The 57,671-nt window shown below is 43.3% G+C and carries 54 protein-coding genes (2 of these 54 cut by a window edge); 18 read left to right on the top strand and 36 right to left on the bottom strand.

The window, feature by feature from the left end; all coding sequences use genetic code 11:
- The 7 genes from EWM62_RS07675 to EWM62_RS07645 all read right to left on the bottom strand — a co-directional run.
- On the bottom strand, positions 1 to 1,982 hold the 5' portion of the coding sequence (locus tag EWM62_RS07675) for a GH92 family glycosyl hydrolase (RefSeq protein ID WP_129876087.1). It extends 385 nt beyond the left edge of the window; 1,982 of the gene's 2,367 nt are visible here — the first part of the coding sequence; the start codon lies at positions 1,980 to 1,982; its stop codon lies off the left edge, out of view.
- 43 nt (positions 1,983 to 2,025) lie between these two features.
- On the bottom strand, positions 2,026 to 3,243 hold the full coding sequence (locus tag EWM62_RS07670) for a glycoside hydrolase family 76 protein (RefSeq protein WP_238989305.1): 1,218 nt from the start codon (positions 3,241 to 3,243) through the stop codon (positions 2,026 to 2,028).
- 61 nt (positions 3,244 to 3,304) lie between these two features.
- The gene (locus tag EWM62_RS07665) at positions 3,305 to 4,423 is read right to left on the bottom strand and encodes a SusE domain-containing protein (RefSeq protein ID WP_129876086.1); all 1,119 of its coding nucleotides are present in this window, start codon (positions 4,421 to 4,423) and stop codon (positions 3,305 to 3,307) included.
- A gap of 20 nt (positions 4,424 to 4,443) precedes the next feature.
- Positions 4,444 to 6,075, bottom strand: a complete 1,632-nt coding sequence (locus EWM62_RS07660) for a RagB/SusD family nutrient uptake outer membrane protein (protein WP_129876085.1) — start codon at positions 6,073 to 6,075, stop codon at positions 4,444 to 4,446.
- Between the two features lie 26 nt (positions 6,076 to 6,101).
- Entirely contained in the window at positions 6,102 to 9,257 is a 3,156-nt protein-coding gene (locus EWM62_RS07655) for a SusC/RagA family TonB-linked outer membrane protein (RefSeq protein WP_129876084.1), read from the bottom strand.
- 59 nt (positions 9,258 to 9,316) lie between these two features.
- The gene (locus EWM62_RS07650; protein ID WP_129876083.1) at positions 9,317 to 10,729 is read right to left on the bottom strand and encodes a sugar porter family MFS transporter; all 1,413 of its coding nucleotides are present in this window, start codon (positions 10,727 to 10,729) and stop codon (positions 9,317 to 9,319) included.
- Between the two features lie 5 nt (positions 10,730 to 10,734).
- Entirely contained in the window at positions 10,735 to 12,537 is a 1,803-nt protein-coding gene (locus EWM62_RS07645) for a class I mannose-6-phosphate isomerase (protein ID WP_129876082.1), read from the bottom strand.
- A gap of 274 nt (positions 12,538 to 12,811) precedes the next feature.
- On the opposite strand from EWM62_RS07645, the gene EWM62_RS07640 reads away from it, so the two are divergent.
- Positions 12,812 to 13,540 (top strand): GntR family transcriptional regulator, encoded by a 729-nt coding sequence (locus EWM62_RS07640; protein ID WP_129876081.1) that lies wholly within the window; start codon positions 12,812 to 12,814, stop codon positions 13,538 to 13,540.
- 227 nt (positions 13,541 to 13,767) lie between these two features.
- Positions 13,768 to 14,118 carry a DUF1801 domain-containing protein gene (locus tag EWM62_RS07635; protein WP_129876080.1) on the top strand — a complete coding sequence of 117 codons (351 nt, stop codon included), beginning with the start codon at positions 13,768 to 13,770 and terminating at the stop codon, positions 14,116 to 14,118.
- A 20-nt stretch (positions 14,119 to 14,138) separates the two neighbouring features.
- On the opposite strand, the gene EWM62_RS07630 is transcribed toward EWM62_RS07635, so the two are convergent.
- The 5 genes from EWM62_RS07630 to EWM62_RS07610 all read right to left on the bottom strand — a co-directional run bounded on the left by EWM62_RS07630 (position 14,139) and on the right by EWM62_RS07610 (position 17,411).
- The gene (locus EWM62_RS07630; protein ID WP_129876079.1) at positions 14,139 to 14,639 is read right to left on the bottom strand and encodes a hypothetical protein; all 501 of its coding nucleotides are present in this window, start codon (positions 14,637 to 14,639) and stop codon (positions 14,139 to 14,141) included.
- A gap of 11 nt (positions 14,640 to 14,650) precedes the next feature.
- Positions 14,651 to 15,577 (bottom strand): TIGR01777 family oxidoreductase, encoded by a 927-nt coding sequence (locus EWM62_RS07625; protein ID WP_129876078.1) that lies wholly within the window; start codon positions 15,575 to 15,577, stop codon positions 14,651 to 14,653.
- 10 nt (positions 15,578 to 15,587) lie between these two features.
- Positions 15,588 to 16,403, bottom strand: coding sequence for a DUF393 domain-containing protein (locus EWM62_RS07620; RefSeq protein ID WP_129876077.1), 816 nt, complete (start codon positions 16,401 to 16,403; stop codon positions 15,588 to 15,590).
- 28 nt (positions 16,404 to 16,431) lie between these two features.
- The gene (locus EWM62_RS07615) at positions 16,432 to 16,812 is read right to left on the bottom strand and encodes a hypothetical protein (protein ID WP_129876076.1); all 381 of its coding nucleotides are present in this window, start codon (positions 16,810 to 16,812) and stop codon (positions 16,432 to 16,434) included.
- Positions 16,813 to 16,904: 92 nt separating this feature from the next.
- Positions 16,905 to 17,411, bottom strand: coding sequence for a GbsR/MarR family transcriptional regulator (locus EWM62_RS07610; RefSeq protein ID WP_129876075.1), 507 nt, complete (start codon positions 17,409 to 17,411; stop codon positions 16,905 to 16,907).
- Positions 17,412 to 17,533: 122 nt separating this feature from the next.
- On the opposite strand from EWM62_RS07610, the gene EWM62_RS07605 reads away from it, so the two are divergent.
- On the top strand, positions 17,534 to 18,382 hold the full coding sequence (locus tag EWM62_RS07605; protein WP_129876074.1) for a DUF3667 domain-containing protein: 849 nt from the start codon (positions 17,534 to 17,536) through the stop codon (positions 18,380 to 18,382).
- A 61-nt stretch (positions 18,383 to 18,443) separates the two neighbouring features.
- Here EWM62_RS07605 and EWM62_RS19665 read toward each other — a convergent pair whose 3' ends face one another.
- The 3 genes from EWM62_RS19665 to EWM62_RS07600 form a co-directional block, all read right to left on the bottom strand.
- Positions 18,444 to 18,566: a hypothetical protein gene (locus EWM62_RS19665; protein WP_262708467.1), complete on the bottom strand. Its 123-nt coding sequence runs from the start codon at positions 18,564 to 18,566 to the stop codon at positions 18,444 to 18,446.
- A gap of 85 nt (positions 18,567 to 18,651) precedes the next feature.
- Positions 18,652 to 18,801 carry a hypothetical protein gene (locus EWM62_RS19285; RefSeq protein WP_162499805.1) on the bottom strand — a complete coding sequence of 50 codons (150 nt, stop codon included), beginning with the start codon at positions 18,799 to 18,801 and terminating at the stop codon, positions 18,652 to 18,654.
- A 211-nt stretch (positions 18,802 to 19,012) separates the two neighbouring features.
- The gene (locus tag EWM62_RS07600) at positions 19,013 to 19,828 is read right to left on the bottom strand and encodes a DUF3108 domain-containing protein (RefSeq protein WP_129876073.1); all 816 of its coding nucleotides are present in this window, start codon (positions 19,826 to 19,828) and stop codon (positions 19,013 to 19,015) included.
- 242 nt (positions 19,829 to 20,070) lie between these two features.
- On the opposite strand from EWM62_RS07600, the gene EWM62_RS07595 reads away from it, so the two are divergent.
- Together EWM62_RS07595 and EWM62_RS07590 are read left to right on the top strand one after the other, a co-directional pair.
- Positions 20,071 to 21,093: a sensor histidine kinase gene (locus EWM62_RS07595; protein ID WP_129876072.1), complete on the top strand. Its 1,023-nt coding sequence runs from the start codon at positions 20,071 to 20,073 to the stop codon at positions 21,091 to 21,093.
- Positions 21,090 to 21,800, top strand: coding sequence for a LytR/AlgR family response regulator transcription factor (locus tag EWM62_RS07590; RefSeq protein WP_129876071.1), 711 nt, complete (start codon positions 21,090 to 21,092; stop codon positions 21,798 to 21,800). Before EWM62_RS07595 ends, EWM62_RS07590 begins: the two co-directional genes overlap by 4 nt.
- A gap of 45 nt (positions 21,801 to 21,845) precedes the next feature.
- On the opposite strand, the gene EWM62_RS07585 is transcribed toward EWM62_RS07590, so the two are convergent.
- From EWM62_RS07585 to EWM62_RS07565, 5 genes are all read right to left on the bottom strand, one after another.
- Positions 21,846 to 22,865, bottom strand: coding sequence for an asparaginase (locus EWM62_RS07585; protein ID WP_129876070.1), 1,020 nt, complete (start codon positions 22,863 to 22,865; stop codon positions 21,846 to 21,848).
- 125 nt (positions 22,866 to 22,990) lie between these two features.
- Positions 22,991 to 23,758 carry a TatD family hydrolase gene (locus tag EWM62_RS07580; RefSeq protein ID WP_129876069.1) on the bottom strand — a complete coding sequence of 256 codons (768 nt, stop codon included), beginning with the start codon at positions 23,756 to 23,758 and terminating at the stop codon, positions 22,991 to 22,993.
- Between the two features lie 51 nt (positions 23,759 to 23,809).
- Positions 23,810 to 24,811 carry an FKBP-type peptidyl-prolyl cis-trans isomerase gene (locus EWM62_RS07575; protein ID WP_238989304.1) on the bottom strand — a complete coding sequence of 334 codons (1,002 nt, stop codon included), beginning with the start codon at positions 24,809 to 24,811 and terminating at the stop codon, positions 23,810 to 23,812.
- Between the two features lie 52 nt (positions 24,812 to 24,863).
- On the bottom strand, positions 24,864 to 25,826 hold the full coding sequence (locus EWM62_RS07570) for an FKBP-type peptidyl-prolyl cis-trans isomerase (protein ID WP_129876068.1): 963 nt from the start codon (positions 25,824 to 25,826) through the stop codon (positions 24,864 to 24,866).
- A gap of 15 nt (positions 25,827 to 25,841) precedes the next feature.
- Positions 25,842 to 26,852: a DHH family phosphoesterase gene (locus EWM62_RS07565; protein WP_129876067.1), complete on the bottom strand. Its 1,011-nt coding sequence runs from the start codon at positions 26,850 to 26,852 to the stop codon at positions 25,842 to 25,844.
- Positions 26,853 to 26,977: 125 nt separating this feature from the next.
- On the opposite strand from EWM62_RS07565, the gene EWM62_RS07560 reads away from it, so the two are divergent.
- Together EWM62_RS07560 and EWM62_RS19280 are read left to right on the top strand one after the other, a co-directional pair.
- Complete coding sequence (locus EWM62_RS07560; RefSeq protein WP_129876066.1) at positions 26,978 to 27,397, top strand: nucleoside-diphosphate kinase; 420 nt, start codon at positions 26,978 to 26,980, stop codon at positions 27,395 to 27,397.
- A 184-nt stretch (positions 27,398 to 27,581) separates the two neighbouring features.
- The gene (locus EWM62_RS19280; RefSeq protein WP_162499804.1) at positions 27,582 to 27,740 is read left to right on the top strand and encodes a hypothetical protein; all 159 of its coding nucleotides are present in this window, start codon (positions 27,582 to 27,584) and stop codon (positions 27,738 to 27,740) included.
- A gap of 1 nt (position 27,741) precedes the next feature.
- Here EWM62_RS19280 and EWM62_RS07555 read toward each other — a convergent pair whose 3' ends face one another.
- Together EWM62_RS07555 and recF are read right to left on the bottom strand one after the other, a co-directional pair.
- The gene (locus tag EWM62_RS07555; RefSeq protein WP_129876065.1) at positions 27,742 to 28,032 is read right to left on the bottom strand and encodes a DUF721 domain-containing protein; all 291 of its coding nucleotides are present in this window, start codon (positions 28,030 to 28,032) and stop codon (positions 27,742 to 27,744) included.
- The gene (gene recF / locus EWM62_RS07550) at positions 28,025 to 29,125 is read right to left on the bottom strand and encodes a DNA replication/repair protein RecF (protein ID WP_129876064.1); all 1,101 of its coding nucleotides are present in this window, start codon (positions 29,123 to 29,125) and stop codon (positions 28,025 to 28,027) included. Before recF ends, EWM62_RS07555 begins: the two co-directional genes overlap by 8 nt.
- 151 nt (positions 29,126 to 29,276) lie before the next feature.
- On the opposite strand from recF, the gene EWM62_RS07545 reads away from it, so the two are divergent.
- The 4 genes from EWM62_RS07545 (at position 29,277) to EWM62_RS07530 (ending at position 32,545) form a co-directional block, all read left to right on the top strand.
- Positions 29,277 to 30,134: an alpha/beta hydrolase gene (locus EWM62_RS07545; protein WP_203235004.1), complete on the top strand. Its 858-nt coding sequence runs from the start codon at positions 29,277 to 29,279 to the stop codon at positions 30,132 to 30,134.
- Positions 30,135 to 30,249: 115 nt separating this feature from the next.
- Complete coding sequence (locus tag EWM62_RS07540) at positions 30,250 to 31,146, top strand: MBL fold metallo-hydrolase (protein ID WP_129876063.1); 897 nt, start codon at positions 30,250 to 30,252, stop codon at positions 31,144 to 31,146.
- 14 nt (positions 31,147 to 31,160) lie between these two features.
- The gene (locus EWM62_RS07535) at positions 31,161 to 31,895 is read left to right on the top strand and encodes a LolA-like protein (protein ID WP_129876062.1); all 735 of its coding nucleotides are present in this window, start codon (positions 31,161 to 31,163) and stop codon (positions 31,893 to 31,895) included.
- Positions 31,895 to 32,545, top strand: coding sequence for a hypothetical protein (locus tag EWM62_RS07530; RefSeq protein WP_129876061.1), 651 nt, complete (start codon positions 31,895 to 31,897; stop codon positions 32,543 to 32,545). Before EWM62_RS07535 ends, EWM62_RS07530 begins: the two co-directional genes overlap by 1 nt.
- Positions 32,546 to 32,547: 2 nt before the next feature.
- Here the strand turns inward: EWM62_RS07530 and EWM62_RS07525 are convergent, their stop codons facing one another.
- From EWM62_RS07525 to EWM62_RS07510, 4 genes are all read right to left on the bottom strand, one after another.
- A complete protein-coding gene (locus EWM62_RS07525; RefSeq protein WP_129876060.1) occupies positions 32,548 to 33,033 on the bottom strand; it encodes a hypothetical protein in 486 nt (161 codons plus the stop codon).
- Positions 33,034 to 33,119: 86 nt separating this feature from the next.
- A complete protein-coding gene (locus EWM62_RS07520; protein WP_129876059.1) occupies positions 33,120 to 35,312 on the bottom strand; it encodes a penicillin acylase family protein in 2,193 nt (730 codons plus the stop codon).
- Positions 35,313 to 35,904: 592 nt separating this feature from the next.
- A complete protein-coding gene (locus EWM62_RS07515; RefSeq protein WP_129876058.1) occupies positions 35,905 to 36,987 on the bottom strand; it encodes a DUF3810 domain-containing protein in 1,083 nt (360 codons plus the stop codon).
- Between the two features lie 111 nt (positions 36,988 to 37,098).
- Entirely contained in the window at positions 37,099 to 37,581 is a 483-nt protein-coding gene (locus EWM62_RS07510; RefSeq protein WP_238989303.1) for a DUF2911 domain-containing protein, read from the bottom strand.
- 238 nt (positions 37,582 to 37,819) lie between these two features.
- Between EWM62_RS07510 and EWM62_RS07505 the strand changes: the two genes are divergently transcribed.
- Positions 37,820 to 39,526 (top strand): ArnT family glycosyltransferase, encoded by a 1,707-nt coding sequence (locus EWM62_RS07505; RefSeq protein ID WP_129876056.1) that lies wholly within the window; start codon positions 37,820 to 37,822, stop codon positions 39,524 to 39,526.
- Positions 39,527 to 39,535: 9 nt separating this feature from the next.
- Here the strand turns inward: EWM62_RS07505 and EWM62_RS07500 are convergent, their stop codons facing one another.
- The 4 genes from EWM62_RS07500 to EWM62_RS07485 all read right to left on the bottom strand — a co-directional run bounded on the left by EWM62_RS07500 (position 39,536) and on the right by EWM62_RS07485 (position 45,418).
- Complete coding sequence (locus EWM62_RS07500; RefSeq protein ID WP_129876055.1) at positions 39,536 to 41,947, bottom strand: MG2 domain-containing protein; 2,412 nt, start codon at positions 41,945 to 41,947, stop codon at positions 39,536 to 39,538.
- A gap of 210 nt (positions 41,948 to 42,157) precedes the next feature.
- Complete coding sequence (locus tag EWM62_RS07495) at positions 42,158 to 42,349, bottom strand: hypothetical protein (protein ID WP_129876054.1); 192 nt, start codon at positions 42,347 to 42,349, stop codon at positions 42,158 to 42,160.
- 56 nt (positions 42,350 to 42,405) lie between these two features.
- Entirely contained in the window at positions 42,406 to 44,907 is a 2,502-nt protein-coding gene (locus EWM62_RS07490) for a TonB-dependent receptor (protein WP_129876053.1), read from the bottom strand.
- A 97-nt stretch (positions 44,908 to 45,004) separates the two neighbouring features.
- Positions 45,005 to 45,418, bottom strand: coding sequence for an EamA family transporter (locus EWM62_RS07485; RefSeq protein ID WP_129876052.1), 414 nt, complete (start codon positions 45,416 to 45,418; stop codon positions 45,005 to 45,007).
- 177 nt (positions 45,419 to 45,595) lie between these two features.
- Between EWM62_RS07485 and EWM62_RS07480 the strand changes: the two genes are divergently transcribed.
- The gene (locus EWM62_RS07480; protein WP_129876051.1) at positions 45,596 to 46,621 is read left to right on the top strand and encodes a fatty acid desaturase; all 1,026 of its coding nucleotides are present in this window, start codon (positions 45,596 to 45,598) and stop codon (positions 46,619 to 46,621) included.
- 71 nt (positions 46,622 to 46,692) lie between these two features.
- Positions 46,693 to 47,604, top strand: coding sequence for a hypothetical protein (locus EWM62_RS07475; RefSeq protein ID WP_129876050.1), 912 nt, complete (start codon positions 46,693 to 46,695; stop codon positions 47,602 to 47,604).
- On the opposite strand, the gene EWM62_RS07470 is transcribed toward EWM62_RS07475, so the two are convergent.
- Together EWM62_RS07470 and EWM62_RS07465 are read right to left on the bottom strand one after the other, a co-directional pair.
- Positions 47,601 to 48,332, bottom strand: coding sequence for a hypothetical protein (locus tag EWM62_RS07470; RefSeq protein ID WP_129876049.1), 732 nt, complete (start codon positions 48,330 to 48,332; stop codon positions 47,601 to 47,603). The two genes, EWM62_RS07475 and EWM62_RS07470, sit on opposite strands and share 4 nt — an antisense overlap.
- 23 nt (positions 48,333 to 48,355) lie before the next feature.
- The gene (locus EWM62_RS07465; RefSeq protein WP_129876048.1) at positions 48,356 to 49,237 is read right to left on the bottom strand and encodes an AraC family transcriptional regulator; all 882 of its coding nucleotides are present in this window, start codon (positions 49,235 to 49,237) and stop codon (positions 48,356 to 48,358) included.
- A 206-nt stretch (positions 49,238 to 49,443) separates the two neighbouring features.
- Here EWM62_RS07465 and EWM62_RS07460 point away from each other — a divergent pair, with 206 nt between their 5' ends.
- Genes EWM62_RS07460 through EWM62_RS07445 form a run of 4 tightly spaced genes read left to right on the top strand, consistent with a single transcriptional unit; the run spans position 49,444 to position 52,886 of the window.
- Positions 49,444 to 50,085 carry an RNA polymerase sigma factor gene (locus EWM62_RS07460; protein WP_129876047.1) on the top strand — a complete coding sequence of 214 codons (642 nt, stop codon included), beginning with the start codon at positions 49,444 to 49,446 and terminating at the stop codon, positions 50,083 to 50,085.
- Positions 50,082 to 51,374: a hypothetical protein gene (locus tag EWM62_RS07455; RefSeq protein ID WP_129876046.1), complete on the top strand. Its 1,293-nt coding sequence runs from the start codon at positions 50,082 to 50,084 to the stop codon at positions 51,372 to 51,374. Before EWM62_RS07460 ends, EWM62_RS07455 begins: the two co-directional genes overlap by 4 nt.
- A 3-nt stretch (positions 51,375 to 51,377) precedes the next feature.
- The gene (locus EWM62_RS07450) at positions 51,378 to 51,920 is read left to right on the top strand and encodes a YceI family protein (RefSeq protein ID WP_129876045.1); all 543 of its coding nucleotides are present in this window, start codon (positions 51,378 to 51,380) and stop codon (positions 51,918 to 51,920) included.
- A 21-nt stretch (positions 51,921 to 51,941) separates the two neighbouring features.
- Positions 51,942 to 52,886 (top strand): DUF5777 family beta-barrel protein, encoded by a 945-nt coding sequence (locus EWM62_RS07445; protein ID WP_129876044.1) that lies wholly within the window; start codon positions 51,942 to 51,944, stop codon positions 52,884 to 52,886.
- A 41-nt stretch (positions 52,887 to 52,927) separates the two neighbouring features.
- Here the strand turns inward: EWM62_RS07445 and EWM62_RS07440 are convergent, their stop codons facing one another.
- From EWM62_RS07440 to EWM62_RS07425, 4 genes are all read right to left on the bottom strand, one after another.
- Entirely contained in the window at positions 52,928 to 54,175 is a 1,248-nt protein-coding gene (locus EWM62_RS07440) for an NAD(P)/FAD-dependent oxidoreductase (protein WP_129876043.1), read from the bottom strand.
- Positions 54,176 to 54,222: 47 nt separating this feature from the next.
- A complete protein-coding gene (locus EWM62_RS07435) occupies positions 54,223 to 55,224 on the bottom strand; it encodes a 4-hydroxyproline epimerase (protein WP_129876042.1) in 1,002 nt (333 codons plus the stop codon).
- A gap of 87 nt (positions 55,225 to 55,311) precedes the next feature.
- A complete protein-coding gene (locus EWM62_RS07430; protein ID WP_129876041.1) occupies positions 55,312 to 56,883 on the bottom strand; it encodes an aldehyde dehydrogenase (NADP(+)) in 1,572 nt (523 codons plus the stop codon).
- A gap of 102 nt (positions 56,884 to 56,985) precedes the next feature.
- Positions 56,986 to 57,671 carry the 3' portion of a dihydrodipicolinate synthase family protein gene (locus EWM62_RS07425; RefSeq protein ID WP_129876040.1) on the bottom strand. It continues 262 nt past the right edge of the window, so only the last 686 of its 948 coding nucleotides appear in the window; its start codon lies beyond the right edge, outside the window — the gene reads right to left on this strand; the stop codon is at positions 56,986 to 56,988.

Below are 57,671 nucleotides of genomic sequence, written 5' to 3'. Positions count from 1 at the left end.
TCCTGTCCTATAAGCCTTGTCCATTTTTGGGTTAACCAGGGTTTGCCCGAGAAATTGAACAACCAACTGATATGCAGGTTAGGCTGATTACCATGATTATAAATTGAATTGATGCCCGCAAAAGCGTCGATAGTTTTTCCGCCGCCAAAACCCAGTTTTTCTGATACGGTGAAGATGCTGTCGAGGCGTTTATTAAAGTTATCCTTGCCAATGGCATCTATTAAACCGGCCGGGTTTTGCGGCACATAAAAGGTGTACTGCACTGCGTTACCTTCCTGGAAACCTCTCCAGGGCTGATATGGGTCAAACTTTTCAATAAAATTTCCGTTAGCCCTTTTTGGCTGCATCAATTTATTCTGCGGATTAAAAATATGTCTCCAACCGTTAGAATATTTGATAAAACTATTGTAGTCGTTGATTTTGCCCATCGCTTTTGCCATTTGCGCTGCGGCAAATGCACTGTAGCTATACTCTAAGGTATGCGACCCCGCAAAGTTAGAGCCGGTAGAATCGGTTACGAAATCCCTGCCGGTTTGATCCAGAAAAGGCACGTAGCCATATTGCAGAAATGCTTTGATATCCATTTTACCCGATCCGAAAGCACGGTTCCTGTAATTTAGCTCGTTGCCCTTTACAGCTTCGTAAGCCAGGTTTACATCGTAATTGCGGATACCTACGTTGTATGCGCCTGCCACGGCAAGGCCTACAAAGTTAGTGCCCACGCCCGATACATATTCACTGTTGGCAACACCATCGCCAAACCAGCCTTTATCTTTATAAAGCTGTAGTTGCGTGTTCACAAAACTGCCATACCACTCCGGATATGATAATGACCATAATTGTGTGATGTTCCAGAAACCTCCCCAAATGGCATCGGTGTTTATAAATTCGGCCTTAAGGCTTTTATCTGTTTGTACCGGCAGTTGCCCAGTTAAGCCGCCATGTTTTGGATAAGTGCCGTTAACATCGCTGGCTATACCCCTGCCTAATAAGGCATGGAACAGCCCTGTATAAAATTTGGTTTTGTTTTGCACATCGGCACCTTCAACAGCTATTTTGCCAAGCTGCTGCTCCCAGGTTTCCTGCGCATTCTTTTTTGCCTGTTCAAACGAAACACCTGTAGCTTCGGCAGCAAAATTCGCCTTCGCGTTAGCGGTTGAGGTGTACGATAAGCCGGTTTTTATTTCAATGGTCTCGTTATCGGTAGTATTATAATTAAGCACCAAACCCGCGCCCTTGCCTGCGGCGCTTGTGCTGTTCTGCGTTACCTTATCTCCTACAAAAGAAAAAACACTTGCAGGCTTTTTGCTGATCTCGCCGTAAAAGTACATGTCCACCTTACCTTCGGGGTCGTATATTTTCACATATTTTGGATATGTGCTTACGTAACCCTCAAAGTGGGTATCATCCAGCATTTTTATGTTTGCATTAGTAGTTTCACCACTTTCGCCCTGCTTGTTTCCAATATCAAGGATAATGTGCGATAGTTCGTTCTTAGGGAAGGTATATCGCTGAAAACCCACTCTTTTTGTAGCGGTAAGTTCGGCCGTTATGTTGTAATCGTCAAGCAATACTTTATAATAGCCGGGTTCTGCAACCTGGTTCTTGCGGTCGAATTTTGAGCGGTAGCCGGTGTTTGGGCCTTCCAGATCGCCGGGTTTTACTTTAAGTGTACCAGTAGTTGGCATATAGCTTACACCGCCTACCTGCCATTCGTGAAAGTGTACAAAGCCCTCTATCGAATTTTGACGGGTATCATACCCAACCGCTTCCCAGCCCGATGCATTACCATAGTGCCCGTTTGTGGAGGGAGCCAGTTTTGCCATACCATATGGTACCGCGGCAGGTGTATAAAAAAACCAGCGACTGTGAGCCGTGCCTATATTAGGATCTACGTATTTTGAAACACTTTCGCGCTTAACACTGCACGATGCCAGCAATAGGGCCATTAAAGCAGCACCTGTACCAAACTTAATTTTCATGTAGCAATATTTAATATCGCGGTTACGCCGCAATAGGTTTTTCTTATTTATATTTAGACATCATGGCCTGTATCCTTTGCATCCAGGCCTGGTCAACGCCTTCTACTTCAGGCGAGCGGTCATTCCCTGCAAATCCCGAGAAAAAGTAGTAACCGTGTGTATCCTTATTTCGTGATGCTTTATTTAAAGCATCGATATTATTTTGTGCAAATGTAAGCCACTTTGCATTCTTGTCCTGCTCATACAGGCGTATCATACCCTGCGTTCCCCATCCGCACCATGCGGGGTTTACGCGTGTTTGGCTCGGGTCGGTATTAAATATGTAACCTTTCCAGGCCGAGTTCCATAAAACGGTGTTCATGGCATTACCTATGGCCTGCGCTTTAGCAAGGTAGGTATCATCGTTTATGGCTTTGCCGTATAAAATATCGGCCTCTATCATTATGGCGTTATCGTAGGTAAATTTCTCGGTGTGCTTTGTACCGGCACCGGTACCATCAACCATCCAGATGTATAAACCGGTGGAAGAATCGAACATGTTATTACGCAGCCAGGTGTTCACCTTTGTTGCCCAGTCACGGTAATCCGTTTGGCCGGTTATGGTGTACAGGCGTGCGAAAAGCTGCATGGCAAGCCCGTTTGATTGCGATGGCTTGTTTGGTTTTGATGTGTTCCACCAAAAGCCGCCGCCATAGGTAGTATCCCAAAGGTCGCTGTTTATCAGCCAATCGGCACATGCTTTGGCCTTATCTAAATAAGCTTGTTTATCAGTACCTGTAGTTATATCATACGCTTCCAGGTAAACCATGCCGGTTAGCGCGTTATCATCAACATATTTATCGCCAGCCGCACCTGTTCCGTTTAAATTAACCGATGCGAAATAACCGCCGCGCAGGTCTGCTTTATCCCAAAAGTTTTCCATAAACTTAAAGGTATTGTTCATGTAAGGCAGGGCCGATGCATCGCCGGCAGCCACCAAAGCAGCGTCGGCATAGATCTGACTTGCGTTATACCACTCGAAGCAATTGTTTGAATGGGTGGTTGTATTTGCACGGTAGCTAAAGCTGGAAGTAAGAAAATTACCGGTAACAAAATTATGCGTTTGTTTTGCCAGGTCGAGGTATGAAACTGTAGTTACCGGCGGATTTACCGGTGGTTTTTCCCCGCCGCCCGGGGGCGTAGGTGTAATATTTTTATCCTTACTGCACGATGCCGCCATAATAATTGCGACAGCCATCCACCCAAATAGTACTTTCTTCATAATGATAGATTTATAAAGCACCTGCAGCTAAGCTGCAGGTGCGTAAGTTACAAGCAGCGGTTTAGTTTACCGTTACTTTATGCGTATAAGCATCAGGTTTAAACATTACGTCAACCTTTACATTCTTCTTATCGGCTGATGGATCGAACTTATAAGTGTTGCTCCACTGATCGTTGGTTACCGGCCATACATAAAAGTAAGAAGCCGGTTTGCCTGCCGGCGGGTCGTTGTTGGCATTGCTGCTTCCAATATATTCAAGGCCGGCTGCGGTGTGTACAATAAATTTGTAACGTTCATCGCGCCCCCACGAGAATGGGTAAAACTCAACATCTACACTTGGCGCTTCCCAGGTGCTGTTACCAATATAATTAAGCGTACCAATTTCGGTTCCATAAGCAGACATGTATAAACCTATGGATTGTATCTCCATTGATTTTGAAGTTGCAGATGTAAAATCGAAATTTAAGCGATATGTTTTTTGTCCGCCGCTAACGGTAACCGGGTTGTTACCCTCTTTTATGATGCCGTTATCAATATAATATTGCTTACCGCCATCAGTATTTTTGTCTGTAAGGATATAATCACCTGCTTTTAGTGAGGTATATATCTCGAACACGCCATCTTCGATTTTTTTCAACTGAACTGCTTTGGTTATATCGGTACCCCCTTCGGTTGCAGAACCTGTCAGGTAAAGCTCAGTGGGGTTTTCGGCAAATCCCGCGGGCCTGTCTAACTGTATGGTCCTTGATACCGATGCCAGTTTAGCGTTTGTACCTTTGGAAGCGATAACTGTCCATTTCAATTTACCAGTACTTGATGATGCTACACCTGCTGCCGCCGCAATTTTGTTAAGGTTTTTATGCGTAATGGTGATCTGTGTTTGCGCGCCATTGCCATCAGCCATTGTTTTGTATACCGGCTTACTAAAATCACCCCCTTCTTTATCAAAGGCTATCTCGTACAATATCAGGCCGCCGTTAGCGTCGGTAGCAGCATCCCATTTAAATAAAACGCTTGCATCGCTTGTGGGGTCTAATACCACATCGGTATTATCATCCGGCGAACCCAGGTTGCCCACCGCAGTTAAATTAAGGTCTAACGGCCTTCCCTCCTTTTTACAGGCTGTGATTGAAATTATGCCCAGCAGCACTACGCTGCTTAACCTGATCAAATTTTTCATGTCTATAATTTTTTTAATGTTTATTTGGTGTATCCAGGGTTTTGGCCAAGGTTAGGGTTTAAGTTAACATCGTGCGATGGTATAGCCCACAGGTAATCCCTTTCAGGGTTAAATTTGCGCAGTTGTGTTCTGATGTAACCATTATCGGTGCTTTGGTCTGATGAAAATTTGGCGCCATGCGCATAACCGTTCATCACATCGTCAGCTATTTTCCATCTGCGGATATCATCAACCCTTAAGCCTTCCATGGCTAACTCAACCCTTCTTTCGCGCCTGATGATGTCGGTCATCCCGGCGGCTCCCGGGTAGTTTAGTGCACCGGCATCTGTAAAGCCTGCCCTTTCGCGTAATGCGCCTATGGTTTTATTCCAAACGGATGCATCCATCTGGCCAAGGCTTTGTTTAGCTTCAGCATAATCAAGTAAGATTTCGGCATACCTAAATAAATGCAGGTTATTACCCGAAACAAAGTTTGCCAGCGCGCTTGGATCGAAGTATTTACGCCAGTAATAAGCAGTTGCCGAAGCCGCCTGCGAACCTGCGCTGTATTCGTCTAAACCCGGCTGTACAGGGTCGGTACCTGGTTTTATATAAATGGTTTTTGTACTGTTATTAGGGTTTACCCATACATATTTGTCATAAACAACAGTAGCGGTTAAACGTGGGTCGCGGTTAACATAAGGGTTGCTTTCCACATAGCTCGAACCTGATTCTTTGATGCCTTTGCCATTCAGCATAATATAATCATCAACAAGTTCCTGCGTTGGCGCCATGCTACTTACACGGCCACCAACAGTACGTGGCGCAAAATCCCAAAAGTTTTGCCACGTGCGGTTGGTTGGCACATATTGTAATGACAGGATAACCTCGTTGCTATTTTTGTTAACCGATGGATCGCTAAACAACGCGCTATAGCTTGGGGCTAAACCATAAGTTCCGTAAGTAGCCTGGTTGTTCATTAATTTTTCGCAAACGGCTACCACATCGGCCATACGGTCGCCCTGGTATAATAACACCCTTGCTTCTAAAGCTAAAGCCGCGCCTTTGGTAATACGGCCATTTTCGTTTGCCGGCAACGCATCTTTTGATGGCAGATCGTTAATTACGGCTTCCAATTCATCAAGCACAAATTTAACTACCGCCGCCTTTGGCGAACGCGAGATGGTTTGTGCCTCTTCAGGCGTTCCGTCATGATCGGAAATTGGCACATCGCCATACCATTTGGTAAGGTTAAAATGCTCAAAAGCACGTATAAAACGAGTTTCGGCTATTAACCTGGTTTTGGTAGCTGCAGGCAATGTTTGGTTTTTATCTATGTTAGCTAAAAAAATATTACATGATTTAATAGCTGAGTAATATGCGCTCCAGTCGCTCGCAAACTTAGCTGTAAGCGCTGTTGCATTGCCACTTGCAATAAGGTTTAAATCACCGCTTGGCGAGTAAGCATTATCAGATATGGCTTCGGCGTCAAAATACAGGCCGCTATTGTAGATAAGGCTGTAGTTGTTATACAACGCGTTGTAAACATTAGCATCAATCTGCCAAAAGGTAAGGTCAGAGAACTTGTCTGTTGGTGCAATATCGAGTTTTTTACACCCCGATACTGCAACTACCGCAACAGATACGATCAAAAGCTTTTTTAAAAATTTCATTTCTATATGTTTTAAATTTTATCTGTTTAGAATGTGATATCAAGGCCTGCACCGTAAAACACAGGCAGCGGATATTGCCTAGCACTGTTTGAATACGAACCAAGGCCCAGGTTATTACCAAACTCAGAGGTTTCAGGATCAATAAACCTAAGCTTGCTAAGCGTGGCAAGATTTTGTCCGATTAAAGAAATTCTTAATTTCTCAATGCCCAGGCGTTTGGTTATGCTGTTGGGGAAACTGTACCCAATGTTAACATTCTTTAACCTTACGTATGCAGCGTCGTATTTATACAGGTCAGACCCAGTACGCCAGTTGTTTGTATTTGATGGCGAGCCAATGTTTGCCAATATCGGGTACCGTGCATTTGGGTTGCTTGGCGACCAAATGTCTGTTTGATGCTCGTAAACGGTAGCGCCATAACCGTAGTGGAATGGCTCAACCAACTCGCCGCGCAAGAACTGATCGCGTTTGCCAACACCTTGTATGAACAATGACAGGTCGAAACCCTTGTATGATGCACGATAAGTGAAGCCAAATGTGTAACGTGGGAAGGGGTTACCTAAAACAGTTTTATCCTTTTCATCAATAATACCATCATTGTTGCGGTCTTTAAATTTCAGATCGCCCGGCTGTACACTGTTACCTGCAATTTTAGGAGAGTTATCAATATCCTGCTGGTTTTGGAAAAAGCCATTGGTTTGATAGCCATAGTATTGAGTGATAGGCTCACCAACCCTTCTTAGCAATTGAAATACATCCTGGTTAATGATGTTTTCTGTAGCGTCACCGGTTAATTTTAACAGCTTGTTTTGGTTATCGGCAAGGTTTACACTAAAGCTCTGGCTAAGATCTTTACCGCGTAAGTTGTATGTTAACGATGCTTCCCAACCGGTATTTCTTACTTTAGCTACGTTAAAATCCGGCGAAGCTGCACCAAAGATATAAGGTACATCTGCCCTTGCAGCAAGGATATCGCTCCGGGTTTCTCTGAAATAATCAAAGGTGGCGGTTATTTTATCATTAAATAAACCGGCATCCAAACCAATATTCAATTTGGCTGATTTTTCCCAGGTTATATCACGGTTGGCAATATTTGTGCCTGCACCACCAACTACATTATTGCCAAAACCATAAGCGTTAGGATAATTAAAATAAAGGGTTTGGTATTGGAAATTGTTAACACTTTGATTACCTACAATACCATATGATGCCCTTATTTTAAAGGTGCTTAATGTGTTTTGGATATTTTGCATGAACGATTCCTTCGACACTATCCAGCCTGCACTTACCGACGGGAAGAAACTTGCCCTGTTGCCCGCTGCAAATTTTGATGAAGCATCGTCACGGAACATAGCCTCGAAAAGATACTTGTCCTGATACGAATAGTTTACACGGCCAAATACCGAAAGCAGGCTGTATGAATTTATCCCGATACTATTGGTAGAGTTTTGGGTATCAATTATAGTACCTGTTGTTGGGGTACCCAGGTAAGGGTCGGTTAGTGTTTTTTGTAACTGGAAACCTCTTTGGCTATAGTTTTCGCTTGATACACCTACCTGTACTTTAAAATAATGGTCGGTTATCTTTTTGCTGTATTCGCCATAAAGTTTGGTGTTTAACAGCAAGGATTTGCTGTTACCATCTAATACCGAAAGGTCGTTACCGTAAACACCGGCAGGTAAATAATCAACCTGTGTCCTTCTGAAAAAGGTACCGTTATTTTGTGCAGTACCACCAAATTCGGCGTTTAATTTTAAATCCTTGGTAATGCTTAGCTGCCCGTTAAAAGCACCAAATATCTCATCATTATCTGCCTGGTTATAACCGCCTTTTTCCAATACACCATATTCGTTGTATTGTGAGGCTACAGGATTGGTTAAGTAGTTCCCGTTCTCGTCCTGCCAGTTGTAATTGTGCGGTACGCGGTTGGCATCGGCAAAAATATTGTTATTGCCAACGCTGTTGGTTTTATTACGTGTTTTAGTATAATTAAGGATAATATTAGACCTGAATATACCTATTAGCGAGGTTTGATTTAAACGCAGGTTATATTTTTGATAACCAAAATCGGCACCTGTACCACCATTACCAATTAAGTTACTACCCTGGTTTTGGTAGCCCGCAGATATGCGGTATGAGCTATTATCGCTACCACCGGATATACTTATGTTGTGCGATTGCTGAGGTGCCTGTTTTAATAGATGCTCTACGTCCCAGGTACCGTTACCTGCGTCTTTAAGCGCCTGGATCTGGTCGGGCGTATAGGCAGCCGGCAAACCGGAGTTTATTAGCGACTGGTTTTTGTAGTAGGCATTGTCCCACGCATCAACCTTATGTACCAATACCCTTGCATCCTGTAAGCCAAAGCTGCCGCTGTAGCTGATGCTTTGTTTTGAATTAAATTTACCTGCCTTAGTGGTTACCAGGATCACCCCGTTTGCAGCACGCGAACCATATATAGCTGCCGAGCCTGCATCTTTTAATATAGATACGCTTTCGATATCATTAGGGTTAAGGGTATTTAAATTACCGCCAATTATACCATCAATAACAACCAGCGGGTTATTATCGCCCAGCGTACCCACACCGCGTATATTTACGGTTACGTCGCTGCCGGGGTCTAAAGTGCTTTGCTGTATAATTAAGTTTGGCGATTCGCCCTGTAAAGCCTGGTAAGTGTTTAATACCGGCTTATTTTCGATGTTTTTAGAGCTGATGGTACCCACCGCACCGGTAAGGTTTATCCTTTTTTGCGTTCCGTAACCTACAACCACCACTTCGTTAAGGTTGGTATTGTCGGCTTTTAAACTAACATTTATCTCTGTTTTACCAGCTATCGCAACATCCTGTTTTACAAAACCAATAAACGAAAAGGTAAGTTTGGCGTTTGCATAGCTATCGGGTACATTTAGCTTATACCGGCCATTTACATCGGTAACTGTGCCTATAGTAGTACCTGCAATGCTTACATTAACACCGGGCAAGGGCTGGTTGGTATCATCCAATACCCTACCGGTTACGGCTATATCAAAAGCATTTTTATTATAGGCATGGCTTGCAGCCGTAGCGGTAGCATTAGCAGCGCTGCAATTGAGGGCAGCAACGCCAAATAGCCCTGCAACCAGCACCTTGCTGTAAAGCCGCTTTAATTTTTTTAATTTGTGTAATAGTTTTAATCTCATAATCGGTTGATTTTAGTTTATTTTGGGGTTTGTTTATTTGTTTAGGCGCAGCACATCCTTTATGCCTTGCCTTTATAGGTTTCCTTCCAGTAATTCTCAATATTTTCCAGCGAGCGGCCTTTGGTTTCGGGTATCAGTTTCCAGGTTATCCACAAGGCAGGCGAACAGCACAGCGCGAACAGCCAGAACGTCCATGACGAGCCCAGGCCTTCCAGCATAACGGGGGTTAGCTGGCCAACCAAAAAGTTGCCTACCCATAATGATAGCGTTGCCAGTGCCATAGCCTTACCCCTGATGGCATTGGGGAAGATCTCGCCAACAACTACCCAGCAAACCGGGCCGAATGAAAAGGCGAAACAGGCAATAAACGCGAGTATAAAAATGAGGATCCACGGGCCGGATGTTACACCCAGGGCGAATAACGCGCCTATAATAACAAGCGATACCACGGCACCGCCAACGCCTGCAAAAAGCAATGGTTTACGCCCCCACTTATCAATAGTGAAAATGGCAACAAATGTGAACACCACATTCACCAAACCAATGGTAACCTGCCCGCCAAGGGCGTTGTTCAGTGTAAAGCCGGCTTGCTCTAAAATTCTTGGGCCATAATATATTACCGCGTTTATGCCGCACACTTGCGATAGGAAGGGCAACAATAGGCCAATCCACAGCGCTTTACGGTAAACGGGTTTAAACAGTTCGGTAAGAGATTCGCTATCATTGTCGTCCTGTTCTTTAAAAGCTTTTATCTCGTGGGCTGCTGCGTCGCTGCCATCAATTTTTATTAAAACGGCTTCGGCTTTTTGCTCTTGCCCTTTTAACAACAGCCACCTTGGCGATTCTGGAACCATAAACAGGCATATTAAAAATATAGCTGCAGGCAGGGCACCCAAGCCAAGCATTCCCCGCCAAACCTGGGCCGAAAAAATTGTTTGCATGCCGCCAGAATAAGTATCGCCGGTATGGTTAGCCAAATAAGCGTTTGAAAAATAGGCAAGCACAATACCAATGGTTAAAGCCAATTGGTATAGCGACACCATCATTCCGCGGTAGCGCGACGGCGAAAACTCTGAAATGTATAATGGCGATACCATTGAAGCCACACCAATACCCAGGCCGCCTATTAACCGGAAAATAATAAGAACCGTGAATGAATTTGAAAGCATGCAACCCAGCGCCGATGCCAAAAACAGCACCGCCGATAAGATCAATACTATTTTGCGCCCATATTTATCGCTCAGTTTGCCCGAAAAGCTTACACCTATAATGCAGCCAAGCAGGGCACAGCTTACAAACCAGCCTTCGCTAACAGCACTAAGGCTAAAATCATTTTTTACCAGGCTAACTGTACCGGAAATAACCGCCGTATCAAACCCGAATAAAAACCCTCCAAGTGCAGCCACCAGGCATACCAGGTACAGGTAGGTGCTGCTCTTCTTCACTTCAATATGGTTTATTGTATTGCTCATCTTTGTTATTTTAAAAATGCTTTAACAACTTTTGCACGGCCTTTACCCAAATTGGTAATGGTGTATGAACCCGCCGCAGCTGGTACCACAAATGTTTCGGCGTAGGCAAACTGATGTTTGGTGCCATCGGCGGTTTCAAGCAATATTGATTTACCTTCAACCAGCATCAGCACATGGCATACATTATTGGTTTCCACAGTAATTTTGTTATCAAACTCCATGCGGTGCACATCATAAAAATGCTCGGCATGGGTTGGTACGTGCACAAGCTGGTATCCCTCTCCCTGCTCTATTACAGCCGGTTTCGAGATCAACTCGCGATATACCTGCTTGCCCTTACGGTTAAAATCAAGGTTGTTAAAAGCGTGGTCGATATTGATAGGGCGTGGGTTACCGTCAAGGTCAAGGCGTACCCAATCGTACATTTTAAAGGTGAAAATGTATGGCGTGGCGCTTATCTCTAATACCAGGTTGCCGGTGCCGGCGCTATGCACTGTACTGTTAGGGATCAAAAACAGATCGTGCTTTTGGGCCGGGTGCGATTGCACATACTTTTCAATCTCTATCTCGTTACCTGTTTCCTGGCTTTCTTCAAGTACACTTCTAAACTCTGTTGGGTTGATACTATCCTGAAAGCCCAGGTAAACGCGGGCGTTATCCTCGCAGTCTAAAATATAATAGGTTTCATCCTGGGTAAGTTTCTCACCAAAATTTTCTTGTATGTATTTAACTTTTGGATGGCACTGTATAGATAAATTACCTCCGTTATAAGTATCTAAAAAATCGAAACGGATAGGGAATTCGTCGCCAAATCGTTCGGCATGTTTGCCCAATATGTTTTTGTTATTCTCAAACATCAGGGTATCAAACGATACCTCTAATAAGTTACCATCGCTTTCAAACACCAGGCCGTTCTCGGGCACTATCAACTCAAAAGACCATGCAAGGTTTACTACATCGGTATTAAGGTTTTTAATGTTGTTTTTTATCCACTGGCCGCCCCAGGCACCCGGCTCAAACCATGGGCGCACCCGCAACACCGACCTGCTGATTTGATTAAGTGCCTTTGCAAGATCAATTTTATGCATCCAATTTATGGTTTCGGGCCATTGGCCGTCTGCCATAACGGTAATTCGGTCAAGTATGGCTTTTTTGTGATCATTAAGCATTACCCAATCCACAAAATAAAAGCGCTTGTACATTTGAAAAGGCTCGCTTGCCTGAGCAGCGCCTAAGTTGGTAATACTGCCTGCACGCATCCTAAACTGCAATTCGTTTTTTGGCAAGTCGATATAAATAACCGGGGCATTCCATCCCGATAGCGCCGCGCCAGGGCCTATAACAATATTAAGGTCGCTATTATCTGCAACCTGTTGAGTAATGCCGGTATTATAAATATCAATTAATGACAGGGTAGTTTTGGTACCCCAAACAGATTCATACTCTCCCAAGAATGGCTCAACAAGTTTTTCAATTTCAGAAGCGGGCTTTAAAAAGGTGCCGGTGTTTATCCAGTTTACTTTAAGGCCTGCGGCTGTAAAATGATGCTGCAACCTTGCCTGTATGGTATCCCAAAACAACCCCACAAAGCCATCAATAACAACAGTTTTTTGCTCAATAATATATTCCGCAAGCGAATGAAAACCGTTAAATATCTTTCCGGCACCTAATGCGCAGGCCGGGAATATATTATAGCCTCCATCAGCATTAAAGGTGTCAGGTAATTTTGCAGGCATTAAAAATTGACTGGTTTTTCTTAATTCCGTCTCAACACCTTCTGCCTTGTAATCTTTAATATCAATATTCATTTATTTGTAGTAATGTATGTACATATTAATTTCCACATAAGTAGGCCATTTAAGGCCTCTGCTTCAATCCGGGAAAATTAAAAAAACTATTGGTTTATGATTATAATGTACAAACATATGAACAAATTTTACAATACCAAATAAATTAAAAAATAAAATTTTAGGTGTAAAAATCACACTATATGCGATTTACTAAGGCTTTTACAAGCTACATATGTATGTACAATTAAACTTGTGATTTGAAATTTATTATAATTGTATATATTACACCGCCATGAAATATTCTATTGATCATAAAAGCCCTATTCCGCTGCATATACAAGCCGAAGAACTTTTAAGAAGCATGATAGCGGAAGAAGAATTTCAAAACGGAAAGCTGTTGCCCAACGAGGTTGACCTGGCAAAGGTGCTCGCCATATCGCGCACTACTTTACGCCAGGCCATTAATAAGCTTGTTTTTGAAGGGCTGCTGATCCGTAAAAAACGGACCGGTACAAAGGTTAACCAGGCAACTGTAAGCTCAAAATCAAATAACTGGCTCAGCTTTTCGCAGGAAATGAAGTTGCGGGGTATCACCATAAAAAACTTCGAACTGCATGTTACCTGGGTTTACCCGGACGAGATACTGGCCAATTTTTTTGAAATAAAAACAGACAGGAAGGTGTTGAAAATGGAACGCGTGCGCGGCCGGTCAGACGAGCCCTTCGTGTATTTCATCTCTTACTTTCACCCCCGCATTGGGCTAACCGGCGACGAGGATTTTAAACGCCCGCTTTACGAATTGCTGGAAATGGAATATTCTACTGTAGCCACCTTATCTAAAGAGGAAATAAGCGCCCACGCCGCCGATGATATCATAGCTAATAAGCTAAGGATAACTAATGGCAGCCCGGTACTGTTCCGCAAGCGATTTGTATTTGACCAGGGCGAGCGCCCGCTTGAATATAACCTGGGCTATTACAAAGCCGATAGCTTTGTGTACACTGTAGAGAGCAGGCGGTAATCAAATGTTTATCGATCTAAATAAATAGCTATCCTGGATCCTTTACATTATAAGTGACTGGAAGTTTTTACCCCTATTAAATACGTAATTGGCATTATGCTAAGCTTTAGCTTAGCACATTACTTAAGGGTACAGTTAAGAAAGTTTCATTTAACACTGGTAATTTTGTTTATCTATACGAGCTATCGTACATAGCAAGGGATTATAATGTAGAAATGAAATAAACCATGCTTAGCCCTTTTGACCACTATTTTTTGCAACATGCCGAACCAACCCAAAGTTGTCTGCAATACCTGCGCGGTCACATCCTTAAATTGGATAGCAACATTACCGAAGCATGGAAATATGGTATGCCTTTCTTTTGCTATAATGGCAAGATGATGTGTTACCTATGGGTCCACAAAAAGCTTCGGCAGCCCTACCTTGGTATAGTAACCGGTAACCTGGTTATCCATCCCGATCTGATCATCGAGAAAAGGGCTAAAATGAAGATATTGCTTCTTGATCCGTCACAGGACCTGCCGATGGGCAAGATAGATAACATCCTGAACCAAATGCTTGATGTTTATCGGCATTAGTAATACAATCGTTTAACCTATTATTTAAAATGGCCATTATTTGTGATATTTTCTAACTGGTAGGTGTAACGACAAGCAACATACAGGGGAATAATTCCAATCACCCCAAAAGAACAATCTACCAGTTGCCAGAACAAGGGGATATGCCTGACAGGCCCTGCAATAAAGGCCAGCGGGAATATGAGAACACAGGCTATCATACCAAACTGCAGCACCCAAACGTTTCGCACCGGGTCGCGCAGGGGGCCTATAAACGCTATAGCGATAACAATGTGGGCAAAGGCCAGCCAGTCGGTACCATAGCTTAGGTATGGGTATTGGGCGTTAGTATGTGTTACGGCTGTGTAAATGGTGGTAAGCCAGTGCTGCATTTTAGGCGAAAAGATATTGATGTTGCTCATCGCGATAGCCAATTCGCTTTCTATCGGAAACGCGGTAATGCCGCTTAATACCAATCCGGCCATCAAAAATATCAGCCAGCGTTTTATCTTCCTTTTTAGTTGTATCTGGGTAGGGTTCATGGTGTTTAAATTTAGATCCTGATACTTAAAATATCTTTAATAGCATGCCCTGCTTTTTTAAACTGAAACTCGAAGCCTGCATCCAGCAATCGTTTGGGCAACACCCACCGACTCTTCAATATCAGTTCTGTTTCAGTACCTATTAGCGCTGCGCCCATTTCCAGCAGCCACGCCGGTGCAGGCAAACCAAACGGAACGCCGCAGGCATTGCGCAGTTCTTTCATAAATTCGGTGTTTTTTAGGGGATGCGGGGCTGTACAGTTGAGCACGCCGTTAACTTCGGGATGCTGCAGCAGCCATTCGGTACAGTTAACAACGTCCTGCTCATGTACCCACGAAATGTATTGCTGCCCATCGCCCTGCCGGCCGCCCATACCGGTTTTAACCAGGTTAATCAACCTTGGTAAAGCGCCATCATTACGCCCAAGTACGATACTGGTACGTAACGCAACCTTACGGGTATTGGGAGTTTCTGTTTCAAAAAACGTTTGTTCCCATTGTTTACAAACCTCTATAGAAAAACCATAGCCAATTTCACCTGTTTCTTCATCCTGCGGGCGGTCTTCCGCGTGGCGATAGATGGTAGCAGACGCCGCATTGATCCAAAGTTTAGGCGGATTGATCAGGCCGTCGATAACCTTCCCAAGTAATTTTGTTGGCTCCACTCTTGAGCGGATGATATCTTCGCGGTTTTCTTTTGTATAACGGCAGTTCACATTTTTACCGCAAAGGTTTACCAGCAGATCAGCGCCTTCCAGTTCCTTTGCCCAGTCGCCCGGGGTTCGGCCATCCCATACCAGTGTTTTAATATTACCTTTTGCCGGCGCGGGTTTCCTGCTCAGGATGATAATTTCATCGGCTATGCCTTTATAATATCCAGCGAGGGCCTTACCTATTTGGCCATTGCCACCTGCCAGTATTATTTTGCTGTATTTCATGATGATAAGTTTAAACGAATAAGATAACCAAAAGTATGATGGCGCGGTAGATAGCCCAGCTAATGGTAAGCACCCACCCTATATTTAATAGCTTACTTCTGCGGATGTGCTCTAAAAACATCAGCCCGGCAACCAACATAAAGTAGCCCGCGTATAATACCGGATACTGCCCTGTAATACCGGCCAATAGCAGCATGGGCAATAACAATAGCCCGCCGCCAAAAGAGATGGTCATCATGTTACCCAGGTACTCCCACTTCTTTTCACTGGCTATCAAACTGATAATTATCCCCTGGAAAAATATTTGTCCGCCGCATATCAGGCCTTCGCGGTACAGGTTACCAACAGGCATTATACCTTGTAATAACCCGGCATAAAGCGTAAGTATGTATGATGTAACGGCCCAGGCAAACACCAGGTAGGCTATGCGATATCTCAATTTAAAGGTAGGCTGCAAGGCATAGCCATCGCCAGCTGATGGTATAATAACCCTGCGGTTATATGATATAAAGCTATAGAGTTTACCCATCATCCATACAAAGGGCACAAAATTAAATAGCGGCTTAAACACAGGCATAGCGTTACCAATAATTTTAAAAAGGCTTTTTACACCATAAGTAACCTCACCGGTTTCCTGGTTTACCAGGGCTATTTCGTTTACGGCGCGCTGCCTGTCAACCATGGGGCAGGTGTTGGTATCTAAGTGCTGGTATGCCTCGCGGCCATCCTTATCAAGTAAACCTGTTTGCACAAAGGCTTTGGTGTACAGTTTGCACATAGGGCATTCGGCGTCAAAAAATATGGTGTGATTGCCAAGCGTTTTCATGGTTATACTATTTAGATTCTGTAAATATTTACTTTTCTTCAGAGCGTGCGAAAATTGGTTTCTCGTTACGTGCGCGGTTACGCAGTTTAAAAAAGATGGTGAGGTTAAGGAAGTGCATCCCGCCAAGTATCAGAATAATGCAGCCCAATTTACGGCTCAGCACTTCAATCAATACCTGGGTGCTTTGAATAGAACCCTCTTCCTTCAGCACCAAACTCATGTAGCCAATGTTAACAAGATAAAAGCCTACCACAAGCAGCCGGTTTACAGAGTCGGCAAGCTCTTGGTTACCGTGAAAAATGTCGACCAAAAATACCCTCCCGTTTTTAAACAGCACCTTGGCGACCCAAACGGTTAATGCAATGCTAATGGCCAAATAAAATGCGTAGGTTAAAATAAAATAGTTCATGATGTGAATTGTTAATGGTGAAAAATAAAGATTAAAATATTAGTACTATTTGAATTTTCAATAAATATTGAAATATATAATGCAAAAAAATGTTACTTGAACATTTTAAAGATAGAACCCCAAAACCAGTTTTCTTCAGCCTTTAGCATAGTCTCTAAAGTTTTATCAACGTTTTTAGCCATTTTGTTAATATCGGTTACAGATTTGTTGAAGGTTGCAAATTCCGGGTCTTTGCTATCGCCTTTTACTTTTACCAGTTCGTCTAATATTTTCATAACCGGCTCCAGTTCGCGTTTGCGGCGTTCTTTGGCTACCTGGCGGGCAATGTTCCAGGTGTTTTTATCGGCAAAAAAGTATTCTTTGCGTTCGCCTGCTTTATGCAGTTTTTCAACCAGGCCCCAGCCCATCAGGTCGCGAAGGGTCATGTTAGCGTTACCCCGTGATATACTCAGGCTCTCCATGATCTCTTCGGTAGTTAGCTCGGTTGAGGTTACCAGCAGCAAAGCATGCACCTGGGCCATTGTGCGGTTAATGCCCCACTCAGATCCTAACTTGCCCCACGCCTCAATAAATTTTTGCTTTGCCTCAGGTAATTCCATATGCAAATATAAATAACTTTTTAAACTTTCAAAATATATTGAAAGTTTATTTTATTGAAATTCTACATCTGTTCTTTATTATCTCTTTAAGATTTTTATTTTAGATAAACGAAACCTGCGCCATGAGTAAACCAAACGACATACAAATAATTGCTAATGCCTGCCCAACTTGCGGCGAGGCTTTTATGGGAAAGTTTTGCTATGCCTGCGGCGAGAAGCAAATCAATGAAAAGGATCTATCATTAAAAAAGTTCGCGGAGCAAACAGTAGATATTTTCACGCACTTTGATGGGAAATTTTTTCAATCGGTAAAATACCTGCTGCTTTATCCGGGCAAGCTTACAGCAGAGTTTTTGGCGGGCCGGCGTGTAAAGCTCATGAAGCCCTTACAGCTTTACATCATCATCAACATCATTTACTTTTTCCTGCTTAAGCAAGTCGACCTTTTTCTTTACTATTTAAAATATATGGTAGCCGGGCCAGACCCGGTAGCTATTTTAGCACGCCGGCTTGTGGCCAAAGGGGCAGCGCATAAAGGCATCAGCACGGCAGCCTACATCGAAGCGTTTGACAATACCCTGCCCGATACCGCCAAGGCTTTTATTATTTTACTTATTCCACTACTGGCTATTGGGCTTTGGATGCTTAATTTCACCAAGCAAAAAAAGATAGTACCGCATATTGTATTTGCTACGCACTTCTTTTCGTTTATGCTTTTATTTTTCATGATCTACGCCGCGATTGTTATTTTGCCAATATCAAAAACCGATGTTTTTAAAGCTCACCACTCCATGTTTGTTTCGCTGGTAATTATACCTGTTATTTGGTATATGTATGCCTCGTTTAAACGGGTTTACAAACAATCAATATTTATTACCGCGCTAAAAACACTGGGGTTTGTATGTTGGTTTGTGCTGGTTATTGCAGTTTACCGTACCGGAATTGCATATGTGCATTATCTGCTTATATAGCGCATAAAAGAGGCCGGCCATATTGCTATGGCCAGCCTTAAACTATATAATATTTGTAATATTAGTTCGACGCGGTTGAGCTCCAGCCATCGCTCCAGCCGGCGCTTGCTTTACCACTGCTTTTAACCAATTTTTCGTAATTAGCTTTTTGGGCCGGGGTTAAATTTTTGAATGGTTTTAGCACGCAATGGGCGTATAGCTACCAACATTTTATTGCTGTTACCTTTTTCGTCGGCCTTGATCTGATTGAATTTTTGCGCCGATTCCTGTTAAATAGTTGCAACCTTGGCAGTTTGGTGATCTGTTAATTTAAGCTTGGTTTGTAATTCCTTTGCTTTTTCAACAGGGTCTGTAGTGCCGGGTCGATTTTGTGCATTTGCAGCTACGGCTAAGCCGAAGAACATGCAGATAATTAACATTAATTTTTTCTTATCTTATTGATTTTACGGGTACTAAATAATATGTAAAGTTAGCCTTCACCCGTGGGCAATACAGCTATTTAAAAGTGCGCTTAATAAATAAGTTATCAAAATTTATTATACCGGGCAGGATTGTTACGGTTATATCCTCAAAAAAAAGAGACGCGGAGTATCGCGTCTCTACTAAAACATTTTGTACTGATGGTTTATATTACTTTACTGAAAACCTTGGCAATATGTTAACTGCCCCGGCAGGCATTTTAACTTTGTAACGATACCCGCCACCAAAGCTATCCTCTTCCTTAATAAACTCGTGGCCTTTTTTGCTGATCCAAAAGGCTTGGGTGTATTTGTTGCCCTTGTTTTCGCCTTCGTTCAATAATATCCAACAATCTACTTTTTGGTTATCCAGCGTACTTACTACTTCGCTGCCTGTAACTTTGTATATGATGTATTCCGGTTTGCCAAAGCCTGCATCATAAAAGTTAATAGCAAAGGTTTTGCCGGCGGCTAACGGCAGCATTTCAAAAGTCTCAATATCAAGGTTCCAGTTAAAATTGGCTTCGGTAAAATTCAGCGTAAAATCTTTTTTGGCGTTTAAGGCCACGCTGTCCGCACCTTTTATTTTGTCGGCATCCCAGTTGTAAGCGCCAACTTTACCGGCAATAGTCTCGGTATGGTATACAGGTGAGAAATCTTTTACCCGGTTCACCGAATAACCGGTACGATAGCTCATCGTGTCCGCGCCATACCAATGCTGTGTGGTGGCAAATACCTTCTCGCCATTACGGGTCTCAATTTTTGTATCGCGCAGCCATAACCAAAACCTTAGTGTTTTTGGGCTTCTGGCATTTTGAAAGTACACCAGGTATTGGCGCATCCCAGGCTTAAGGGTTGCGGTGTTTAAACGGTGGTCTTTAATACGAATCGTGTCTACCTGCGCCGAAGCCTGCTGTGGCCGCGCCGAAAAAAGTAAAGTTGCTATACAGGCTATTAAAGCGCCCACTATTGATAATGGTGATCTCATGGTTATGTGAGTTTATGGTTTGATATTATCTCAAATTTGTGTTTTGCCGTATACTATCTCAAACTATTTCAATACAGCATACTATTTATTTAACATGCGGGGCGGTATTTTCAACATATGCGCTAATAGCTGCTATTTGCCTAACCGGCCATTTCATATAATATTTACAGGTGTTGGTTTAATAAATACATCGTCCGGTTTAAAGTCATACGCATCTATAAAAAAGCTTTGTACTTTTAAGGATGTTATTTTTTACCCGTAAACCCAATACTATACAATTGCAATGGCTGGTTTGGGTGTTTGTGTTTTTTATTGTGCTGTTCTCGCTTTTGCCTATGGATGGGCCGGGGCAATCGTCTGTCTTCGCCTTAATAAATACCATTTTTTATGCGGTAATTATATATGGTAATATTTTATGGCTGTTCCCCCGGTTATATCAAAAGGGGCACATCGTCATCTATATTATATCGGTAATAATATTATTGCTTTTTACAGGTTTGCTTAGGGCTTACATCTCCATGTTTATATATAACGCCTTTTTTGCAATGGGGCACCCTACTCAAATGAAAGCCGGACCTATCATTAGCTTTGTAATTGCCGGTGTGCTAATTTTTATGCTCAGCTTCATCTTTAGGATAGCGCTGGCTTATTTCAAATTAAAACAACAATCAGAAGAGATCATTGCGCAAAAAACACAGGCCGAGTTAAACCTGCTTAAATCGCAGGTGCAGCCGCACTTTTTGTTTAATACACTTAACAATATCTATTACGAGGCTTACCTGGAATCGCCCCGCACCGCGGGGCTCATAGAGCGCTTATCGGATATTATGCGCTATTTTGTTGATGAAAGCCCCAAGCAGGAAGTGAGCCTTGCTACCGAGATCCAGTTCCTGGAAAACTATATTGCGCTGGAGAATATCCGCATCCGTTACGATGTTTATATCACTTTTACCAAAGATTGCGATGTGGCCCTGAGCCTGCCCCCTATGCTGCTGATGACCTTTGTAGAGAATATTTTTAAGCATGGCATTGATAAAAGCAGCAGTTATAATAAGGTAGAGCTATCCCTGGTGCAGCAAAATGGACGGCTGCAATTCACTACTATCAATACCATTCCTGATAAACCTATTAATGCCCCATCCACCGGCTTCGGTATCCAAAATTTACGAAAAAGGCTGGTGCTGCTTTATAATAGTGATTTTGAATTACACGTTGAAAATAAAGACGATATTTATGTAGCCCAACTAAACATTCCGCTGGCATGAACTTAAAGTGTATTATTATTGACGATGAGCCAAACGCGGTTAGCCTGCTGGAAGTACTGATTGCCCAAACCACGCAATGGCAGCTTTTGGGTAAATGCTACAACGCGCTGGAAGCCATCGATTTTTTAAAGAAACACACCGTAGATTTTATTTTCCTGGATATAAATATGCCCCACCTAACGGGTATGGAACTGGCCGGGCTGCTGCCAAAAGAAACCAAAATTGTGTTCACCACCGCTTATGCCGAGCATGCAGCCGAGAGCTATGCTTTTCAAACCATCGACTATTTATTAAAACCAATAACGCTTAAACGTTTCCTGGCTGCCACGCAAAAAATTGAGGCTGCCTTTGGCAGACAGGTGATTATGGAGAAAACCGAAGGCAAGCCCGACGACGATTACTTTTTTGTAAAATCGGGCAAAACCCTGCGTAAGATACTACTTGACGAGGTGCTGTATTTTGAGGGCGAAAAAGAGTACGTGCGGCTGGTTACCGGCACTGAAGAATTGCTGATATACCGCCGCTTAAAAGAAATTGAAACGCAATTGCCGCAGCCTTTTATAAGGGTGCATAACTCTTATATCGTTAATACAAAACGGCTTAACAAAATACAGGATAACCATATTTACATTGGCGATAAACAGATCCCGGTGAGCGATAAATTCAGGGAAGGTTTTATGGAAATGATACGGCAGAGAATATTTTGATAATTTGTATGGTGCCGAACGCCCGCGGCAACAGTAGTGGGGGATCTACGATTCCGTTAGCTCCCCCCTCAGGTCTTTTTCCAGGCAGCGTTTTACTTCTTTAGGGTCGTCAATCTCGCCAAGCAGGTACATCATCTTGGTAACGGCGGCCTCGTAGGTCATGTCGTAACCGTTGGCTACACCAATATCTTTTAGCTGCTTGCTGGTTTCGTAACGGCCAAGCTCAACCGTGCCTACTTTACATTGCGAAATATCCAATATCACCTTACCGCTATCTATGGCGGTTTTAAGCAGGTCGATAAACCATTGGTCGGTAGTGGTATTGCCGGCTCCAAATGTTTCCATTACTATGCCGCGTACATCGGCCCCCAAAATGGTTTCGACCACCTTGGGGCTTATGCCCGGGTAAAGTTTTAATACCGCAACATCGCTTACCAATTTATTGTGGATCTTGAGCGGCCCTTCGCCCGGCTCGCGAATATCATTTACACTAAAACGCAGGTGCACGCCAGACTCGGCCAGTATGGGGTAATTGGGCGAGCGAAACGCCTCGAACTTTGAGGAATTATATTTGAACGCGCGGTTACCACGAAACAGCTTGTAATCAAAATAAATACAAACTTCGGGCACACGCGCCTTATCGTTCTTTTTAGCTTTGGCAATTTCAATGGCCGTCATCAGGTTTTCCTTTGCATCGGTACGTACCGCGCTTATAGGCAGTTGCGACCCGGTAAAAATTACCGGTTTGTTCAAATTTTGCAGCATAAAACTTAATACCGATGCTGTAAACGCCATCGTATCTGATCCATGCAGTATCACAAAGCCATCAACAGTGTCGTAATTGGCCTCGATAAGCGCAGCGAGTTCGGCCCAGATAACAGGGTTCATGTTTGAGGAATCGATTATATGTTCAAACGAGTGGACCTTAATTTTACAATTCAGCTTCTCCAGTTCGGGCACATTATCCATAATCTGCTCAAAGTTGATAGGCACTAACGTTTTTGTAACAGGGTCGCTCATCATACCTATGGTTCCACCGGTATAGATGATCAGTATCTGGCTCATTTTGGGTCAGGTTTATTCGATTAATAATAATTCAATTGATGCAAGAAGTCAAGATACAGGAATCAAGAAAAAACAATTTGTAAATTTTTTTTCCTGGTTCATGCTTCTCATAATCTTAAATCACTTCACACACCAAATACCTTTTTTGAATTGTCTGTGGTAATGTTTGCCACTTGTTCAACAGATATTTGATATAACTCCGCAACCTTTTCGGCTACATATATTAAATATGAACTTTCATTGGGCTTACCCCGGTACGGAACAGGGGTAAGGTACGGAGAATCGGTTTCTAAAACCACATGCTTTAGGTCAATTTGTGGTAATATCTTATCAAGCCCCGCATTTTTGTAAGTAACCACGCCGCCAATACCTAAATAAAAGCCCAGGTCGGTGATCTTATTCGCCTGTTCAAGCGAGCCGGCAAAACAATGAAATATCCCCCGCAGGTTTTCGTCCTGCTCATCCAGCAAAACCTGGTAAACCTCGTCAAAAGCATCCCTGCAATGTATAACTATTGGTAACTTTAAATTTTTAGCCCAGTTTATCTGCAGTTTAAAGGCCCGGATCTGCTCGGTTAAAAAGGTTTTGTCCCAGTACAAGTCAATCCCAATTTCGCCTATAGCGTATATTTTGTGCTGATATAAAGCGGGTTGTATCACAGTCAATTCTTCTTCCCAGCTATCTTTTACCGAACATGGGTGCAGGCCCAGCATTGGGTAACAGTTGCCCGGGTAAGCGTTTAACAAGTCAAACATCAAGGGTACCGATGCGGCATCAACATTAGGCAAAAACAAGCGGTCGACGCTATTATCGCGGCAACGATGCATAAGCTGCATGCGTTTGGCCTCATCAGTTTCGTAATATAAATGTGTATGCGTATCCGTTAATACCATGGCACAAAATTAAAAAAGCCCCCGTTAGTAAACGGAGGCTTTTCAATAAAATTAATTTTTCTTTTTTACTGCTATCCGCTTTTTAAGCGTTGTTTTTTTCTTTAACGGTGCTTTTACGGCGGGTTTCACTGTCTCGTGCTTAACTCTTACCACTTTTACAAGCTCTACATCAAATATCAGCGGTGTGTAGGGTTTAATTTTGGGGCCAGAGCCACTTTCACCATAAGCAAGGGCCGATGGAATAAATAGCTTAGCTTTCGAGCCCTCGTTCATCAGCAGAAAAGCCTCATCCCAGCCCTTTATTACCCTGGCAGTGCCCAGCGCAAAGCTTATCGGCTCGTAAGGGCGACCGGGGTTGTAAACACCTCCTTCTTTTGCATCAACTTCAATGCTGCTGTCAAATATCGTCCCTTCAAGCGTGCGCCCGGTATAGTTTACATATACCGTATCGCCGTTAATGGGCTTAGGTTTTGCACCTGCCGATTTGATGATATACCTTAAGCCGGATGGGGTAGTTTTTGCAATTATTTTATTACTTTTCAAATAGTCTTCAAATTTGGCAGCTTCTGCAACTTTTAGCTTTTCGCCTTCGGCTTTCATTGCCGCAATAGCAGCATTTCGCTCGGCCATGGCTTCCTCTAAAGTTTGCACTTGTAATATTTTTAGTTTAAAAACAATATTACCGCCTTTTTTAAATATGGGTGGCATGGCATCTTCATGGCCTTTAAATACCGAATCGACAGGCACTTTAACTACAGCGCTATCGTTAACTGATAACAGCGGGAATATATCCATCAGGTCGGCAATATTGGTTGAGGGATGTACCTGGGCCTTTATGGGCTGCCCTTGCTGGTAAGTACTAAATAATACCGAATCCTTGTCGGTACATTGTACCGCCTGAAAGGTAATAATATCGTTCTGTTTTAGTTTTGCCCCCGGTTTGTCGCTTATAACCTGGTATTGTACGCCTTTTGGGGTGCTTTGAAATTGTGCTTTGGCGTTAAAACCAAAAAAGCAAAGTAATAAACCTATATAAAAAGTATTTTTCATCATAATAAAAAAGCCTTCCGGATATTTCCGGAAGGCTGTATATGTTTCTATAAAATTATCTAACGCCCGGAATTGTTGGTTGCGCAGGTTTTGGCGCATTAGGGTCGGGTTTAATAATGTCTAATACTTCTACGGTAAATACAACAGGTGCAAAAGCCGGTATCATCCCTTGCGACCCTTGTTCGCCCCAGCCAAGTTCAGACGGGATAACCAAAGTAGCTTTCGATCCTTTGTTCAGCAACAGGAAACCTTCGTCCCAGCCCCTGATAACGGTACCACTACCAACGGCAAACCTGTATGGCTCGTATTTACGTGCAGGATCCATAGCCCTTTTTATTTTTTTGGCATCTTCTTTAACACTGCTATCAAAAACATCGCCGTTAAGTAACGACCCTGTGTAGTTTACCACAGCAGTATCCCCGTTAACCAGGTTTGGCCCTGTTCCTTGTTTGGTGATCTCGTACTGTAAACCTGAGGCTGTAGTGGTAACTTTCAGCTTTTTATCTTCAACGTATTTTTTCATTTTAACAGGTTCTGCCTTTTTCATCCTGTCAACCTGTGCCTTAAAGTAATCGGTTATATGAGCCTGGAAAACAGCCTCGGTTGAATTGCCCCTCTCTATTACTTTATCTACTTTAATTTCGTAAATAATGTATTTACCTTTTAAGCCCGGTGGCCTTGGCGCACCTTTTTTAAACATCGAATCGATATTTACTTTTACAGTGGCGCTATCGCCTTCGCTTAACAAGGTAAATATTGATGTTACATCGCCTTTGCGTGTTGTTTTTTCTACAATTTGCGGTGCAGGGCGGCCTTGGTCATAAGTGCTGCCAATTACCGAGTCACCCTCGTTTTTTAAGGTAAGGTTAAGGCTGATAAAATCGCCGGGTTTAACAAGCGGGCCAGATTTATCTGTACGGATATTGTACAATAATCCGCCTTCGGCCTGTTTAAACCCACCTTTGCAGCTTGCAAATCCTAATGCTGCAATGGCTATGATCGTTAAGTTTTTTCTCATTGTTTTTTGTAATTCTTATTGTATTAATAGGGTTTTATATTCGGGTAATATTGATTTAAATTTTGCAACAGTTGCTTCAAGCGATTCGTCTGACTGGCCGCCTGCCGCATTACGGTGGCCACCGCCGTTAAAATACTTTTTACAGATCTCGTTGGCCGGGAAATCCGCTTTCGACCGTAATGATAATTTAACTTTATCGCTGCGCTCAACTATAAATGCCGCCAAACGTACATTAGCAATCGATAAGGCATAGTTAACTATTCCTTCCGTATCGCCGGTATTAACGTCAAACATAGCAATATCGTGTTTATTAACGGCAATTATTGCTGTATTATATTCGGGTAAAACTTCTAAAAGGTTTGCAAGGCAATGGCCCAAAAAGCGCAGCCGGTTCTCTGACGAACTGCTGTATATCAACTCGTGTATGCGCGAGTTATTAGCGCCTGCATCAATCAGTTCGGCAACAATGCGGTGCACGGTTGATGTTGTATTTGGCAAACGGAAGGATGCAGAATCTGTCATGATACCGGTGTATAAACAGGTAGCTACATCTTTATTGATCAGTTTTTTATGAAGCAGTTGATCTGCAATAAATGTGTACACCAATTGCGCGGCTGCACATGCATTTATATCCCAGTGCCTGTAATCGTCAAAATCTTCAGGCTCCAGGTGATGGTCTATCATCACTTTGTAAGCACCGCTTTTGCCTACCAATACGCCCATATCGTTAATACGGTTAAGGCTATTAAAGTCCACGCAGAAAATAATCTCGGCATCGGCAATAAGCGTGGCAGATAGTTCGGTGTTATCGGTATAAATGATCACTTCCTCGTTACCCGGCATCCAGCTTAAAAAGTCGGGGTAATCTGTTGGGGTAATTACTTTTGCGTGGTGGCCTTGCTGAATAAAGTAATTATATAACCCTAACGATGAACCCATAGCATCGCCATCGGGTTTATGATGAGTAGTAATTACAATCTTTCGTGGCTGACTTAAAAGTTCAGTAAGCGAGGCTAAATCCAACATCAATTTTAAAAGAGCTGCAAAGCTAAGTAAATTAATTAAATACGTATAGCATATTTATGGCAAAAGCTTTAAGTTTCAGTTATAAAACGCTACTTTTGCGCCTCTTTAAATATAAAGCATATACAATGGCAAATAACAGAACTTTTACAATGATAAAGCCCGATGCAGTTGCTAACGGCCACATAGGTGCAATTTTGGACCAGGTAACTAAAGCCGGTTTTAAAATTGTAGCATTAAAATACACATCGCTTAGCGCAGAAAAAGCCGGCGAATTTTACGCGGTACATGCAGAGCGCGGTTTCTTTGCAGATCTTGTTGGCTTTATGTCATCGGGGCCTATTGTTGCGGCTATACTTGAGAAAGATAACGCTATCGAAGATTTCCGTAAGCTGATTGGTGCTACCGACCCGGCTAAGGCTGATAAAGGTACCATCCGCAATCTGTTTGCAAAATCAATTGATGCAAACGCGGTGCATGGTTCAGATTCTGACGAGAACGCCGAAATTGAGGGTAATTTCTTCTTCTCGTCTTTCGAGAGGTTTTAAAACCAATTAGTTACATTTAAAAGCCGGCTATAAATATTATAGCCGGCTTTTTTTTATTTCGTTATTTTCTTGCACTTTATAAAAAACAATTACATATCTTTACATATCAGGTCAACTTAACGCCCGGTATTAGCAAAACGCCATGAAATCGCTATTTAAATATGTTATTTATTCAGTAATTATCGTGACTATCATTGTTACTTCGATGGATATTTTCAGGAATCATCCCGAAGCACAATTCGCTTTTATATTCCCCGGCATTTTCCTGCTTGCTTTTTCGCAGATAATGGACGATAGCTTCCGCAAGGTTAGCCACCGATTACGCCTGTCTCGCGGCAGATAATTTACAGGAAAACTATTTCTACAACCAGTTCGGTTTTTGCATCGTCATTTATTTTTTGAATTATCTGGTTACGCATCATTACCAATTCGTTTTTTATTACCGACGATTCTATCCTCAAAAATAATTTCTTATCGCGTATAAATAACTCTTTTGTGCGGTTAGCTACAGATTTGCCTACTAATTGTGGCCAGGTATTTACAATGGCCGTTTCATCATAACGGCGTTTTATTTTGTACACGTTAAGCATTTGCTCAATAGCATCCTTAAGCGATTTATCGTTGGCTTTACGCATCTATATTGCCCTCCGTTACTTTAAACAGTTTAACGCTAACGTTTATCTTATTAAATATACCTTCAACCCGGCTTAAACTGGTATCGGTGATAAATACTTGCCCAAAATCGTTGTTAGATACCATTTGCATTAATTTAGTAATGCGGTTATCATCAAGCTTATCAAAAATATCATCTAATAATAACAGAGGCTTAAAGCCGTTTTTTTGCGTAAGAAAGGTGTATTGGGCCAGCTTTAATGCAATCAAAAAAGACTTTTGCTGCCCCTGCGATCCAAACTTTTTCATGGCCATACCATGGATATTAAACTGCAGGTCATCCTTGTGCACGCCGGTTGTGGTACGCTCAAGCACTCTGTCGCGTTCTATGCTTTTATTTAACAGCGTAGCAAAATCGTCCTGCAATAACTGCGATTCGTACCCTATTCCCACCTGTTCGGCATCGCCGCTTATAAACTGGTAATGCTGGTTAAATATGCCGGTAAACACCTCCATAAAGGCCCGGCGCTTTTCAAATATTCGCATGCCCGATGCTATCAGCTGCTCATCAAAAACGCCAAGCAATTCGGGGTCGTAGCGGCCGGTATCGGCAATTTGCTTTAACAGCGCGTTACGGTTAACCAACACTTTATTATAGGCTATCAGTTCGTCGAGGTAATTATGGTCGGTTTGCGAAATAACGTTATCAATAAACTTGCGGCGCTCTTCACTGCCTTCAATAATAATGCTGATGTCGTAGGGCGATATCATTACCAGGGGTAACAGGCCAATATGGTCGGCCAGGCGCTGATAGTCTTTTTTGTTACGCTTAAACTGTTTTTTTTGGTTACGCTTTACCCCGCAGGCAACAACTTCTTTATGGCCGTTTTTTTTAAATATACCGTTAATCATAAAAAAATCGGACCCTTGCTTTATTTGCTGGCTATCAATAGGGTTAAAATAGCTCTTACAAAGCGACAAGTAATGCACCGCATCAAGCAGGTTGGTTTTGCCTGCCCCATTGTTACCAACAAACGCATTCACACCTTCGGCAAGCGAAATCTCGGCTTCGGCGTAATTTTTAAAGTTGATAAATGAGAGTTGCTGCAGGTACATATCCGGGAAAGCAAATTTAGTGTTTTACTTTATTAGCTACGGGGTTTATTTGTGTTAGTTTAGCGTTATAGGGCAAAATATGCAATCCTGAAATTTATACCTAAATTTAGCCAACCTATACTTACACTGTTGCTAACAAAATTTAATCTTCATGAAAAAATTAGCTTTATTGTTGCTGATGCTTTGCCCGGCAGCGCTGTTTGCGCAATCCGGCAAGGTGTATGATAATTTAACGCTGCAAAGCAAGATCCTTAAAAGCGAACGCAAATACGCGGTTTACCTGCCGCCAGATTACGAAACCAGCGGCCGCAATTACCCCATACTGTACTTGCTGCATGGCGCCGGCGACGACCAAACCGGCTGGGTACAGTTTGGCGAGGTACTGAGCATCACCGATAAGGCCATAAAAGATGGTATTGCCACCCCTATGATCATTATTATGCCCGATGCCAATACCGGCCGCCGTGGCTATAATAACGATATAAAGGGCGATTGGAACTACGAGGATTTCTTTTTTAATGAACTGGTGCCTTTTGTAGAAAAAAAATACCGCGTTAAAAGCGAAAAACGTTTCCGTGCCATTGCCGGGCTTAGCATGGGCGGCGGCGGTAGTTTTGTTTACGCGCTGCATCACCCGGAAATGTTTTCGTCGGCGTGCCCGCTGAGCGCGGCTACCGGGTTTTTAAACCTGGAGATGGCAAAAGCCGCTATTAGCAAAAACACGCCAAACCTGCCGGATAGTACCATAAGCAACTATTACAAGCGATACAGCGTACTCCCTTTAATAGATGCCATTCCCGACGACCAAAAGAAAGCGGTGCGCTGGTTCATCGATTGCGGCGATGATGATTTTTTATACGAAGGCAATGGCCTGGTGCATAACCTGATGCGTAAGAAAGAGATCCCGCACGAGTATCGCGTACGCGATGGCGCCCACAACTGGACCTACTGGCGTGCGTCGCTGCCCAACGTGCTGGAGTTTGTATCGCAGGTGTTTCATCAGTATTGATTTTAAGAGATGGTTAATAGTTCATGGCAGGAGCTTTTCTATGAACTATGATCTATTAACTATTTGTCAAATAAAACATAACTTTAACTATCTATAACACCAACTTCTACACCATATGGAACGCAGAAAATTTTTAATAAACACAGCTATAACAGCAGGTTCGCTGTCTTTTTTAGGGAATAAAAGCCTGGCAGCAATGCTGGCCATGCCCGATTATAAGTTAACACCCTTGCGCAACAATGTTGGTATTTTTACCGAACAGGGCGGCACTATCATCTGGATGGTGAATAAGGAAGGCATTGTTTGTGTGGATGCAGAATTTCCTGAACCGGCAACGCACCTGATAGCCGAGTTGAAGAAAAAATCAGACAAGCCTTTTCAGTGGCTGATAAATACCCACCACCACGGCGACCATACCAGCGGTAACATCTCTTTTAAAGGCATTGCTAAAAACGTTGCGGCGCATGCCAACTCCTTAACCAACCAAAAGGCATCGGCGGTAAAACAAAAATCGGAAGATAAACAGCTATATCCCGATACTACCTATACCGATAACTGGAAAACTAAAGTAGGCGACGAAACTATAACCGCCCATTACTTTGGCCCCGGCCACACCAATGGCGATAGCTTTATCCACTTTGAAAACGCCAACATAGTACACTGCGGCGACCAGGTTTTTAACCGCATGCACCCCTATATCGACCGCAGCGCGGGCGCATCGTGCAGGCACTGGGCAACTGCTTTAGAATCTGTACAGAAACAGTTTAACAAGGATACCATATTTGTATTCGGCCACGCTTTTGACCCTGTAAAAGTTGTTGGTAATATTGATGATATTAAAGCCATGCAAAACTATATGGAAAAGCTGGTGGCTTATGTTGATGGCGGCATCAAAGCCGGTAAAACCAAAGAGCAAATTTTAAGCGTAACTGCTATACCCGGCGTAGCCGACTGGCAGGGAGATGGCATACAACGCAGCCTGACTGCCGCTTACGAAGAATTAACAGCATAATATTTAATCCTGATATGAAATATTTATTATCCATCATCACCTCCGTTATTACACTGCTATCCGTATGGGGCTTTACATCGCCAAAGCAATTAACATCTACAGATGTTATTAAAAAAATGTATAGCCGCTATCACGGCAAATGGCATAAATCGTTAACCTTTACCCAAACCACCGGCCGGTACCGTAACGATACCCTGGTAAAAACCGATACCTGGCACGAGCGTATTGTTTACCCGGATATGTTGCGGATCGATATCGGGAACGATGAAAGCGGCAATGGCATAATATACCGTGGAGATTCTGCCTATGTTTTTCGTAATAATAAGGTGGTACGCGCCGCCAAGGACGAGAATGAACTGATCTTCTTTTTGGGTGGCATGTATTTTAAGCCTATCGACCAGGTACTGACACATTTTAACGACCTGCATTTTGACCTTACAAAAAGCCACGAAAGCACCTGGAAAGGCAAAGCAGTTTATGTGTTAGGATCCGTAAAGGATGATGATAAGGTAAACCAGCTTTGGATAGATAAAGATAAGCTGGTAGCCGTACGCTATTTTAAGTACGATACCAGCGGCAAAATGGAAGCAACATTTGAAGAGCATCAACTGGTAGCAGGCGCCTGGAGCGAAACCCTGTGCAAATTTTTCATGAACGATAAACTGCTGCAAACCGAGGTTTATAACGATATAAAAGCCAACCAAACCATAGATAAAAGCGTGTTTGACCCCGGGATGATAGGTAAGTAATGAAGCGGTTTGTTTTTATAGGCATATGCTTTGCCCTGTTAGTTACGGTGTGTATCGGGCTTGCTTATAAAAAAGACAGCCCTGTAACAGACATTGACACAACGCCGGACAGTGCAGCCAAAGCTGTTGATAAAAGATGGGTATTTGACAAGGTAAAAGGAGCAGTATTATTATTTAAAGGTGGTAAGCAATTCGACACCAAAATATACGAGGTTAAATATATAGGGCAAATTACCAATGGCGGCAAAGCGCCTTTTTTACTGTTTACCGGCCGGGGCTGCGATGAATGCGATGCCAATATCGCTTTATATATCCAATCGCCCGACGACCCCTATCACTCCGATGAGTACGAGGCTGAACGTTATGATTTACCCGGTAAAGAAAAAGATTATGAAACCGATAGCCTGATATATAAAGGCCGGGCGTTTTACGGGCAGATATTTAAAGGGGTTAAGGGGGTGGTGTGGTATCAGCAAAATTTGATGCAGGATAATTCCTGGCAAAAATCAACCTATTTTGTAAGTCTAAAAAGTGGCCTTAAAAAAGACACCATGATAAAGGCCTGGAATAAAATGCCCGAAACATTAAAACTTTTACAACAGGGTGCCTGCAAAGAAATTGCAGGCAGCGATTATTACAGCGAACCCTAATATCAATACCCCACAAACTCTTTTTGCGTAACCTCTACCGAGCCTTTGTTTTCGGTAGTACTGATGAGCATGGTAATAAAGTAAAACTCGTTATCAAACTTGTAGATGTTATTATCGGCATCCTGCCCCTGAAACTTCATCACCAGTTTTGCCCTGCGGGCCTGTGCTATTAAATTAACAATATGCTGCGGGTCGCGGGTATCGTATTTTACGGTACGCAAAAGGGTACCGTTAGAAAGTTTAACATGCTCGCCTATAACAATGCTTTGCTCTTTAACCTTTGTGGATATCGAACGGAAATGCTCTATGGTTTTACCATCCTTTTCTTCTAAGTACTGGCGCTTAAAGGTATTGCCCAGGGTTAAATAAGTATGCGCCTGCCCGTCGCTAAGGTTGGTGAGGTTGGTAAGGTCAAAAAAAGAAATGCTTTGCCCGTAGGTGCTGGTGCAAATACAAAACATCAATATTATTAAACCGTACTTTTTCATTTAATTGGGTAAAGCAAATATAATTTATTTTTTAAGGTTTGGCCTATACGTCAACAAGTTGGTTTATAGCTTTTAGGTGGTATGTTTTAAGGGTGATATGTTTTTTCGGCATGCTTTAATACATCTTCTTTATAAAAAAGTACGGGCTTAAACTCTCCGTTAATATATCGCTGCGCCTGGTCGGTAAAGTGGGACGATGCTGCGTTAAAAGATTGCCCGCCTGTAATAATGGTTTTGGCTTTTACACGGGGGCCAAACTCAACCGCAGCGATAAAGCTGTTGCCCGAGTACCCGTAACGTTTATTTGTTTGCATGATACGGCTTTGGTACGACGGCAGTTGCCCAAAAAGCGAGGAAGTTAAACCAACAGGCAAACTTGGTTTATCATCACTAAAAGTTACACCATCGGCAGGGCGCTGGTAGCGGTTAATTTCGCCCCAGGCTATCTTCCAACTCCCAAAATGCTTTTGCAGGTTTTGCATGGCTGTATTCAAAAACTCCAGTTGCCGGCTTGCAGGCAGGGTTTGAAGCATCTCTTTAACCCGCTGCACCTGGTAACTGCTCTCGCCGGGTTTAGCCGGGCCAATAGCCCTGAACATTAAGGTGCCCCAGTCTACAGCTAAAGTGGTAGCGACTGACGATGCTGCGGTGCGCCTGTCCCACTGTTTTAGTAAAGCAATGGGTTCGGCCAGCTTTGCTTTGATGCTATCTGGCGCACTGTTATATGCAGCAAACAACGGGGGTAGCAAATCATCAAACGCAGCCAGGTACTTGTCGTAACCCTTTGCTATCAGGCCGTCGAGTGTTAGGTTTTTGGACTTGCTTAATAAATTGATGGCGTTTATGCCACGGTAGTTCTCGCCATCCGGCGCCATATAGGCGGGGTATCTATTTTTATCGGGGCTTGCCATGCCTGATGATGTAAAAGGCGTTGAGTTACAGTTTTGGATGTATCCCGTGGCGGGGTTATATACATGCACTATCTCGTCAATCCCATGCAAGCCTTTCCATTCAGTAGCGGTTGTGGTACCATCTAACGGCAAAGCCCAGTTAAACGATGTATCCCGTTTGGGCATAAAATTACCATACCAAAAGGCGGTGTTACCCTTATCATCGGCATAAACGGTGTTGTTACTGGTATTAGCCAGCAAGCCCATAGCTTTTTTGTATTCGGCAAACGTATTTGCTTTGGTAATCAGCCACGATTCCAGCAGAGCGTTGTACGACCGGTTATTGTGTTTCAGCGCAAACCATTTACCGTCCCTGCCGGCTATTACCGGGCCATGGTGGGTATAATAACCGGTAATGTTGCGGATAACGTATTCGTTACCCTGTTTAATTTTCAATTTTAGCTGGCGGGTAACAACGGGCTTAAGCTTGCCATCGTATTCATAAAACCATTTACCGTCTTTTTTGATCACTTTTTCGGCATACAGGTCTCCTACATCGGCATAGCTGCTGGTGTGCATCCATCCACAGTGCCGGTTAAAGCCCTGGTAAATAAAAAACTGCCCCCAGGTAACCGCGCCATAAGCGTGAAGCCCTTCACCGCTGTTAAGCCCAACCTCGCTTCTGAAATAAAACGGCACATGTGGATTTATATACAACATGGCATGCCCCGATTCCGTGCGCGATGGCGAAATAGCAAACCCGTTGGAGCCTGTTTCCCTTTCATCGGCATTTTTTATAATGGGTTGCGACCGATACAGGGTACCCGTTTTGCTTTCGTCGTTATAAAAAGCTTGTGTCTCGCGCGGAATAATGCCGCCGGTTTCAGTTGCGGCCACGCTGCCATCGGTAAACATAAGGGCATACCAAGGTTTAAAACGGGTAAACACAAGTGGCTTTACTTCGGGGTGCTTGTACAGGTAGTAATTGATGCCATCGGCAAAGGCATTCATTAATTTTTTAAAATATGTCGGGCTTTGGTTATAGTCTTTTATCGCGTTGGAGGTATCGGCTATCAGCTGCAGCTGCACATCCTCAAATAAACGGGCTTCACCATCTTCCTCGGTTTGCCTGCCTAATTGGTAAAGATAGTTGCGCTCGATGCCTTTAAAATAATCCTCGCATTGTGTGTACATTAACCCAAATACTACCGATGCATCTGTTTTGCCATAAATGTGCGGTACGCCGTAATTATCACGAATGATGGTTACGGCCGCAGCTTGTTGTTTATACCGGGCAATTTCGGTAACCGAAAACTTTTGCGCCTGCGCACTAACGGCTATACCAATAGTGCAAAACAAAATTAGGGTGGATAATTTTTTCAGATCCATACGATAAAACTATTCATCTAAAATTAGTAAATCATCCGGTTTATATGCAATATTTACATTATCAATAAGTTGATAAAATATATAGTAAAACAACTTTTATTGTATACAATATAGTTCATGTTAGCCGCTACATACTACTGCCTTATCAATTCTGTGAGAGTATAATAATAAATTATTCCTGTCCTTTCGCGATCAGCCTATCCAATAATGGGCGGCTTTTACAAGGCAAATTATGCTTTGTAACTTTTATGTATTAAAAACTACTTCAGATATAATATCTCTTTAAACGCACCGTTCATTTATGTATCTTTGACATTTAATATTTTTTAAGAAGTAAAGGAACGCTTTTTGCTGTATAACTTACACAATGTGACCATATTAAGATTTAACCAGCAAACCGCAAGGGTTTAGCTATAAAAAACTTGGGTAAACTAACACATATCTGAGGTTTAGTTGATCAACATTATTTGAATGATGTTGTAGTGCGTTCCGGGGTGAGATACGGAGCGCATTTTTTTGTCCGGGATTTCATTGGTTGGGATCACATCTATAAGTAGCATATTAAAACCACTCACTGCCCTTCATGCACCATTCACTTCTTTTTATACATCGCCATTACCAGCAGTACCATACGGTTGTAGGTTGCCAGTCCTTCGGGTTGATTGTTGGCTTTTAAAAAATTATCGTAAAATATACTTGTAATGGTTTCCAGTTTATTTTGGTACGAAAGCCAGTACAGGCGTTCTTCTTTAAAATCGGCGAGTACTGCCGGCGAGATCCTTTTTTTAAGCTGCTTAAACATCACAGTATCGGTGTAACGCACGGTTTGCATAAATTCGTTAACCGCTAAATTATAGGCCGAGTAGCGCAGAAGCCTATCTCCTGAACCCGTAGCAGCTATAAACCCCGCAAAGTTTGCCTCGTCTTCGGGCCCGTATCCCATTTGGTGCGACATTTCGTGGCAGGCCACAAAGGGGCGGTTAAACGCGGGCATCTGGTAGTTGATCTGCGCCTCGCCGGTAAAGGGGTTATAGTAACCCGATGTGCTGATGTAGTTAAGCAAGGGCGTAATTAGCGAGGGCTTGATGCCGGGCTTGTAGGTATAGTAATAAGGTGATGTTGCCGAAAGCTTTATCACTGCTTTTACCGCTGTATTGTAAATAGAATCGTTACCCTGTTTCAGATCGGCCGGGGTAACCCTTGCCCTGCTGGCGTTGGCGCTATCGATAAGTATGGTGGTTACCTTTTGCAGTTGAGTGGTGCTGTAAGTACTGTCGCGCAGGTTTAGCCGCTCGGCAGCCGATGGGCGAAAATAGTTCATCCCCCAAAAAAGGTAAAAAATAATAATGCTAACCTGCACACCTGTTACAACACCGGCCACAAGCATGCCGGCCTGTAAAAACCGCTTTTTAAAGCATAAAATTATTAGTCTTACAAGTGCATACACAAGGTAAATTATAGCCAGTACGTAAACCACATCGCCTATGCTAAACGGGAACAGGTTAAAAACCGGGTGCTGCACATGGCAAATAAAAAGGTACAAACCTTCTGAGTAATACTTTTCTATCACCCAGGGATGATCGGCCAGTATCATAAGCAGGTATATGGCCAAAGCAAGAGATAAGATGGCTATCCCCCTTTTCACTAAAGCCTTATTATCTGGTTGTTTCCGCATATGGCGATAAATATCCCGTTTAAACTAAAGGCAAATATTGCTCTTTCTTTTAATACAGCCCAACAAAAAACCCCGGTATAATTACCGGGGCTTCTTAATTTTTTTGCCTGATTATTTTACAGCAACAGGTACAGATAATTTATCCCAGTTTAATGAGAAGCCTTTGGCATTAATTTTATAAACCAAACGCTCGTGCATTACAGATTTTACCGGCTTCACAGTTACGCGCAACACATCTTGCGCCTGGTCGTATTTAAAAGCGCCCCATTGTTTGGCCACTTTATTAAAGATAATTGTCCAGGTAGTTGCGGTTGGTATGGCAAAAAAGCCATAGGTGCCTGCAGGTAACTTTTTGCCTTCAACCATAATATCTTTGCTGGTAGTAAAAACCGTAGCCTCGTTTGCACCGGTGCGCCACACTTTACCATATGGTTCCAGTTCGCCAAACACTTTACGGCCCTTTACCGATGGGCTGCCATAATTAATGCTTATTGTAGCTGCACCAATTTTAGCGCTAACACTGTCGCGCGGGCTTTCAACAGGTTTATTTTGCGCAAATGTAATGGCAGAAATCAGCATCGCGATAACGAACATTGCAGCTGACTTAAATTGAGTCGTTTTTTTCATGGTAGTTTACTATTGGTTTATATGATAAAGATAAACGTTATAACATCAGGATTTAAAAAATATTGCTTAATGACGTTGTTTTATCAAACTTTCATCAAATGAGCGTGTTATATGACCTATACTCGCATTGCAGTTAGGAATTGACCGAAAGGTTAAACAATTGTTGTGAGTTTTTGGCCCCTGCCCTTTTGGGTGGGGGTTTTTTATGAAATTACCCCGGGTAAAATTTGGTGGCATTAAACCTATATTTGTGTTAGTAATGGCCGACAATAAAAAGATCTTTTACCTTTTACTGTTTATACTGGCGCTGGTGGTGAGCTTCGCAGGTATTAAAACCCCCTTTTTTACCGACGACCAGGGCCTTTACGCGGCTATTTCAAAAAACATGCTTTACAGGCAGGACCTGCTGCAACTGTTTACCTATAACCGCGATTGGCTTGATAAACCGCATTTTCCTTTTTGGGCGGTAATGGTAAGCTTTAAACTTTTTGGCATAAGTGTTTGGGCGTACAGGTTGCCTGCTTTACTGTTCTTTTTGCTCAGCCTGCTTTATACTTACTTATTTACCCGAAGGTTTTATAATAAAGAAATTGCCCTAACGGCTGTTTTAATATTGATGACCGCCCAACACGTGCTGCTATCTAACCTTGATGTGCGGGCCGAACCATACCTGATGGCACTTATAATTGGCAGCATTTACCACATAGCCCGATATAACGATAAGCCGGTATTTAAACATTTACTGCCGGCTGCAATTTTAACGGCCTGCGCCATCATGACAAAAGGCATATTTGTAATTGTGGCTATTTATGGCGCATTGCTGGGTCAGTTTATTTTTCAAAAGAAATTTGCACAGATATTTTACGGCAGATGGCTGCTGCTTTACCTGCTTACATTTGTTTTTACCCTGCCTGAGTTTTACGCACTATATATACAGTTTGACCTGCACCCTAACAAATTGGTTTTTAATACACACAATGTAAGCGGTATACGCTGGTTTTTATGGGATAGCCAGTTTGGGCGTTTTATAAACAATGGCCCCATCAAACAAAAAAACTCCGGCGATCCGTTCTTTTTTGCACACACACTACTATGGGCATTTTTACCCTGGTGCCTGCTGTTTTACTACAGTTTATACAAAAGCCTTAAAAACATCTGGCAAAAAATAAAACTCCCGGAGTATTACACTTTAAGCGGCGGCTTACTTTTGCTGGTGCTGTTTTCGCTGTCCCGCTTCCAGTTACCGTTTTATACCAACATACTTTTCCCGCTGTTTGCTATTATAACCGCGCCTTATTGTTTAAAACAGCTTAGCAGTGCCGGCAATATATTCAGAAGAATAGCCCTGCTTATCTTTGCGATAGCATTGCCGGTAGTTATCATCGTTATCCACCTGTTTCTTAAGCCGGTAAATAGCGTGCTTTTTATAGCAGATTGTTTGATATTTGGTGTACTGGCAGCAGCTATCGTTATAAAAATACAAGCAGGTAATTACAGGCTGTTTATGCTCACCTGCTGCGCGGTATTATTTGCTAATTTTTATATGAATACGGTATTTTTTCCCACCGTTGCCTCCTACAACGGGCAAGTAAGCGCCGGCAGGTATATAAATCAACCACGATTTAAAGATGCGCTGGTTTATTCGTTAAGGCCGTCGAATAACGTTTTCCAGTTTTATTGCAGCAAACCGGTTGATCTCATCCTGCCAGAAGATCTCGAAAAACACACATTACCAGATAATGCCATCTTTTTTGCTAACCAGGTATCGGTAGATTACCTGGTAGATAACCACATCAGTTTTAAAGTGATAAAAGCCTTTACAGATTATCCGCAGGAAAATATTTTGCCCGCGTTTATTAACAGCGCTACACGCTATAAGGTGCTCAGTAAAGTATACCTTATAAGCAAGTAGCTACAGTTGTTACTGCACAGTATACTTGTAAACCACCCTGCCTATGTTACCACTATTATCAATACCCTCAATTATGATACGGTATTGGCCGGGGCCATCGTTAAAATAATCGAAAGCAACATTGCCGCCCTCATTAGTTATCAAGTCAGGCTTCCAAAATATGGTAGTGCGCCCCTCGGCAGGGCCTTTTTTAGCAACATCATAAACAGGCGAGTAAAATTCGCGGGCTTTGTAAAAGCCCTTTGGTGTTATTGATAACAAGCCCGGTGCCATCTCTTTACTAACTTCGGCAACTTCGCCACCCTGCCTTGTGTTTATTACCATAACCCCGGCTCCCGAACCCATACCATACACAGTTGCGTTGGCCCCCTTTAAAATTTCGACAGATGATACATCACCCGGCTGTATGTTATCGATAGAACTGTTAGTTATCGCACCATCAATTACGATCATCATAGGCTCTAACACAGTTTTTCCGTTTGCAATTGCCAGTGATGTTTTCATGTAAGCTTTACCGTCAGTAAAATCGATATTGCGCGCTTTTCCATTTAAAGCCTGCGATAGCGAGGGGAAATTCTTAAGGTCTTTATTAAAAATAACCTGATCAGCGTTTCCGGCACCCGCAAGGCTGGATGAACGGTAGCTTTGCTTTGTCCTTACATTTACAGGCTTTAATTCCCGTGTTTTAGTTGGAGTTGATTGCTCAGCATCCGCCGCTGTATAATCCGGTAGCTTTTCATCAATCTTCCCCTCGGGCAAATTATTTTCGCTTAGCGGTACAGTTACATCAGTTTTATCCAATATAAGTTTGGTTTTATTTTTAATTGATTTATTATCAATGGTTAATAAAAATTGTGTCCTGTCTGCATACTCCAGGCCCAGGAAATTGAATTTACCGGCAGCATCGGTATTTGTTGTTAATGTTTGGCCCGTAGCAGATAGCATAAGGGTTATCTTTTCGTTTGGTATAGTTGCACCGTCTTTAGTTACCAGGGTGCCCTTTATCTGCATGCCAACTTCCGGCTGGTATGCCATTGGCGCGGTGGGTTCAGTTAAAAACTCCTTCCATTGAAAACGGCGGTATCCCTGGGTAAGCATTAAAACATCCAGGTTATTACGCGTATCGGTATTTACATTATTAAAATAATAACCCGGCTGTTCTACATAACCCCTAAGTTCGGATGTAAGCAGCAGATCCGAAAATATAGAGCTTTCCTTATCCTCGTTTGCCTGTACAGCGCTTTCATCAATAACCGCTACCGAGAAATTGCCTACCGATGCCTTATCTAACGCGGTATGTGCATTAACAACTATATGTGCTTTATCGTGTGCTGCATATGTTGTTTTATCGCTATTGATGGTGAATTTAACGCCGTCTTCGTTTTGGATAAACACCAGGCGCTCGCTAAGCGGTACACCACTTCCCGAAAAAAGCGTAATTTGCGCAATACCCGAACTAAGGTCCTTCTTTGGCAGGTCGAAGCCTATTGCCTGATTATCAAGAGTTGTTTTTACCGTTTTAACAACTCCCCCCGAATAGATGACAACATTTATTTCTTTATCTTTATTATCTAAATAATAAGGTTTATTGGCATTTATATCGATAGACAGCTTTGTTAAGTCGCTGTTATTTACAGATAGCGACACGCCTTTTGCTTCGGGTTTAGGCAGGTCTACTGTGTTAACAGATCCGTCCGGGTAGGTTACTTTGGCTTTATAGGTTTTGCCTTCTTCGGGTGTAATAAATATTTGCCCCATGCCTAAGTGCGCCGAGGTAAATTTGGCAACTTCGGCATTATTATTATCAACCACGGTGCCTTTTACATACACGCCCATGCCATTACTGCCAACAGCTTTAAAGGCAATTTTAGATGGAACCGCGGCTACAAATGTACCGCCTTCGGGGAAAAACTGCACATCAGTTTTATTACTTGCAGCTTTGGCAGGGTATACCTGCGATATGCTTTTACCGTTAACCGGGATGGTTTTATTAAAGACATAGCTATTGCCGGCATTTTGCATCCACTGTGTATAAGCCCTTAGCCTATAATTCCCCTTTGACATATAGTTGGGTAACGCAAAATCGCCCCAGGCCAGTCCGTTCTTAAGTTGTAATACGATAGATTGCATTACCGAATCGTTTTTGCTCACCAGGTCTACATGTAACACACCACTTATCTTTGATAATTCGTGCCGCTCACCGGCTGTTACATATGCCTTAAAATATATGGTATCGCCCGGGTTGTAATAAGGTTTATCAAAATGCAGATATGCTTTTTCAATTGCCCTATCTGTTGATAAAGCTTGTAACCGGGTAACTACCTCTTTCATAGTACCCTCGTTTTTTGCGGGTGCAACCTGTGCATGCACAGCTAAAACAGAGCAGCCTGCAGCAATCAACATTAAAAAAAACTTCTTCATGGTGTGTAAGATTATTAGCGATAAAATCCGGGTGATGGCCCGCTTATAATTGGCAAATAAATATACTGATAATCAAAGCAATACTGCAAATGAATTATTTGCTGCTGATTAGCTTTGTTTTTGAATGAAGTAGTGTACAGGGATTCATATGGCTGCAACGGGGGCGCAGCCCATAATATGATCCGCCGGGATAGCGGGTTTAGTTCGCGGCTATTCGTCTTTTATTTCTTCCCAATAAACGGTTTCCTGGTAAATGCCGTTTTTAATGGCAACCTGCGCTTTAATCTTATCCAGTTCGGCCTTTATTTCTTTGGGCGATAACTTAGTACTTAACGACGAATAGAAAATTACATAACCAGTTCTGCTGTTTATGAATTTATAGTGTTTGTCAGCAGTACTCATAATGATAATGCTTTATATCATTAGTAATACTATTTAACGATATATTGTTTTTAAAATTACTTGCCCATCGGCTCTGCCGGCATGCCCGGGCTGTTGTCGTCGCGGCCTTCTTTATCCTTGTCTTTATCTTTAGAGAATTCCAGTTTACCAAATTTGTAGCTGAGCGATATACCGAATGAACGGAACGGCAGTTGCCTTAAGCTCGATTGGTTATATCCGGGGCCTGTAGTTGTAGAGTATTGATCGATATACTTGCTGAACGGGTTACTTGCCACCAGGCCAATACTTGCCTTTTTATCCCAAAATTGTTTACGCACAGCAATGTTGTACCAAAAGAATTTGGGCCGTGTACTTTGTAAACCACGCGATGATGAGTTATAATTACCAAATGCCTCGGCCATAAAATTACCCGGGAACTGGTAACTGGCATTTAAATTTATACGGTATTGAAAGGCACTTATCCGGTTTACGCTTGTTTGAATGTTAGGGTCTTTATTAACATTTGTGCGGTTAACCAAAAAGATGTTTGTGCGCAGGTTCAACTTACTTGTAACCGGTATAGATGCAAATATATTGCCGCCTACTGATGCTTGTGTTCCAATATTGGCGCGCTGGTTAAGCAGCACGTTGGTATACTCTTTACCATTAAGGCTTAAGGTATCAAACGATGTGGTGTATTGTTGTATATCGTTATCGTTGTGGCGGTAAAAAGTACCTACATAAATATTTGCACCGCCATCAAACGAGCGGTTGTACCCTATCTCAAAATTATCGCTTATCTCGGGCTTTAAGTTGGGGTTACCTGTACTAATGTTGTGCGGGTCGCTAATGTTATAAAAAGGGTTTACATCCCTATAGTCGGGCCGCTCTATACGGTACGCATAGCTTAATTTTATACTTTGGGTAGGGCTTATTTTGTGCGATAACACAAACGACGGTGCTAAAGTATTGTAGCCCGGTATCACAACGCCGGGGAAATCGGCAGTAGTAGTGGTATACTCATTACGCAAACCAACTTTAAAATCTAAAAAGTTTTTAAATAATGATGCCGAGGTTGACAGGTAAACTGCATAAATATTTCGCTTGTAATTAAAGGCGTAGGTTTGGTCGGCATTATTTATGTAATTGCCATTGGCCAGTAACGTATCGGTGTTGGTAACGTTCTTTAAGTTTTCTATCACCGCCTTTGCACCGCCTTCAATGGTAAATGTTTTGGTTACCGGGTGGGTGTAATCAACACCTATATTGGTTTCGCGGCTATTGCCGGGGTTGTTGCCCCTTATGCCGGTTGTTATATCACCTGTGTTTAAATAATCCTGCTGCTGAAAATAATTTGATGTGTTTTTACTGTTGCTGGTATTAACCGATACCTCCAGTTCCTGGCCTTCTTTTTTAAAGTTCTTTTTGTAATCAAGGCTGTAATCGGTTGAGTAGGCGTTGAATTTACTATCCGAGTTACGCTGACTTAAAATATCCGAAAAAAGGTTGCCTGATGCATCGATACGTGTTTCCTTTTGATCGGTTAAACCATAATTGTGGTTGCCAAAATGATCAAACCCTACAGATGCGGTCAGTTCATCTTTAGGTGTAATGCTCCAGTTTAAATTAATGCCCGATTGGTAGCCGCCGCGTGTGGATTGGCTGCTGCCATCCTGAAACAAGCTGGTTATATTACCCGCCTGATCGGTAGAACTACGCTTGTTATTGCTTAGCACCGTTGAGTTTAACATGGCATTACCGCCAAAAAAAGCGTTTGCGCCAAAATTACCCTTACGCGCATTCAGGTTAAACGACCCATTTTCCTGCCGGGTACCGGCGGTAAGGTTAACACTGCCGTTTATGCCCTGTACCTTGCTGTCTTTTAATATGATGTTGATGATACCCCCTGTGCCTGCCGCATCGTATTTTGCGCCGGGGCTGGTTATCACTTCAATACTTTTTATCTGGCTGCCGGGTATAGCCTGCAATGCATCTGCAAGGCTGGCACCAAAAATGCTGCTTGGTTTACCATTGATCAAGAAACGGATGTTGGCATTACCCTGCAACTCTACATTACCATCAATATCAACCGTAACCTGTGGTACTTTCTTTAACACATCAATAGCTGCGCCGCTTTGTGCGGTAAGGTCGTTGGCCGCGTTGTATACCATTTTATCAATACGGTTTTCAATTATAGGCGCTTTGGCTACAATATTTACGCCCTTTAGCTGGTTTTGAACAGGCTCTAACAAAATATTCCCCAGTGCCATTGTACCGCCATCAGTAACTATTACATGGTCAATAGTATGGCGTTTGTATCCTAAAAAGTCAATGGTTACACGGTAATCGCCGGCAACAATATTGTTTAAGCTAAAAATGCCCTTAGGGTCGGTGCTTATGCCATTGAAAGGGCTTGTGCTGCCTTGCTTAAATACCGATACGGTGGCATAGTCAACCGGCTGTTTGCTAACCGCATCGGTAACCTTACCATTTATCTTACCTTTACCGGCATCGATGCTTTGGGCATTTATTTGTAGGGTGATGAAAATTAACGCTAAAAAAACAAAAAACGATCGCATAGTAAACCTCTCTCTATTTCGAGGCGCAAAACTGTTAAGAAACTTTGGATTAATTGCGGAAGTTTCGTAATTGTTACATATACACTATGTAACAATCTTAAAATATTAAAACCAGCGTGCCTGCTATTATAAGTAACGCCCCCGACCCGGTTTTTAGCGTAAGGGGCTCGCCTAAAAACAATACAGATAGTACAATTGCTATGGCTACGCTTAATTTATCTACCGGTGCCACCTGCGATACTTTGCCTAATTGCAATGCCTTAAAATAAAAGATCCACGACAGCCCCGTTGCACAACCCGATAGCATTAGGAATGTCCAGTTGAGTTTATTTAGCCCGCCTATATTGTGCTGAACGCCTTTGTACAATACAATTGCCCATGCTATCAGCAATATCACTACTGTGCGTATGGCAGTGGCCAGGTCGCTGTCAACACCTTTAATTCCAATTTTTGCGAAGACAGCTGTAAGTGCCGCAAACAGTGCCGATAACAATGCATATATCCACCACATAATTTAGTTTCTATAAATTAAAATAATTATTCGGCTGATTGATTTAACACTAACCAATGAGAAAATAATTTCTTTAAGATTAAAAATAACATACTTTTCTACAATAAAAATGGGAAATTTTTAGAAGAAAGTCATTTTTTTAAGACGTTATTCTTATCTTCATCGTTTTAACCTAATATGAAGAAAACTGATTTTGTTTATTCCCAGGAGTCGGAACCACACCGTATACGTACAAAAAAGATACTAAAGCAATTTCCGCAGCTGCGTAATTTAATAGGAAAAAACCCAAAAACTATCTGGGCAATTATTGGGTTGGTAGCCTTCCAGGTTATACTGGCCTGGTTCCTGCGCGATCAATCGTGGTGGCTGGTATTTGGCGCAGCTTATTTATTAGGCGCCTTTGCAGACCATGCCTTGTTTGTAATGATACACGAATGCACTCACCAGCTATTATTCAAAAATCGCAACGCCAACCGCTGGGCATCAATGTTTGCCAACTTACCGCAAATATTGCCAAGCGCCATATCATTCGAAAAATATCATATCAAACACCATTCTTTTCAGGGAATACATGAACTTGATGCCGATCTGCCTAACCGCTGGGAGGCAAAACTGATCAGCAACTCATTTTTGGGTAAAGCATTGTGGCTACTATTTTTCCCGGTGTTCCAACTATTCCGCTTATCGCGCCTGCGCGAAATTCACCCATTTGATGGCTGGATACTAACCAACTGGGTACTACAAATAGCCTTTACTGTTGTAATTTATCAATTTATGGGCTGGCATTCGTTAGCATTTTTGTTGCTAAGCTTCTCGTTCTCGGTAGGTTTACACCCGTTGGGCGCCCGCTGGATACAAGAACATTATTTAACCCACAGCGTTGAGCAGGAAACGTACAGCTACTATGGCAACCTTAATGCGGTAGCATTTAACGTAGGTTTCCATAACGAGCACCACGATTTCCCTTCTATCCCATGGAATAAACTTCCGGAGATAAGGAAAACCGCGCCGGAGTACTACGATACCTTGTATTACCATACCTCGTGGACCAAGCTCTTCTTCCAGTTTTTGTTTGACAGGGAGATCTCGTTATTCAACCGTATTTTACGCCGCGAGCGTGGTAAAGTGGCCATAACCGATGTATCAAAACCTGATGCCGAATTGGTTTTTAAAGAGTCGGATTTATCTCCTCAAAACTCGTAAGTGTCAAATTAAAAGCATAAATACAACGGCCCATAATATTATGGGCCGTTTTTTGTTTTATAAGCTTAGCTATGTTTAAAAAGAGAAAAGCATTAAAGATATTTGTTCCCGTATTGTGCCTGATGGTTATAGCAGCCTTTGCCAAGCACCGTTTAATTGATAATAAGCACCTGCCCGAAAGCCACTTGTATGCCAAACAAATGGATGAAACATCCGGCTTAGCGGCATCGGGTTTAAACGAAGATATTTATTACGCCAATAACGATAGCGGTGATACCAGCCGGTTCTTTGCCATTACTGCCGAGGGCAAATTAAAAACAACCATATATTACATGGGCAATAAAGCCGAACGGCTTGGCGTACGCGATTGTGAAGATATTGCGGTTGGCCCCGGGCCGGTAAAAGGCAAAAGCTACGTATATGTGGGCGATATAGGGGATAATGGTGCAAAAAGGAAATTTATAACCGTTTATCGTGCTGAAGAGCGAAAAGCGTGGGGCAAAGATAGTATTGCCCATGCCGTACCCGTACCGCTTAACTTAAAATATCCTGATGGACCGAAGGATGCCGAGGCAATGGCCATTGACCCCGTAGAAAAATTATTATACATTATTACCAAGCGGGGCGATAGCGTGGGTGTTTATACCTCGCCATTAAAATATAAAGCCAACGATACCGTAACGCTTACCTTTAGAGGGCGCCTGTTTTTTGACGGTTTAAAACCGTTTAAGTGGATAACCGCCGCAGATATATCGCCGGATGGCAAACAGGTATTAGTAAAAAGTTATCAAAAAGTTTACTACTGGCAGCGTACTACCGGGCAGCATATTTGGCAAACACTGCAAAGCAAACCTCAGGAGTTGGTTTACAAACAGGAAAAACAAGGCGAGGCTATTGCTTTTACGCCTGACGGCAAGGGTTATTATACCACCAGCGAGGGCGTTTACGCGCCTATATATTATTACAAAACGCCGGGCAATTAACGGCCTTTGATTAGCGCTTTAAAATCTATCTTATCAAAAGTAAATTCGTCCGTTCTTTCGGTTTTGCAATAATTAACAACCATGTCAAAATTAGCGGCATGTTCTTTTGCAACATATAACATATAGCGGTATGCTTCGGGTACTGTGGTGTCCACCCAAACGGTTACCATATTTTCAGGGTCGATAACGTAAATGGTAACATTGGTTGATTTTACGAACTGGTAAAACGGTAATGATTTAAAAAAATATTTATTCGCGTTAAGCTTTTTAAAATCGAGTAAAGGCTGCACGGTTGGCCCATCCATATCATAATAGATCACCGTACTATCGGTAAGTGCTCTTACCTGTGTGCTGCCGCCATCGCTTGGCGCATATAAGTAATACTTCCCTTTGTATAGGTTTAGTGGTACCCATTGTTTTGGCAAACCGGACAGGTCGTATTCTTTCAATGGCTTACGGTGCTTAACCTTTAATATCTTGTAAGTTTCGTTATAATTTACGCTGTCGTAATGGTCGTATTTAAAACCCAGGAGCCATTTATACTGGCTTGCCGAACGGTTCTTTTCGATATAAATGGCATGATAAAAACCCTTCTTCACATCCCTCAATAAAAAAGCAGTATCAGCATGTTTAGTCTTCGCTACCGTATCCTTTACAACTGTATCAACCTTTTTTTCGGGGCTTTTACAAGCAGCAAATAATACCATTATGAATATCAGCTTTTTCATGATTAAATATAGTCAATTTGTGTTCATGTTTTCAACTCTCTTTCGTAATCGTGCAGATACGTACGCGGCGATTTGCCGCTTACATTCTTAAAAACATAATTAAAATTGGTAAGGCTGGTAAAACCACAACTGTAGGCAACATCGGCAATGCTGTTATAGTCGCCGTCCATCAGTAATTTGCAGGCCTGGTTTACCCTAACCTTATTTACAAACGCTGTAAAGGTGGTACGCGTATGTTTTTTAAAGTAACGGCAAAAAGCATTAGGCGTTAAATGCGCCTGCTGCGCAACATCCTCAAGTGTTAAGGCCTTATTAAAATTGTGCATTATATAATTGTAAACCAATGCAATACGCATGCCTTCGGGGTCGGTAAGGGGCTGGGTGTAATTTATTGACGATAAGGGCTGCAGGCCTTCAATTTTACTAATTAAGTGCAGCATTTTAATAAAGACCGACATTTGGTAAGCACCCTTTGTGTGCTCCACTTTATCAATAAGCGTTGTAAAAACGGAGTGTACTGTTTTAGGGATCTTAAAACCGCATTGCCAATGTTCAAAAAACGATTGCACGACTTTCATTTCGGGCAAGCTAAATAACGCCGACATTTTACCCTCCGGGTCAAAAAATATGGTTAGCGTTTCAACGGTTAAATTACTGTCGTCGTCAAAATACTCGGGGCCGCTTTTAAATAAATGCGGCAGGTTTTTGCCCAGTACGTATATTTCACCATTGTTAAAAGGGTGCATGCTGTTACCCGCAATTAAAGTGCCCTGCCCCTCTTTTATCCATGTTATCTGCACTTCGGCGTGGCGGTGCAAGTGCGGGTAAAAGTTTGGCAATATCTCGCTTTGCACAATAATAGTTTTATCGTGCGGAACGGGAATGGTAAAAGGCAGTACTTTCATCAGGATAATTATCGATTAGTTTTTTATTGATTTAGTGATACGCCGGTTATTTTAATACAATTAATTATAGCTAAATTTCTTCGATAATTAATTCTGTAAGTCATCAAATCAATAAATATTTTCACACCCGTGGCAACCTTTGTATAATATCCATCGTGATGTAGGCAGATAAGGTAATAATTTAAGAATAAACAGGGAACCCTGATATGGGCGAAGAAGAACTGTACCGACTGATAAGTGGTTGTTTAAAGGATGACAGGCTGAGCCAAAAGCTGCTGTATAAGGCTTTTTATGGCTTTGCTATGGGCATTTGTTTAAGGTACGCCGCCAACAGGTACGAGGCTTCGGAGATCATGAACCAGGGGTTTTATAAGGTATTTAAAAATTTAAATAAATACGATATCACCAAGCCCTTTAAGGCCTGGCTGGGGCGTATTATGGTAAATACATCTATAGATTATTACCGCTCCAACTTAAAAATAGCTTATACAGAAGAGCTTGATAAGGCCGAACATATTAATGATACAGAATATGCCGACCAAAACTTAAATTATAACGATTTGCTGGAGATGATAACTAAGTTGCCGCGTGCTTACCGCACCATTTTTAACTTATTTGCCATTGAAGGCTACACGCACGAAGAAATTGGAGATATGCTGAACATTAGCACCGGCACATCAAAATCAAACCTGCATAAAGCACGCGAAAAATTAAAAGTAATGATAGCCGAAAACAACCGTATACCCGGTACGGTAAATAAACAGTCGAACGATAATATCATATCTATAACCCAGCAAAGTAACCCCAACCTATCTGTATCCTTTGTGAATAACGTAACCAAACAATGAAAGAGGAAAAAGAAGATAGCATTGATAAATTGTTTAGCCGCGGCCTTAACGACCCTGGCGAAAACGCACCATACCGGGAGGGCGACTGGGATGCTATGGAGGCTATGCTGAATGGCCGGAAACCTAAAGGTATTGTGCGCAGTTTAGTGTTACTGGCTGGCGCTGCAGCCGCCATGTTATTGCTTGTAATTGGCTGGTTGTATTTAAACCCCGCGCAAAAAACCGGTACACCGCCCCAAGTGGTTAAAACCAAACCGCAGGTACAACAAGACACCGGCAAATACGGCCCGCCGGCTCAGCAACTGGCAGAATCCAAAAGTAATGCGCTTTCGGCAAGTGATAGCAGCGCGATGAGTGCGAATGATATAAGCCGTAAAAGCAGATCGTTCTTTACCTTATCTGCTGATGCGGGCGGCCGTAATACTGCCGGTAAATTGGGCATCAATGATATTTATACGGCACGTGTTATAAAACCAAACCGCGATACTACCCCGCCGGATAAGACGGTTAGCATGGCCATCAATACGACAAAAACTGATACGTTAATCACCCCGAAAACAGATAAGCTTGCCAATAATAGTATGAAGGTTGATAGCGCTATTGCCGAGAAAAAACCTGTACTGGCATCGGTTGTGGATGATATTAAGCCGAACAAGAAACAGGCAGCGCCTGCATCATCGGCAGCATTTAAACCAACCTTTGCATTAAGCTTTGTGGCTTCGCCTGATATCAACAGCGTTAAAGGCTTTTCGCAAAATAAGGTGGGTACTAACGCAGGGTTGCTGTTAACCATGGGCGTATCAAAAAAATGGAGTATAACTACGGGCGCTATTTATGCCGATAAGCCTTACTTAACTGATTTTGCCAACTACTCCAGCGCTTACAAGTTTACATCTAATCCGGCAAGCGTTAGTGCAAGCTGTATCGTGTTAGATATCCCCCTAAATATCGGCTACCAGGTTTATAACAAGGGCGGCAATAAGTTTAGTTTGGGTACAGGCCTTTCATCGTACTTTATGCTGCGCGAAAATTACACGTTTAATTATACCGGCGTGTATCCGGGAGGGCCTGCAACCTATAATATCCGTAACAAAAACAAACATATTATGGGGATACTTAACCTGAATATGACTTATCAGCGCGAGATAAGCTCAAAATTTGGCGTGGGGGTACAACCATATTACAAGCTACCGCTCACCGGCATAGGCTACGGGCAGGTAAATTTAAAATCGGCAGGGGTTGCCGTAGGCGTAACGTGGAACATTAATTCGGCACTAAAACCTAAGTAAAACATGAAATATATCGGAGTAATATTACTCGTGTGGTTTGCTACAAACCGCACGGGACAGGATATCTATGCCTGTAAAAACGCGGTTGTGACCCTTTATTCGAAGGCACCCATAGAAGATATCGAGGCACGTACCGACAAGGGCACATCAGTTTTAAATACTGCCACCGGCGAGCTGGCCTTTAGCGTGCCTATCCGCTCTTTTAAGTTTGATAAGGCGCTGATGCAGGAACATTTCAACGAAAACTATATGGAAAGCGATAAATACCCGCAGGCCACCTTTAAAGGCAAGCTTACCGACAAGGTTGATGTTACCAAAGATGGCACCTACCCTGTAACGGCAAGCGGAGTGTTGGAGGTGCACGGGGTAAAGCAAACCCGCAGTATACCAGGCAAATTAACGGTAGCCAACGGCGCTATCAGCCTCACTTCAGAATTTACGGTGGCCTGTAAAGATCACAAGATCGAGATTCCAACCCTGGTATTCCACAATATCGCCGAAAGCATCCGAATCCAGGTATCGGCTGCTTATTCACCCTATAAATAACATCTCTAATACCACAATCATATGAAAACATCCCTCTTATTTATCTCCCTGTTATTTACAGTATCACTTTCAAAAGCGCAGACAACTACGAAAGACACTGCTAAAAGCAGCACCGATTCGTTAATGAACACGCTAAGCATACCCGAAAAAGGCGAGCCGGTGATAGCTACTTTTAAAGCAACACGTTTGATCCTATCACAAACTACCGAGACAGTTAAAAAGCACGGACTAAACTTTTTGGTGATCCACCGGTTTGGCGATATCGGCGGCTCGGCAGGCGGCGGCAAAACCCTTTGGGGGCTTGATAATTCATCGGATATTTACATTGGCTTTGAATACGGCCTTAGCGATAACCTGAACATTGATTTTGGCCGCAGCAAATTTGAATCGCTGCTGGAACTGGGCTTAAAGTACAATATACTGCACCAAAAAACCGACGAAAGCATGCCTTTTGCGCTTACCTTAATTGGCAAAACCGGGCTTAAAGCCTATCATTCAAATACACCTGTTTTTGATAATTACAGCAACCGCTTTTCGCATTTGCTGCAGGCGGTTGTAGCGCGAAAATTCTCGCCGGCTTTGTCGCTGCAGGTATCACCGATGTACATTTTTAACAATGCGCCGTTCCCGTTCCTGTATGGTAATGAGAGGCGTTTCCTGGCCCTGTCTGCCGCCGGACGTTTAAAATTCAGCAAACGGATGGGTTTGGTGATTGATTATGTGCACCCCTTCTCCAACTTCAGGAACAGCAGTGTAAACCCGCGGTTTTATGACGGCTTAGGCGTGGGCATAGAGATAGAAACCGGCGGACACGTGTTTACCATCAACTTTACCAACGCGCAGGCCATATCCGAGTTTAATTACCTTAACGATACCGAATCTGACTGGGGCAAAGGGCAGTTCCGGTTAGGATTTACCATCTCCAGGATCTTCGACTTCAATAAAAAACATAAGTCAGGGTATTGATTGATATGCTGAGAAAAATCAATGATTCATTAAATCAATAATTAGGCGTATCGGTCTGGTGAAAACTGACTGATACCGGTAGATGGTGTTGCCTGGTTTAGCACATCATCTATCAATTTACCGGTTGCGGGCGCAAGGCTTAATCCCATCATGCCGTGCCCGGTGGCAACCGCCAGGTTTTTGTACTTGCCCGATAAGCCAATATATGGCAAACCATCGGGCGAGCAGGGGCGGAAACCAAACCATATATCTTTTTGCAGTGGTAAGGCAGGCGCAAAATCTGGAAAATATTGAGGGATCGATTCCACGATGCCTGCCACCCGGTTCATATTCACCTTCCGGTTTATTTTGCCAATTTCCATGGTTCCGCCAAAACGGATGTGTCCGTTCATTGGCGTTACAGATACCCTTGCCTCGCAAAGCAACGACGGGATGGTCATGCGGTGCTGTGGCTCATCTATCATAAAAGAATATCCCTTACCGGGCATCAGCGGTATCTTTAAGCCTGCCAGTTTGGCTATCCCGGGCGTCCATGCGCCCCCGGCAAGTACATAGGCATCGCCGCTAAAACTTTTATCATTGCTAATTACCCGGATTACGTTACCATCAGCATGTTCAATATTGGTTACGGGTGTATTCCGGTGGATCTTTACCCCGGCCTTTTCCAGATGGTTCACTAAGCCCGTCATCAGTTTATTGGGATACAAATGCGCGTCGCAATGGTAATGTACCGCGCCTAAAATGTCCAGCGCTACATCGGGCTGCAGTTTGCGGCATTCATCGGCGGTTAAATATTGGGCGTCAAGCCCTAAATGCGTTGCCTTTTCGGCGGTATGGCGTTCTTCTTCCTCAAACTTTGGGGTTTTAAAAAGCATCAGGATACCTTTATCGGCAAAGCCAAAATCAAAGTAGGCATCCTGCTCCAGATCAGTATAAAGTTTTTTGCTAAGTAGCGATAAATCGCGGAGTGCGCCTGCAGAGCGTTCCACATGATGCTTATTGGCCGCTTTCAGGAATTTCAAACCCCAGCCAACCAGTTCTGGGTTTAGTGAAGGCTTTACGTAAAACGGACTTTTGCTGTTAAACATCCACCTGATGCCCTGCTCTACCATGCCCGGCGCCGCCAAGGGTATAAAATGGCTGGGCACGATCATCCCAGCGTTGCCAAATGATGCATTATCCGTCAGGTCGCCCTGTTCCAGTATCTCCACTTCCCACCCTGATCTGTTCAGGTAGTATGCCGAGAATAGTCCTATTATTCCGCCGCCTATTATTATTGCTTTACTCATTGCTACCCCCTAACCCCCTGAAGGGGGAACTTTTGATTAGTTATTATTTACAACACCTGAAACCCAAAAGCGTACGGGTCATCCTCGTAATCAATTTTGATGGTGTTGTAGCCGTAAACTTTTGCCCAGCCTTCAATGCCGGGCACGATGGCCGATTTGCCGCCGAGGGTTACTTCATCCTCTACCGTACCAATAAACTGGCTGCCAATAATACTTTCGTGGATAAACTTATCGCCTTTTTTGAGCTTTCCTTTTGCGTGCCATTGCGCCATACGTGCCGATGTACCCGTACCGCAGGGCGACCGGTCTATCGCTTTATCACCATAAAAAACTGCATTGCGGGCTGTTGCCAGCGGCGATATGGTTTTACCCGCCCACAGGATATGCGAACAGCCGTTGATGGTTGGGTTCTCGGGATGCACAAAGGTATATTGCTCGTTTATGCGTTGGCGTAGCACCCTGCTCCATGATATCAGTTGATCGGCAGTGTGGTTTTCCATTCCCTTAAAGTTTCCCTGCGGGTCTACAATGGCGTAAAAATTTCCGCCATAGCTAACGTCAACAGTAAGCATGCCCAAGTCCGGGCATTCAACCTCTAAATTTTCGGCCGCCAGGTAGCTTGGTACGTTCACCAGCTTTACCGACATTACCTTTTTGCCTTCCTGCTTGTAGGATATTAAAACCAAACCTGCGGGTGCTTCCATACGCACAGTTCCGGGTATCTTTGGGGTGATCAATCCTTCCTCGATAGCAATGGTAATGGTACCAATGGTGCCGTGCCCGCACATGGGCAGGCAGCCGCTGGTTTCGATGAACAGCACCGCCACATCGTTCTGCGGATCATGAGGCGGGTATAATATACTGCCCGACATCATATCGTGTCCCCGTGGCTCAAACATCAGCCCCTTGCGGATCCAGTCGTACTCGCGCAGAAAATGCTGGCGCTTTTCGCTCATGTTGGCGCCAACCAAATTTGGCCCTCCACCCGCAACCAACCTCACCGGGTTACCGCAGGTATGCGCATCTATACAGAAAAATGTTTTATTCATGTGTTTATTGTTGGAGCGAAGAGTGGGTGTGCGGTGCGGCTTAACAACGTGTTTCCGCTCCTCACACCCCCGCTCCCCGCACTTTATCTATTTCGCCATTTCCCCATTAACCAGCCGCCATATACCAAGCGGGTTACCGTTCTTTAATTCATCTGGCAAAAGTTCATTCTCCCAATTCTGCCAGCATACCGGGCGCACGAAGCGCCTGATAGCACCCGTACCAACCGATGTAAACCGGCTATCTGAAGTTGACGGGTAAGGGCCGCCGTGCTGCATGGCGTTACCCACCTCAACGCCGGTTGGCGGGCCGTTCAATATCACCCTGCCCGCTAATTTGGTCAGTTTATCGGTAATATTTTTATACTGCGCCAGTTCTTCTTTTTCGGCCATAACCGAGGCGGTGAGCTGGCCGTGAAGGCTATCTACTACCTGTTCTAACTGCGCCACATCATCGGCCTCCACCAACATGGTGTAAGGCCCGAAGATCTCTTCCTTATATTTTTCGTCAGCCAAAAATGCCGACGCGCTTATCTGGGTAACCATAGCAATGCCCTGGTTTAGTTTGCCGGTATCAAGCTTATCAGACTTTGCTATAACCTCAACATCGCTATCGGCCAGGATGCCGCCCGATAGTTTATTGTAGTTAGCGCAAATGCCCGGCGTAAGCATAGTAGCCGAATTAACATCTGCTATCGCGACAGCAAGCGCCTTTTTAAAATTCTCTAACGCCTCCGATCTGATAGCAAGCAACAAGCCGGGCTGCGTACAAAACTGCCCCGCATTATTGGTTATAGCAGCAGATAGTTTTGCCAGTTCTTCCGCGCGGTTCTCTAAGGCCTTTGGCAGCAATAATATTGGATTGGTGCTGCCCATTTCGGCAAATACCGGGATAGGCTCGTCGCGCTCCTGCGCCATTTTAACCAGCGCCATGCCGCCTTTAAGCGAGCCGGTAAAGGTTACGATCTTTGTTTTCGGATGTTTTACCAAAGCCTCGCCAATGGTGAAGCCATCATCAAACAAAAGCGAGAAGACCCCCTCTGGAAGACCATGCTTTTCGGCTGCTTTTTTAATGGCCCCGCCTACCAGCGCACTGGTACCCGGGTGCGCCGGATGGGCTTTTACAACCACCGGGCAACCTGCCGCCAAAGCAGAACAGGTATCGCCACCGGCAACCGAAAAAGCCAAAGGGAAATTGCTTGCCCCAAATACTACAGCCGGCCCAAGCGGCACCATCATTTTACGGATATCCACACGTGGCAAAGGTGCACGGTCGGGTATAGCGGTATCGATAACAGCATCAACCCAACTGCCTTCTTCCAGCAAATTGGCATACATATTCAGCTGGCCGGTTGTCCTTCCGCGTTCGCCTTGCAGCCTGGCCTCGGGCAGGCCGCTTTCGGCCATGGCCTGGTGTATCAGGGTATCGCCAAGGGCGTTTATCTCATCGGCAATACTGCGCAAAAAAGCAGCTTTGGTTTTACCGCTTGCAAGGCTGTAGGTTTCAAATGCTTTTGCGGCCAGTTGCATGGCGCTATCGGCATCCTGTACACTCGCGGCGTTAAATTCTGCATCCAGTTCTTTGCCGGTTGCCGGGTTTACGGCCTTTAAGGCCTTACCGCCTTTTTTATATTGATAACCAATTAAATTTTGTGTTTCCATTGTATTTTTTTGCCTGTTATAATTACCTGTTTTACTGCACGATGTTTGCGCGGCGGGTAATTTAAGTAATTATATGGCCTTTACTTGTATGGGCTGTGTGGGTTAGCTTACGCCTGTTACATCCACCTCAGCTTCTACACCCCAGCTGCCCGCAGGCAATTCGGGGCGGTGCTTTACCGCGTGGTTAATGATGCCTAAAACCTTATCGCGTTCTTTTCCTGTAATTTTTAACCTTGGCAGCCTTACGGTTTCGGTACCCAGGCCGGTAACCGATTCGGCAAGTTTAATATATTGCACCAGTTTCGCATGGATATCCAACTCCAGCACTGGCAAAAACCAACGGTAGATCTTCAATGCTTCCTGCATGCGGCCTTCTTTTGCCAGGCGGAAAATAGCAACAGTTTCTTTCGGGAAGGCATCAACTAAGCCGGCAACCCAGCCGTCGGCACCCATAAAAAGGCTTTCCAGCGCCAGGGTATCCACACCACAAAGTATGGCAAACCTGTCCCCAAAACGGTTGATCATCCGGGTAACATTACTCACGTCGCGGGTTGACTCCTTAACCGCCTGGATATTTTTATATTCCGATAGCTGCTCAAACATATCCAGCGTAACCTCTATCTTATAATCGTAAGGGTTGTTATAGATCATGATAGGTAATTTGGTGCTTTTGGCTACATCAGCGAAATATTTGATGGTTTCTTCCTCATCAGCTTTATAGCGTAATGGCGGCAGCATCATTAAGCCATCAGCGCCATATTTGGAGGCATTTTCGGCACAAAGCAAGG

The organism is Mucilaginibacter terrigena (genome assembly GCF_004168255.1).
In the GTDB taxonomy this organism is placed as follows: domain Bacteria; phylum Bacteroidota; class Bacteroidia; order Sphingobacteriales; family Sphingobacteriaceae; genus Mucilaginibacter; species Mucilaginibacter terrigena.
Note: the sequence above shows the minus strand (reverse complement) of the source record. Positions and strands in the feature narration are given on the sequence as shown.

Coding starts and splice junctions, on each gene's coding strand:
- EWM62_RS07505 (WP_129876056.1), top strand. CDS start 37,820: ATGAAATTACCCCGGGTAAAATTTGGTGGCATTAAACCTATATTTGTG.
- EWM62_RS07665 (WP_129876086.1), bottom strand. CDS start 4,423: ATGAAAAATTTGATCAGGTTAAGCAGCGTAGTGCTGCTGGGCATAATT.
- EWM62_RS07435 (WP_129876042.1), bottom strand. CDS start 55,224: ATGAATAAAACATTTTTCTGTATAGATGCGCATACCTGCGGTAACCCG.
- EWM62_RS07495 (WP_129876054.1), bottom strand. CDS start 42,349: ATGAGTACTGCTGACAAACACTATAAATTCATAAACAGCAGAACTGGT.
- EWM62_RS07530 (WP_129876061.1), top strand. CDS start 31,895: ATGAAGCGGTTTGTTTTTATAGGCATATGCTTTGCCCTGTTAGTTACG.
- EWM62_RS07545 (WP_203235004.1), top strand. CDS start 29,277: ATGAAAAAATTAGCTTTATTGTTGCTGATGCTTTGCCCGGCAGCGCTG.
- EWM62_RS07510 (WP_238989303.1), bottom strand. CDS start 37,581: ATGTTCGTTATCGCGATGCTGATTTCTGCCATTACATTTGCGCAAAAT.
- EWM62_RS07655 (WP_129876084.1), bottom strand. CDS start 9,257: ATGAGATTAAAACTATTACACAAATTAAAAAAATTAAAGCGGCTTTAC.
- EWM62_RS07540 (WP_129876063.1), top strand. CDS start 30,250: ATGGAACGCAGAAAATTTTTAATAAACACAGCTATAACAGCAGGTTCG.
- EWM62_RS07440 (WP_129876043.1), bottom strand. CDS start 54,175: ATGAGTAAAGCAATAATAATAGGCGGCGGAATAATAGGACTATTCTCG.
- recF (WP_129876064.1), bottom strand. CDS start 29,125: ATGTACCTGCAGCAACTCTCATTTATCAACTTTAAAAATTACGCCGAA.
- EWM62_RS07460 (WP_129876047.1), top strand. CDS start 49,444: ATGGGCGAAGAAGAACTGTACCGACTGATAAGTGGTTGTTTAAAGGAT.
- EWM62_RS07635 (WP_129876080.1), top strand. CDS start 13,768: ATGCTTAGCCCTTTTGACCACTATTTTTTGCAACATGCCGAACCAACC.
- EWM62_RS07620 (WP_129876077.1), bottom strand. CDS start 16,403: ATGAAAACGCTTGGCAATCACACCATATTTTTTGACGCCGAATGCCCT.
- EWM62_RS07565 (WP_129876067.1), bottom strand. CDS start 26,852: ATGTTGGATTTAGCCTCGCTTACTGAACTTTTAAGTCAGCCACGAAAG.
- EWM62_RS07525 (WP_129876060.1), bottom strand. CDS start 33,033: ATGAAAAAGTACGGTTTAATAATATTGATGTTTTGTATTTGCACCAGC.
- EWM62_RS07465 (WP_129876048.1), bottom strand. CDS start 49,237: ATGAAAGTACTGCCTTTTACCATTCCCGTTCCGCACGATAAAACTATT.
- EWM62_RS07490 (WP_129876053.1), bottom strand. CDS start 44,907: ATGCGATCGTTTTTTGTTTTTTTAGCGTTAATTTTCATCACCCTACAA.
- EWM62_RS07445 (WP_129876044.1), top strand. CDS start 51,942: ATGAAAACATCCCTCTTATTTATCTCCCTGTTATTTACAGTATCACTT.
- EWM62_RS07615 (WP_129876076.1), bottom strand. CDS start 16,812: ATGAACTATTTTATTTTAACCTACGCATTTTATTTGGCCATTAGCATT.
- EWM62_RS07670 (WP_238989305.1), bottom strand. CDS start 3,243: ATGAAGAAAGTACTATTTGGGTGGATGGCTGTCGCAATTATTATGGCG.
- EWM62_RS07475 (WP_129876050.1), top strand. CDS start 46,693: ATGTTTAAAAAGAGAAAAGCATTAAAGATATTTGTTCCCGTATTGTGC.
- EWM62_RS07500 (WP_129876055.1), bottom strand. CDS start 41,947: ATGAAGAAGTTTTTTTTAATGTTGATTGCTGCAGGCTGCTCTGTTTTA.
- EWM62_RS07625 (WP_129876078.1), bottom strand. CDS start 15,577: ATGAAATACAGCAAAATAATACTGGCAGGTGGCAATGGCCAAATAGGT.
- EWM62_RS07650 (WP_129876083.1), bottom strand. CDS start 10,729: ATGAGCAATACAATAAACCATATTGAAGTGAAGAAGAGCAGCACCTAC.
- EWM62_RS07575 (WP_238989304.1), bottom strand. CDS start 24,811: ATGATGAAAAATACTTTTTATATAGGTTTATTACTTTGCTTTTTTGGT.
- EWM62_RS07580 (WP_129876069.1), bottom strand. CDS start 23,758: ATGGTATTAACGGATACGCATACACATTTATATTACGAAACTGATGAG.
- EWM62_RS07555 (WP_129876065.1), bottom strand. CDS start 28,032: ATGCGTAAAGCCAACGATAAATCGCTTAAGGATGCTATTGAGCAAATG.
- EWM62_RS07585 (WP_129876070.1), bottom strand. CDS start 22,865: ATGAGCCAGATACTGATCATCTATACCGGTGGAACCATAGGTATGATG.
- EWM62_RS07640 (WP_129876081.1), top strand. CDS start 12,812: ATGAAATATTCTATTGATCATAAAAGCCCTATTCCGCTGCATATACAA.
- EWM62_RS07535 (WP_129876062.1), top strand. CDS start 31,161: ATGAAATATTTATTATCCATCATCACCTCCGTTATTACACTGCTATCC.
- EWM62_RS07430 (WP_129876041.1), bottom strand. CDS start 56,883: ATGGAAACACAAAATTTAATTGGTTATCAATATAAAAAAGGCGGTAAG.
- EWM62_RS07630 (WP_129876079.1), bottom strand. CDS start 14,639: ATGAACCCTACCCAGATACAACTAAAAAGGAAGATAAAACGCTGGCTG.
- EWM62_RS07610 (WP_129876075.1), bottom strand. CDS start 17,411: ATGGAATTACCTGAGGCAAAGCAAAAATTTATTGAGGCGTGGGGCAAG.
- EWM62_RS07570 (WP_129876068.1), bottom strand. CDS start 25,826: ATGAGAAAAAACTTAACGATCATAGCCATTGCAGCATTAGGATTTGCA.
- EWM62_RS07645 (WP_129876082.1), bottom strand. CDS start 12,537: ATGAATATTGATATTAAAGATTACAAGGCAGAAGGTGTTGAGACGGAA.
- EWM62_RS07470 (WP_129876049.1), bottom strand. CDS start 48,332: ATGAAAAAGCTGATATTCATAATGGTATTATTTGCTGCTTGTAAAAGC.
- EWM62_RS07515 (WP_129876058.1), bottom strand. CDS start 36,987: ATGCGGAAACAACCAGATAATAAGGCTTTAGTGAAAAGGGGGATAGCC.
- EWM62_RS07590 (WP_129876071.1), top strand. CDS start 21,090: ATGAACTTAAAGTGTATTATTATTGACGATGAGCCAAACGCGGTTAGC.
- EWM62_RS07560 (WP_129876066.1), top strand. CDS start 26,978: ATGGCAAATAACAGAACTTTTACAATGATAAAGCCCGATGCAGTTGCT.
- EWM62_RS07605 (WP_129876074.1), top strand. CDS start 17,534: ATGAGTAAACCAAACGACATACAAATAATTGCTAATGCCTGCCCAACT.
- EWM62_RS07455 (WP_129876046.1), top strand. CDS start 50,082: ATGAAAGAGGAAAAAGAAGATAGCATTGATAAATTGTTTAGCCGCGGC.
- EWM62_RS19285 (WP_162499805.1), bottom strand. CDS start 18,801: ATGTTAATTATCTGCATGTTCTTCGGCTTAGCCGTAGCTGCAAATGCA.
- EWM62_RS07595 (WP_129876072.1), top strand. CDS start 20,071: ATGTTATTTTTTACCCGTAAACCCAATACTATACAATTGCAATGGCTG.
- EWM62_RS07660 (WP_129876085.1), bottom strand. CDS start 6,075: ATGAAATTTTTAAAAAAGCTTTTGATCGTATCTGTTGCGGTAGTTGCA.
- EWM62_RS07485 (WP_129876052.1), bottom strand. CDS start 45,418: ATGTGGTGGATATATGCATTGTTATCGGCACTGTTTGCGGCACTTACA.
- EWM62_RS07450 (WP_129876045.1), top strand. CDS start 51,378: ATGAAATATATCGGAGTAATATTACTCGTGTGGTTTGCTACAAACCGC.
- EWM62_RS07480 (WP_129876051.1), top strand. CDS start 45,596: ATGAAGAAAACTGATTTTGTTTATTCCCAGGAGTCGGAACCACACCGT.
- EWM62_RS07520 (WP_129876059.1), bottom strand. CDS start 35,312: ATGGATCTGAAAAAATTATCCACCCTAATTTTGTTTTGCACTATTGGT.
- EWM62_RS07600 (WP_129876073.1), bottom strand. CDS start 19,828: ATGAGATCACCATTATCAATAGTGGGCGCTTTAATAGCCTGTATAGCA.